The sequence below is a fragment of the Ralstonia sp. RL genome, assembly GCF_001683835.1.
Taxonomy (GTDB): Bacteria; Pseudomonadota; Gammaproteobacteria; order Burkholderiales; family Burkholderiaceae; genus Ralstonia; species Ralstonia mannitolilytica.
In genome coordinates, this window is record NZ_LWRX01000244.1 from 1 (window position 1) to 57,671 (window position 57,671).

General features: G+C 63.6%; 49 protein-coding genes, 1 tRNA gene and 2 riboswitches. Of the genes, 37 read left to right on the forward strand and 13 right to left on the reverse strand.

Going from position 1 to position 57,671, the window contains the following annotated elements; genetic code table 11:
- Nucleotides 1–186: 186 nt before the first annotated feature.
- Nucleotides 187–284, forward strand: a riboswitch (glycine riboswitch).
- Nucleotides 285–296: 12 nt separating this feature from the next.
- A riboswitch (glycine riboswitch) is annotated at nt 297–424 on the forward strand.
- Nucleotides 425–556: 132 nt separating this feature from the next.
- The 5 genes from gcvT to A6M56_RS21535 all read left to right on the forward strand — a co-directional run bounded on the left by gcvT (nt 557) and on the right by A6M56_RS21535 (nt 7,098).
- Nucleotides 557–1,684, forward strand: a complete 1,128-nt coding sequence (gene gcvT / locus A6M56_RS21515) for a glycine cleavage system aminomethyltransferase GcvT (RefSeq protein ID WP_102080400.1) — start codon at nt 557–559, stop codon at nt 1,682–1,684.
- A gap of 41 nt (nt 1,685–1,725) precedes the next feature.
- Nucleotides 1,726–2,106, forward strand: a complete 381-nt coding sequence (gcvH, locus tag A6M56_RS21520) for a glycine cleavage system protein GcvH (RefSeq protein ID WP_045785243.1) — start codon at nt 1,726–1,728, stop codon at nt 2,104–2,106.
- Nucleotides 2,107–2,171: 65 nt separating this feature from the next.
- The gene (gcvP, locus tag A6M56_RS21525) at nt 2,172–5,111 is read left to right on the forward strand and encodes an aminomethyl-transferring glycine dehydrogenase (protein ID WP_045785242.1); all 2,940 of its coding nucleotides are present in this window, start codon (nt 2,172–2,174) and stop codon (nt 5,109–5,111) included.
- A gap of 149 nt (nt 5,112–5,260) precedes the next feature.
- Complete coding sequence (locus A6M56_RS21530) at nt 5,261–6,637, forward strand: L-serine ammonia-lyase (protein ID WP_102080399.1); 1,377 nt, start codon at nt 5,261–5,263, stop codon at nt 6,635–6,637.
- Nucleotides 6,638–6,747: 110 nt separating this feature from the next.
- The gene (locus tag A6M56_RS21535; RefSeq protein ID WP_045785240.1) at nt 6,748–7,098 is read left to right on the forward strand and encodes an arsenate reductase family protein; all 351 of its coding nucleotides are present in this window, start codon (nt 6,748–6,750) and stop codon (nt 7,096–7,098) included.
- Nucleotides 7,099–7,224: 126 nt separating this feature from the next.
- Here the strand turns inward: A6M56_RS21535 and A6M56_RS21540 are convergent, their stop codons facing one another.
- The 3 genes from A6M56_RS21540 to A6M56_RS21550 form a co-directional block, all read right to left on the reverse strand.
- The gene (locus tag A6M56_RS21540; RefSeq protein WP_102080398.1) at nt 7,225–7,488 is read right to left on the reverse strand and encodes a hypothetical protein; all 264 of its coding nucleotides are present in this window, start codon (nt 7,486–7,488) and stop codon (nt 7,225–7,227) included.
- Nucleotides 7,489–7,785: 297 nt separating this feature from the next.
- Entirely contained in the window at nt 7,786–8,493 is a 708-nt protein-coding gene (locus tag A6M56_RS21545) for a PolC-type DNA polymerase III domain-containing protein (RefSeq protein ID WP_102080397.1), read from the reverse strand.
- Complete coding sequence (locus A6M56_RS21550; protein ID WP_102080396.1) at nt 8,490–9,146, reverse strand: MBL fold metallo-hydrolase; 657 nt, start codon at nt 9,144–9,146, stop codon at nt 8,490–8,492. Before A6M56_RS21550 ends, A6M56_RS21545 begins: the two co-directional genes overlap by 4 nt.
- 201 nt (nt 9,147–9,347) lie before the next feature.
- Between A6M56_RS21550 and A6M56_RS21555 the strand changes: the two genes are divergently transcribed.
- Nucleotides 9,348–10,088, forward strand: a complete 741-nt coding sequence (locus A6M56_RS21555) for a septal ring lytic transglycosylase RlpA family protein (protein ID WP_062737707.1) — start codon at nt 9,348–9,350, stop codon at nt 10,086–10,088.
- Here A6M56_RS21555 and rsmI read toward each other — a convergent pair.
- Nucleotides 10,085–10,987: a 16S rRNA (cytidine(1402)-2'-O)-methyltransferase gene (rsmI, locus tag A6M56_RS21560; RefSeq protein ID WP_045785235.1), complete on the reverse strand. Its 903-nt coding sequence runs from the start codon at nt 10,985–10,987 to the stop codon at nt 10,085–10,087. The two genes, A6M56_RS21555 and rsmI, sit on opposite strands and share 4 nt — an antisense overlap.
- A gap of 35 nt (nt 10,988–11,022) precedes the next feature.
- On the opposite strand from rsmI, the gene A6M56_RS21565 reads away from it, so the two are divergent.
- The 14 genes from A6M56_RS21565 (at nt 11,023) to A6M56_RS21630 (ending at nt 20,742) form a co-directional block, all read left to right on the forward strand.
- On the forward strand, nt 11,023–11,424 hold the full coding sequence (locus tag A6M56_RS21565) for a YraN family protein (protein ID WP_102080395.1): 402 nt from the start codon (nt 11,023–11,025) through the stop codon (nt 11,422–11,424).
- A gap of 49 nt (nt 11,425–11,473) precedes the next feature.
- Nucleotides 11,474–12,292, forward strand: a complete 819-nt coding sequence (locus A6M56_RS21570) for a BON domain-containing protein (protein WP_045785233.1) — start codon at nt 11,474–11,476, stop codon at nt 12,290–12,292.
- 142 nt (nt 12,293–12,434) lie between these two features.
- Complete coding sequence (locus A6M56_RS21575) at nt 12,435–12,773, forward strand: c-type cytochrome (protein ID WP_102080394.1); 339 nt, start codon at nt 12,435–12,437, stop codon at nt 12,771–12,773.
- The gene (locus A6M56_RS21580) at nt 12,770–14,065 is read left to right on the forward strand and encodes an NAD(P)/FAD-dependent oxidoreductase (protein WP_102080393.1); all 1,296 of its coding nucleotides are present in this window, start codon (nt 12,770–12,772) and stop codon (nt 14,063–14,065) included. Before A6M56_RS21575 ends, A6M56_RS21580 begins: the two co-directional genes overlap by 4 nt.
- A gap of 119 nt (nt 14,066–14,184) precedes the next feature.
- Complete coding sequence (locus A6M56_RS21585) at nt 14,185–15,072, forward strand: EamA family transporter (RefSeq protein ID WP_045785230.1); 888 nt, start codon at nt 14,185–14,187, stop codon at nt 15,070–15,072.
- A 163-nt stretch (nt 15,073–15,235) separates the two neighbouring features.
- Nucleotides 15,236–15,583: a c-type cytochrome gene (locus A6M56_RS21590; protein ID WP_045785229.1), complete on the forward strand. Its 348-nt coding sequence runs from the start codon at nt 15,236–15,238 to the stop codon at nt 15,581–15,583.
- Nucleotides 15,584–15,593: 10 nt separating this feature from the next.
- Nucleotides 15,594–16,064: a thiosulfate oxidation carrier protein SoxY gene (gene soxY, locus A6M56_RS21595; RefSeq protein WP_102080392.1), complete on the forward strand. Its 471-nt coding sequence runs from the start codon at nt 15,594–15,596 to the stop codon at nt 16,062–16,064.
- A gap of 18 nt (nt 16,065–16,082) precedes the next feature.
- A complete protein-coding gene (gene soxZ, locus A6M56_RS21600; RefSeq protein ID WP_004628733.1) occupies nt 16,083–16,394 on the forward strand; it encodes a thiosulfate oxidation carrier complex protein SoxZ in 312 nt (103 codons plus the stop codon).
- A 23-nt stretch (nt 16,395–16,417) separates the two neighbouring features.
- A complete protein-coding gene (locus A6M56_RS21605; protein ID WP_045785227.1) occupies nt 16,418–16,873 on the forward strand; it encodes a DsrE family protein in 456 nt (151 codons plus the stop codon).
- 40 nt (nt 16,874–16,913) lie between these two features.
- A complete protein-coding gene (soxA, locus tag A6M56_RS21610) occupies nt 16,914–17,714 on the forward strand; it encodes a sulfur oxidation c-type cytochrome SoxA (protein WP_102080391.1) in 801 nt (266 codons plus the stop codon).
- A 16-nt stretch (nt 17,715–17,730) separates the two neighbouring features.
- Nucleotides 17,731–18,390, forward strand: coding sequence for a sulfur oxidation c-type cytochrome SoxX (gene soxX / locus A6M56_RS21615; protein WP_102080390.1), 660 nt, complete (start codon nt 17,731–17,733; stop codon nt 18,388–18,390).
- 4 nt (nt 18,391–18,394) lie between these two features.
- Nucleotides 18,395–18,907 (forward strand): TlpA family protein disulfide reductase, encoded by a 513-nt coding sequence (locus tag A6M56_RS21620; protein WP_102080389.1) that lies wholly within the window; start codon nt 18,395–18,397, stop codon nt 18,905–18,907.
- Nucleotides 18,904–20,619: a thiosulfohydrolase SoxB gene (gene soxB / locus A6M56_RS21625; protein ID WP_102080388.1), complete on the forward strand. Its 1,716-nt coding sequence runs from the start codon at nt 18,904–18,906 to the stop codon at nt 20,617–20,619. The genes A6M56_RS21620 and soxB overlap by 4 nt, the downstream gene beginning before the upstream one ends.
- Nucleotides 20,620–20,666: 47 nt before the next feature.
- A tRNA-Ala gene (locus A6M56_RS21630) sits at nt 20,667–20,742 on the forward strand.
- A gap of 540 nt (nt 20,743–21,282) precedes the next feature.
- Here the strand turns inward: A6M56_RS21630 and tssA are convergent.
- The 9 genes from tssA to A6M56_RS21675 form a co-directional block, all read right to left on the reverse strand.
- The gene (gene tssA / locus A6M56_RS21635; RefSeq protein ID WP_102080319.1) at nt 21,283–22,368 is read right to left on the reverse strand and encodes a type VI secretion system protein TssA; all 1,086 of its coding nucleotides are present in this window, start codon (nt 22,366–22,368) and stop codon (nt 21,283–21,285) included.
- Nucleotides 22,369–22,423: 55 nt separating this feature from the next.
- A complete protein-coding gene (tssG, locus tag A6M56_RS21640; RefSeq protein WP_102080318.1) occupies nt 22,424–23,467 on the reverse strand; it encodes a type VI secretion system baseplate subunit TssG in 1,044 nt (347 codons plus the stop codon).
- Nucleotides 23,468–23,469: 2 nt separating this feature from the next.
- Nucleotides 23,470–25,350, reverse strand: a complete 1,881-nt coding sequence (tssF, locus tag A6M56_RS21645) for a type VI secretion system baseplate subunit TssF (RefSeq protein WP_102080317.1) — start codon at nt 25,348–25,350, stop codon at nt 23,470–23,472.
- A gap of 4 nt (nt 25,351–25,354) precedes the next feature.
- Nucleotides 25,355–25,489: a hypothetical protein gene (locus A6M56_RS21650; protein ID WP_257984067.1), complete on the reverse strand. Its 135-nt coding sequence runs from the start codon at nt 25,487–25,489 to the stop codon at nt 25,355–25,357.
- Nucleotides 25,490–25,601: 112 nt separating this feature from the next.
- Nucleotides 25,602–26,447, reverse strand: a complete 846-nt coding sequence (locus tag A6M56_RS21655; protein ID WP_145997207.1) for a hypothetical protein — start codon at nt 26,445–26,447, stop codon at nt 25,602–25,604.
- Nucleotides 26,407–30,234 carry a type VI secretion system Vgr family protein gene (locus A6M56_RS21660; protein WP_102080315.1) on the reverse strand — a complete coding sequence of 1,276 codons (3,828 nt, stop codon included), beginning with the start codon at nt 30,232–30,234 and terminating at the stop codon, nt 26,407–26,409. Before A6M56_RS21660 ends, A6M56_RS21655 begins: the two co-directional genes overlap by 41 nt.
- Nucleotides 30,235–30,238: 4 nt before the next feature.
- A complete protein-coding gene (gene tssE, locus A6M56_RS21665) occupies nt 30,239–30,760 on the reverse strand; it encodes a type VI secretion system baseplate subunit TssE (RefSeq protein WP_102080314.1) in 522 nt (173 codons plus the stop codon).
- A complete protein-coding gene (locus A6M56_RS21670) occupies nt 30,753–31,589 on the reverse strand; it encodes a type VI secretion system accessory protein TagJ (protein WP_102080313.1) in 837 nt (278 codons plus the stop codon). The genes tssE and A6M56_RS21670 overlap by 8 nt, the downstream gene beginning before the upstream one ends.
- Nucleotides 31,579–32,160 carry a TagK domain-containing protein gene (locus A6M56_RS21675; RefSeq protein WP_145997206.1) on the reverse strand — a complete coding sequence of 194 codons (582 nt, stop codon included), beginning with the start codon at nt 32,158–32,160 and terminating at the stop codon, nt 31,579–31,581. Before A6M56_RS21675 ends, A6M56_RS21670 begins: the two co-directional genes overlap by 11 nt.
- 439 nt (nt 32,161–32,599) lie before the next feature.
- Between A6M56_RS21675 and tssH the strand changes: the two genes are divergently transcribed.
- The 17 genes from tssH to A6M56_RS21760 all read left to right on the forward strand — a co-directional run bounded on the left by tssH (nt 32,600) and on the right by A6M56_RS21760 (nt 57,298).
- Nucleotides 32,600–35,305, forward strand: a complete 2,706-nt coding sequence (tssH, locus tag A6M56_RS21680; RefSeq protein ID WP_102080311.1) for a type VI secretion system ATPase TssH — start codon at nt 32,600–32,602, stop codon at nt 35,303–35,305.
- Nucleotides 35,306–35,352: 47 nt separating this feature from the next.
- The gene (gene tssB / locus A6M56_RS21685) at nt 35,353–35,892 is read left to right on the forward strand and encodes a type VI secretion system contractile sheath small subunit (RefSeq protein WP_102080310.1); all 540 of its coding nucleotides are present in this window, start codon (nt 35,353–35,355) and stop codon (nt 35,890–35,892) included.
- A gap of 49 nt (nt 35,893–35,941) precedes the next feature.
- Complete coding sequence (gene tssC, locus A6M56_RS21690) at nt 35,942–37,447, forward strand: type VI secretion system contractile sheath large subunit (RefSeq protein ID WP_180964267.1); 1,506 nt, start codon at nt 35,942–35,944, stop codon at nt 37,445–37,447.
- A gap of 125 nt (nt 37,448–37,572) precedes the next feature.
- Nucleotides 37,573–38,058: an Hcp family type VI secretion system effector gene (locus A6M56_RS21695; RefSeq protein WP_102080309.1), complete on the forward strand. Its 486-nt coding sequence runs from the start codon at nt 37,573–37,575 to the stop codon at nt 38,056–38,058.
- A gap of 107 nt (nt 38,059–38,165) precedes the next feature.
- Nucleotides 38,166–41,315 carry a type VI secretion system Vgr family protein gene (locus A6M56_RS21700; RefSeq protein WP_102080308.1) on the forward strand — a complete coding sequence of 1,050 codons (3,150 nt, stop codon included), beginning with the start codon at nt 38,166–38,168 and terminating at the stop codon, nt 41,313–41,315.
- A gap of 175 nt (nt 41,316–41,490) precedes the next feature.
- A complete protein-coding gene (locus A6M56_RS21705; protein WP_145997205.1) occupies nt 41,491–41,868 on the forward strand; it encodes a hypothetical protein in 378 nt (125 codons plus the stop codon).
- 38 nt (nt 41,869–41,906) lie between these two features.
- Nucleotides 41,907–44,219 (forward strand): T6SS effector phospholipase Tle3 domain-containing protein, encoded by a 2,313-nt coding sequence (locus tag A6M56_RS21710; RefSeq protein WP_102080307.1) that lies wholly within the window; start codon nt 41,907–41,909, stop codon nt 44,217–44,219.
- 51 nt (nt 44,220–44,270) lie between these two features.
- Nucleotides 44,271–45,809 (forward strand): hypothetical protein, encoded by a 1,539-nt coding sequence (locus A6M56_RS21715; RefSeq protein ID WP_286758429.1) that lies wholly within the window; start codon nt 44,271–44,273, stop codon nt 45,807–45,809.
- A 38-nt stretch (nt 45,810–45,847) separates the two neighbouring features.
- On the forward strand, nt 45,848–46,471 hold the full coding sequence (locus tag A6M56_RS21720; RefSeq protein WP_145997204.1) for a hypothetical protein: 624 nt from the start codon (nt 45,848–45,850) through the stop codon (nt 46,469–46,471).
- Between the two features lie 83 nt (nt 46,472–46,554).
- Nucleotides 46,555–46,809: a PAAR domain-containing protein gene (locus A6M56_RS21725; RefSeq protein ID WP_102080304.1), complete on the forward strand. Its 255-nt coding sequence runs from the start codon at nt 46,555–46,557 to the stop codon at nt 46,807–46,809.
- Nucleotides 46,806–47,306, forward strand: a complete 501-nt coding sequence (gene tssJ, locus A6M56_RS21730) for a type VI secretion system lipoprotein TssJ (RefSeq protein WP_102080303.1) — start codon at nt 46,806–46,808, stop codon at nt 47,304–47,306. The genes A6M56_RS21725 and tssJ overlap by 4 nt, the downstream gene beginning before the upstream one ends.
- A gap of 4 nt (nt 47,307–47,310) precedes the next feature.
- Entirely contained in the window at nt 47,311–48,657 is a 1,347-nt protein-coding gene (gene tssK / locus A6M56_RS21735) for a type VI secretion system baseplate subunit TssK (RefSeq protein WP_102080302.1), read from the forward strand.
- Entirely contained in the window at nt 48,654–49,946 is a 1,293-nt protein-coding gene (tssL, locus tag A6M56_RS21740) for a type VI secretion system protein TssL, long form (protein ID WP_257984066.1), read from the forward strand. Before tssK ends, tssL begins: the two co-directional genes overlap by 4 nt.
- A 10-nt stretch (nt 49,947–49,956) precedes the next feature.
- Nucleotides 49,957–53,763, forward strand: a complete 3,807-nt coding sequence (tssM, locus tag A6M56_RS21745) for a type VI secretion system membrane subunit TssM (RefSeq protein ID WP_102080300.1) — start codon at nt 49,957–49,959, stop codon at nt 53,761–53,763.
- Nucleotides 53,763–54,968 (forward strand): OmpA family protein, encoded by a 1,206-nt coding sequence (locus A6M56_RS21750; protein WP_180964266.1) that lies wholly within the window; start codon nt 53,763–53,765, stop codon nt 54,966–54,968. Before tssM ends, A6M56_RS21750 begins: the two co-directional genes overlap by 1 nt.
- Nucleotides 54,969–55,368: 400 nt before the next feature.
- The gene (locus A6M56_RS21755; protein WP_180964265.1) at nt 55,369–56,559 is read left to right on the forward strand and encodes a DUF746 domain-containing protein; all 1,191 of its coding nucleotides are present in this window, start codon (nt 55,369–55,371) and stop codon (nt 56,557–56,559) included.
- Nucleotides 56,537–57,298, forward strand: a complete 762-nt coding sequence (locus A6M56_RS21760; RefSeq protein WP_145997202.1) for a hypothetical protein — start codon at nt 56,537–56,539, stop codon at nt 57,296–57,298. Before A6M56_RS21755 ends, A6M56_RS21760 begins: the two co-directional genes overlap by 23 nt.
- The last annotated feature ends 373 nt before the right edge of the window (nt 57,299–57,671 follow it).

Here is a 57,671-nt window from a genome sequence, read left to right on the forward strand (position 1 = left end):
CTTTCGCCATCTCGGGCGCGCATTTCTTTGCTTACTTTCTTTGGGCAAGACCAACGAAAGTGAGTCAGCCCCGGCAGGGATGAAACAAGGGATGCACCACAAGCACAAAAAATCCAGCCCTCCCCACCACCCGAGACCGCCAAGTCCACCCCAATTGACAATCCCATCCCCCTTCCGTAAATTCCGCCCATCCATCCGGGAGAGCGTGCCCGCCGTACACGGCAAGGCGCCGCCGAAGGGGTAGCACCCGAAAACTCTCAGGCATCCAGGACCGGGCGGATCGGCGGACATGCGTCCGACCGCACTCTGGAGAGCTGGCGCCGCACGACCACTGCGGGCGCCCACCGAAGGGGCTCACGAACGGCGCGCACCGCTATGCGCACCGCTTCGCAATCTCTCAGGTACCAAGGACAGAGGGGCCATCTGCGCAGCTTGTTGATCTTCATGGCGTCACCATGGGGCATCAGGCTGCGCGGGTGGCCTTTTTGCTTTTCTGGTTCCGATCCATGCGCCGCGCCCTCAGCCACACCGGCGGCGCCTCAAGCCGAGAGACTCCATGACGCTCCAACACACGCCGCTCAATGCCATCCACCGCTCGCTGGGCGCCCGCATGGTCGACTTCGGCGGCTGGGACATGCCCGTCAACTACGGCTCCCAGATCGAAGAACACCACGCCGTGCGGCAGGACGCCGGCGTCTTCGACGTTTCGCACATGTGCGTGGTCGACCTCACGGGGCCGCGCGTGCGCGACTTCCTGCGTGGGCTGCTGGCCAACAACGTCGACAAGCTCCAGACGCCCGGCAAGGCGCTCTACAGCTGCATGCTGAACGCCAAGGGCGGCGTGATCGACGACCTGATCGTCTATTTCTTCCGTGAAGACTGGTTCCGCCTGGTGGTCAACGCCGGCACCGCGCCGACCGACCTCGAGTGGATCGTCGAGCAGAACAATGCCGCCGGTACCGGCGTGACGATCACGCCGCGCCGCTCCGACAACAACGCGGGCCCCGAGCCGCTGGGCATCCTGGCGGTGCAGGGCCCGAACGCCCGCGCCCGGACATACGCGGCACTGCCCGGCACGCAGGCGGTGGGCGACGCGCTCAAGCCTTTCAACGCAGGGTTCGTCACCGTGGAACACGTGGGCGAGATCATGGTCGCGCGCACCGGCTATACCGGCGAAGACGGCTTCGAACTGGTCGTGCCCGCCGCGCAGATCGCCGGCGTGTGGGAGCGCCTGCTGCAGGCCGGCGTGCGCCCGGCAGGCCTGGGCGCACGCGACACGCTGCGCCTGGAAGCCGGCATGAACCTCTACGGCCAGGACATGGACGAGCACGTCTCGCCGCTGGACGCCGGCCTGGCCTGGACGGTCGACCTGCAAAGCGAACGCGACTTCACTGGCAAGGCCGCACTGCTGGCCGGCGGCCAGCGCGAACAGTTCGTCGGCCTGATTCTGCGCGACAAGGGCGGCGTGCTGCGCGCCCACCAGAAGGTCATCACGCCCGTCGGTGACGGCGAAATCACCAGCGGCACGTTCAGTCCGAGCCTGTCGCAATCGATCGCACTGGCGCGCCTGCCGAAGAGCGTGGCCCTGGGCACCGACGTGCAGGTCGAAATCCGCGACCGCAAGCTGACCGCGACAGTGGTTAAACTGCCGTTCGTGCGCAATGGCAAGGCGCTGGTCAGCTGAACCCGAATTCCCACCATTCCCATCTTCCGGAGAACCTTTTCATGAGCAACGTCCCCGCCGATCTGAAGTACACCGAACACGACGAGTGGATCCGCGTTGAAGCCGACGGCACGCTGACCATCGGCATCACCGACTACGCGCAGGACGCACTGGGCGACATCGTCTTCCTGGATCTGCCGGAAGCCGGCCGCAGCGTCAACAAGGACGAGGCGATTGCGGTGGTCGAGTCGGTCAAGGCCGCTTCGGACATCTACGCACCGGTTGCCGGCGAGATCGTTGCCCGCAACGAAGATGCGATCGGCTCGCCCGAATCCGTCAACGGCGACGCGTACGCCGCGTGGCTCTTCAAGATCAAGCCGGCCAACGCCGATGACGTGAACGCGCTGTGGACGGCAGAGAAGTACGCCGCCGAACGCGCCTAAGCCGCACCCCGAGCCGATGCGCCTGACCCGCGCATCGGCTTTTGCCTGAATTTCGAGCCCTTGCCATGAACGCTCCGCACCCCGCTTCCTCGGCGCTTGCCGCTGAACGTCCTACCCTCGCCGAACTGGAGGCGCGCGACGCCTTCTCGCATCGCCACATCGGCCCGTCTGCCGAAGAGCAGGCGCAGATGCTGGCCACGCTCGGCTACGCCAGCCGCGCCGAGCTGATCGACGCCGTGATCCCGGCCGCCATCCGCCGCAAAGACGGGATGCCGCTGGGCGAATTCACGCAACCGCTGACCGAAGAAGCGGCGCTGGCCAAGCTGCGCGGCATCGCGGGGCAGAACCGCGTGTTCAAGAGCCTGATCGGCCAGGGCTACTACGGCACGCACACGCCGGGCGTCATCCTGCGCAACATCCTCGAAAACCCCGCCTGGTACACGGCGTACACGCCGTATCAGCCGGAAATCTCCCAGGGGCGCCTGGAAGCGATGCTGAATTTCCAGCAGATGGTGATCGACCTTACGGCGATGGACATCGCCAATGCGTCGATGCTGGACGAAGCGACCGCCGCGGCTGAAGCCATGACGCTGCTGCAGCGGATTGGCAAGTCGAAGTCGACCGTGTTCTTCGTGGCCGACGACGTGCTGCCGCAAACGCTGGAAGTCGTGCGCACGCGCGCCAAGCCGATCGGCGTGCAGGTGGTGACCGGCCCGGCGGCCGACGCTGCCAAGCACGACGCGTTCGGTGTGCTGCTGCAATACCCGGGCGCCAACGGTGCGCTGCTGGGCGATCTGGCGACGTACCAGGCGCTCACCGATGCCGTGCACGCCGCCGGCGGCCTGGTCGTGGCCGCCGCCGACCTGCTGGCGCTCACGCTGCTGGCCGCGCCGGGCGAATGGGGCGCTGACGTCGTGATCGGCAACACGCAGCGCTTTGGCGTGCCGTTCGGTTTCGGCGGCCCGCACGCCGGCTACATGGCCGTGCGCGATGCGTTCAAGCGCTCGATGCCCGGCCGACTGGTCGGCGTGACGATCGATGCGCAAGGCAACCCGGCCTACCGCCTCGCGCTGCAAACGCGCGAGCAGCACATCCGCCGCGAGAAGGCCACCTCGAACATCTGTACCGCGCAGGTGCTGCTGGGCGTGATGGCGTCGATGTACGCCGTCTACCACGGCCCGCAAGGCCTGAAGCGCATCGCCCAGCGCGTGCACCGCCTGACCGCCACGCTGGCCGCCGGCCTGCGCGCGATCGGCTACACGCTGGAAGCCGACGCCTTCTTCGACACGCTGACCGTCGCCACCGGCCCGCGCACCGCCAACCTGCACATCGCTGCGCAGGCGCACGGCATCAACCTGCGCCAGATCGACGACGCGCGACTGGGCATCTCGCTGGACGAAACGGTCACGCGCGCCGATGTCGTGGCGCTGTGGGACATCTTCGCGCATGCCGCGCACGCCGCCGCACCGGACTTCGACCAGACCGAAGCGGGCGTCGCCGATGCGTATCCGGCCTCGCTCATCCGCCAGAGCGCATACCTGACGCATCCGGTGTTCAACGCGCACCACTCCGAGCACGAAATGCTGCGCTACCTGCGCAGCCTGGCTGACAAGGATCTCGCGCTCGACCGCACGATGATCCCGCTGGGCTCGTGCACGATGAAGCTCAACGCCACCGCAGAAATGCTGCCGGTGACGTGGCCCGAGTTTTCGAACATCCATCCGTTCGCACCGGCCGACCAGACCGTCGGCTACCGCGAGATGATCGACCAGCTCGAGCAGATGCTCTGCGCCGCCACCGGCTACGCCGCCGTGAGCCTGCAGCCGAATGCCGGCTCGCAGGGCGAATACGCCGGTCTGCTGATCATCCACGCCTACCACGCCAGCCGTGGCGAAGCGCACCGCAACGTGTGCCTGATCCCGTCGTCGGCGCACGGTACGAACCCCGCATCGGCGCAGATGGCCGGCATGCAGGTGGTCGTGGTGGCCTGCGATGAGCGCGGCAACGTCGATCTGGCCGATCTGGAAAAGAAGGCCGCCGAGCACAGCAAGAACCTCGCGGCCATCATGATCACCTACCCGTCCACGCACGGCGTGTTCGAGGAAGGCGTGAAGCGCGTCTGCGAAATCGTGCACAGCCACGGCGGCCAGGTCTACGTGGACGGCGCCAACATGAACGCCATGGTCGGCACCGCCGCGCCGGGCCACTTCGGCGGCGACGTCTCGCACCTGAACCTGCACAAGACGTTCTGCATTCCGCACGGCGGCGGCGGCCCGGGCGTCGGCCCGGTGGCCGTGGGTGCGCACCTCGCGCCGTTCCTCCCGGGGCGCGCGGCGTCGGGTGAAGATGCCAGCCAGAACATCGGCAATGTGTCGGCGTCGGCGTTCGGCTCGGCGTCGATCCTGCCGATCTCGTGGATGTACATCGCGATGATGGGCGCCGCGGGCCTGACCGCCGCCACCGAGACGGCCATCCTGTCGGCCAACTACGTGGCCAAGCGTCTCGCGCCGTACTACCCGGTGCTGTACACGGGCGCGCACGGCCTGGTGGCCCACGAGTGCATTCTCGACATCCGTCCGCTGCAGAAGGAATCGGGCATCAGCAACGAAGACATCGCCAAGCGCCTGATGGACTTCGGCTTCCACGCACCGACGATGAGCTTCCCGGTGCCGGGCACGCTGATGATCGAGCCGACCGAAAGCGAGCCGAAGGTGGAACTCGACCGTTTCATCGACGCGATGATTGCCATCCGCGGCGAGATCGACAAGGTCATCTCGGGCGAATTCGACCGTGAAGACAACCCGCTCAAGCACGCGCCGCACACCGCAGCCGTGGTGATGGCCGATGACTGGTCGCACAAGTACACGCGCGAGCAGGCCGCTTACCCGGTGGCATCGCTGCGCGCACGCAAGTACTGGCCGCCGGTTGGCCGCGCCGACAACGTCTACGGCGACCGCAACCTGTTCTGCGCCTGCGTGCCGATGAGCGAGTACGCGCAGGACTAAAGCCGGCGACCCAGCGCGATTGCCATCGCGCCGCGCCTCAGGCGGCCGCCTCGCACCACGGGGCGGCCGTTTGCATCTGAACAACCCGAGCGCGGGCGGCCACAAGCCGACTCGCCCCTTTTGCAAAACGCCCCCCGGAGCCTGACCCCATGGCTGTTTCTGTTTTCGACCTCTTCAAGATCGGCATCGGCCCGTCCAGCTCGCACACCGTCGGGCCGATGCGCGCCGCGCTGATGTTCGCCTCCGGCCTCGAAGCCGACGGCCTGATGCCGCAAGTCGCCAGCGTGCGCGTCGAGCTGTATGGCTCGCTCGGCGCCACCGGCAAGGGCCACGGCACCGATCGCGGCGTCATCCTCGGCCTGATGGGCGAGGCGCCGGACACCATCGACCCCGACACCATCGAAGACAAGCTGGCGGCGCTGCGCGCGTCGCAGTCGCTGTCGCTGCTGGGCCGTCACGCGGTGCGCTTTACCGAGAAGGAGCACATCGCCTTCTATCGCCGCGAGGCGATGGCCGAGCACCCGAACGGCATGAAGTTCCATGCCTTCGATGCGGCCGGCGAGCGGCTGCGCGAGGCGCGCTACCTGTCGGTGGGCGGCGGCTTTGTCGTCACGGCCGGTGCGCCGAATACGCAAGTGCTGGCCGCACACGACCAGTTGCCGCATCCGTTCCGCAGCGGCAAGGAATTGCTGGCGATGTGCGAATCGACGGGCAAGTCCATCGCCCGCCTGATGCTCGAAAACGAACTGACGTGGCGCACCGAAGCCGAAGTGCGCGCCGGCTTGCTCAACATATGGCACGTGATGCAGGCGTGCGTGGCGCGCGGCTGCCGCACCGAGGGCGAACTGCCGGGCCCGTTCCACGTGCGTCGCCGCGCGGCGGAGCTGTATTCACGGCTCACGGTGCAGGCCGAACGCGCGCTGTCCGATCCGCTGTCGGTCATCGACTGGGTGAACCTGTATGCGATTGCCGTGAACGAAGAAAACGCCGCGGGCGGGCGCGTCGTCACGGCGCCGACCAACGGCGCCGCCGGCATCATCCCCGCCGTGCTGCATTACTACGACCGCTTCGTGCCCGGCGCGAACGACAACGGCGTGGTCGATTTTCTGCTCACCGCCGGCGCGATCGGCATGCTGTACAAGATGAACGCGTCGATCTCGGGAGCGGAGGTCGGCTGCCAGGGGGAGGTCGGCGTGGCGTGTTCGATGGCGGCGGGTGCGCTGGCAGCGGTGCTGGGCGGCACGCCTGCGCAGGTCGAAAACGCAGCGGAGATCGGCATGGAGCACAACCTGGGGCTGACATGCGACCCAGTCGGCGGGCTGGTGCAGATTCCGTGCATCGAGCGCAATGCGATGGCCTCGGTGAAGGCCGTGAACGCGGCGCGCATGGCGTTGCGCGGAGACGGCACGCACTATGTCTCGCTCGATTCGGTCATCAAGACCATGCGTGAAACGGGCGCGGACATGAAGACCAAGTACAAGGAGACGGCCCGCGGCGGCCTGGCGGTCAACATCGTGGAGTGCTGAGGCTGCGCGCAGAACGGCGGCGAATGCCCCCACCACCAAACGCGAAATCCGGCCGGGCGGTGGGGCGTTAACATGCAAGGCGTTTCACCTTCCATTCCGCCATTTCGATCATGCAGATCTACCACAACCCGCGTTGCTCCAAATCCCGCGCTGCGCTTGAGCGGGCCCAGGCCTTTGCCCAGAAGACGGGCGAACCGCTCGACGTCGTCGATTACCTCGTCACGCCGCCCACGCTGGATGCGCTCAAGACACTGGCGGCGCAACTCGATGCGCCCGTGCGCAGCCTCGTGCGCGAGAACGAAGACGAATACGCGCAACTGAACCTGGCGGATGCCTCCGACGAGGCGCTGCTCGAGGCCATCGCGGCGCATCCGCGGCTGCTGCAGCGTCCGGTGCTCGTACGCAACGGGAAGGCCACCATTGGCCGGACGCCGGAAGCGCTCGACGCGTTCCTGAAGTAAGCCCACATCGGGGGCCCCACAGTTGAACGGCCTGCCGATTTCCATCGGGCAGGCCGTTCAGGGGTGGCCGTATCGCCTTGCGCGAGGGCCGGGGCTGCGTCCGTCAAGACGCGCTGGGGCACCGGATCATTCCAGGCCCATCCATCGGGCCATTTCTGACCCGAAACCAATGGCCAGCAGCGCTGCGAGCACCACTGCCAGCGCCACCGCGGTCGATACCGCAGTGACTTTCATGACCTCCGCATCGTCGTGCTCGCTGCTGTGCGCGCGATGCAGATGCACGCGCATGCCCAGCGGCATGGCCTTCGCGGACGGCTTGCGATGCCAGTGCAAGCGCTCCGCCATCGCTCGCAAGTGTTGCGTGTCAAACGCGTCACGGGAAAATCGCATCGCGGTACCTCCCGTCGTGTGTGTGGAGCCGACGCCGGCACGCACCGGCGTCGGGGGTACGTGCGGCCCGATGACGATACGACAGGCAAATGGCGTATGCGAGTGGCTTTGCTTGTCGGCGCCGGGTGGCGCAGTCGTCTGGTCGCCTCGCACAAGCCCAGCGTAGACGCGGGTTTGCGGCCCCGCAAGTTGCGCCGCGGCATGGTGCGCGCGTCACGCGCGCGAAACGCAAACGGTATGCGGCTCTTGCCGCGATGCGTGACGCTTTCTGCGCCCGACTGCACCGCGCCTGGGCGCTCAATCCTGAGCAGATTGGTGGGACACTTGCTCGGCGGCGCGCTCGGCCTCGCGCTTGCGCAACTCTGCCAGCATGTTGCAGAAGAGGGCGCCTTGCTCCTTCGCGTCGTCCAGCGCGATGTGCGTGTGCGGCAGCGGATCGTGCCAGTGCTCGGGAAACGCCGCCTTCACGTTGCGCCGGTACGGCATGCCCGTCAGCGCAAAGGCCAGCGTCTTGATGTCGAGCGCGGCCCACCCGAACGGCGAGCGCCCCGCGAACCGCATCATGTACCAGAACATGTACGTGAAATCGAAGCCCGCCGGAAACGCCACGAACACCGGCTTGCCCGGCAGGCTCTCGACCCACTCCACATAGCGCGGCAAGGCCACCTCAGGCGCCTCGAGATTGCTGCGGCACGCGGCCCACGCCTCGGGCTGCGTCTGCCACCACTGCATCTGGACCGGATGGCCTTCCGCGCCGGGCAGCGTTTCGAGGTTGGCTTCGAACGTGCCGACGAGCGTCTTGTCGGCCAGGTAGGCCGCGCTGGCAAAACTGAGCATCGAGTGCGGCCCGGGGATGGGCCCATCGGCCTCGACGTCGGTGCTGACGTAGATCTCGGGCCGCGTGTCGGGCGGCTGGTTGCCGCGCTTGCGGCGGGGCTTGTCCTGGGCCGCGGCGGGCGCGGTGTCGGCGAAGGTGTCGTCGCTCTCGTTGGTGTCGTCGCTCATGTTGTGCCTTCGTTGGCAAACAGCCGATCGGCGACGTACGGATTGGTCGCGCGCTCATCGCCAAAGGTGGAGACCGGGCCGTGGCCCGGCACAAAGGTGACGTCGTCGCCGAGCGGCCACAGCTTTGTGCGGATCGAGCGGATCAGATCCGCATGGTTGCCGCGCGGAAAATCGGTGCGGCCGATCGAGCCCGCGAACAGCACGTCGCCGACGATGGCGACGCGGTCTTCCGCACTGAAGAACACCACGTGGCCGGGCGTGTGGCCGGGGCAGTGGAACACCTGCAGCGTGCGGCCGGCGGCCTGCACGGTGTCGCCGTCGTCCAGCCAGCGATCGGGCACGAACGCCTCGGCCTGCGGAAAGCCGAAGCGCTGGCTCTGCACCGGCAGCTGGTCGATCCAGAACGCCTCGTCCTTCTGCGGACCTTCGATGGGCACGCCGAGCTGCCTGCGCAGGGCGTCGGCGGCGGCGCAGTGGTCGACGTGGCCGTGCGTGAGCAGGATCTTTTCGATGCGCGCGCCGTGCTGCTGGGCGGCCGCCAGGATGCGCTCGACGTCGCCGCCGGGGTCGGTGACGGCGGCCGCGCCATCGTCGCCAATCAGCAGCGTGCAGTTCTGTTCAAACGGCGTAACGGGGACGACGACGACTTTCATGTGATTTTTTGTGCGCATTTGCGCGAGGCAGGGATAACCCGATTGTATCGGCCCGAGCCCGCGCCAGCACTGGGCTCGCGGGCCGGCCTGTTACATCAGAAAGAAAATTTTACAAAATTGATGCGAGATGACTGCATGATGTGATCGTTTTAATAGGAAATGTAAATAGTCGACCAAAGCATGCGTGTTAGACTCGCGCCCATGCTCAAGCTTTCCCACCCGATCTCCAGCCTTTTGGCCGGCCGCACGCTGCGTGCCTGGCTGACGCACGGCACCACGCTGCTGGTGCTGGCGGGCTGTGCCGCTGTCCCGGGCGAACCGCCTGCGGGCACACAGACCGGCGTGCAGGCCAGCAAGCCCGCCGCACCCGCGACTGCCCTCAAGCCGGCCGACCCGCGCGACAACCCCGACGCCTGGGGTTCGCTGTCGTTTCGCGGCGTGCCCGATTCGAACGGCCTCAAGCTCGACGAGAACACCGACACCACGCCCGGCCTGCGCGCAGACCTGGGCACCTTCGAAGAGCGCGGCATCGCCTCGTGGTACGGCCGCGGCTTCCACGGCCGGCGCACCGCCAGCGGCGAGCGCTTCGACATGAATGCCTTCACGGTGGCGCACCCGTCGCTGCCCCTGCAGAGCTGGGTGCTCGTGCGCAACCTCGCCAACGACCGCGTGGTCGTCGCCAAGGTGACGGATCGCGGCCCGTACTACGGCAAGCGCATCCTCGACATGTCGTACGCCGCCGCCAAGCGGCTCGATTTCGTCAAGCGCGGTTCGACCCGCGTGGAGATCCGCCGCCTGTCACGCGCAGAAGTCGAAGCGCTGCGCCCCGAGCTCACGCAAACCGACGTGGCCAGCAACGATGGCGATGCCGATGTGGGCGCCGACGACCCGACGCCGGCCAAGCGTGTGAAGCATCGCGCCAGGAAGGCGCGGCACCGTTAATCCTTCCCGTCGTTCTTGAGCGCCAGCGCGCTCTGGTACAGCGCATCGACCGGCGCACCGGTGATCGCGCCCGCCAGCTTTGCCGCGCGTTTGGCCGGCAGCTCGGCCAACAGCAGACGCAAGACCTGGTCCGCTGCCAGGGCCGTGGGCGCCGCGTCCTGCGCGCCCGCACCTTCCACCACCAGCACGAATTCGCCCTTGCCATGCGAGGCATCGGCGGCCAGCCATGCGGGCGCCTCCGCCGCCGGCAGCACGACGATCTGCTCGAACAGCTTGGTCAGTTCGCGCCCGATGAGCACGCGCCGCGCCGGCAGATGCTCGGCCAGCGCCGCCAGTGTCGCGTCGATGCGATGCGGCGCCTCGTACAGGACCCACGCCGGCCCGTGCGCCGCCCATTGGCGGATGGCCGCATCGCGCTGCCCCGCCTTGGGCGGCAGGAAGCCGACGAAGGTGAATTGCCCGGCGGACGTGTCGAGCAGCTCGCCGGCGGCCGAGAGCGCAGTCACCACGGCACTGGCGCCGGGCAGCGGAATCACGCGATGGCCCGCCGCGCGCACGGCCTGCACAATGCGCGAGCCGGGGTCGGACACGCCCGGCGTGCCGGCATCCGACACATAGGCGATGCGCTCGCCCTGCGCCAGACGCGCCACGATGCGCTCGGCCGCTTCGCGCTCGTTGTGCTCGTGTGCGGCCAGCATCGGGCGCGACAGCCCCAGCCGATTGAGCAGTTGCCCCGTGTTGCGGGTGTCCTCGCAGGCCACCGCATCGACCAGGCCGAGCACGTGCCGCGCCCGCAGCGATACGTCGGCGGCGTTCCCGATGGGGGTGGCCACCACATATAATGCGCCGGCGGGGTAATGCTGGTCGTGCGCCAGCAGGGTCCAGTCAGGATCACTCACGAGAACTTCTCTCCGTCACTTGGTTCAAACCGCCAATGCACGCGCCGCAGCCCGTCTCTTCGCAGTCCACGATGCCACTCACAGCCGCGACCGGCGATGCCGGCGAAGACCGCGCACTCCGCTATCTGCAAGCGCGGGGCCTGTCGGTGGTCACGCGCAATTATCGCTGCAAGGCCGGTGAGATCGACCTGGTGATGCGCGATGCGGCCGGCGCGCTGGTCTTCGTGGAAGTCCGTGCCCGCGTGGCACGCTCCACGCAGCGCTTTGGCGGTGCGGCCGCCAGCGTGACGCCGACCAAGCAGCGCCGCCTGATCGCGGCGGCCGAAGATTTTCTCGCGCAGCAGGCGCAGGATGTCCCCGCCTGCCGCTTTGACGTCATCGCCATCGACGGCACGCGCATCGAGTGGATGCGCGATGCCTTTGGTGTCGAAGCGTGAATCTCGCTCTTGTCGCTCTTCTCTCTTCCGGACTTCATTCAAGGACAGCATGAAACCCTCGTCGCCTACGTCTGCCCGCTTGCGTCACTCGGTCAAGCGCACCGTTGTGCTGGCCGCCCTGGCCGGCATCACCGCCACGCAGCTGACCGCCTGCTTCCCGCTGTTTGCCGGCGCCGTGGCCGGTGGCGTCGCCCTGGCCACCGACCGACGCCCGACCGCCACGCAGACCATCGACCGCGGCCTGCAGATGGAGGCCGAGAACACGCTGATCTCGCGCTACAACGGCCGCGCGCACGTCAACGTCACCGTCTACAACCGCAAGGTGCTGCTGACGGGCGAAGCCGGCACCGAGCAGACCAAGCAGGAGATCGGCCAATACGCGCAAAAGCTCGAGAATGCCCGCGAGGTCGTCAACGAGTTGGTCGTGACGCCTGAATCGAGCACGATGAGCTCGCGTGCCAACGACACCTACATCACCACCAAGGTGAAGGGCGTGCTGGCCGGCGCGGAAGGCGTGCCCTGGAACTCCATCAAGGTGACCACCGAAGCGCAGACCGTCTTCCTGATGGGCGTGGTGACCGAAGCCGAAGGCAACCGTGCCACCGAAGCGGTGCGCACCGTGGGCGGCGTCAACAAGGTCGTGAAGGTGTTCGACTACGTGAGCGAAGACGAGCGCAAGCGCCTGGACGCGAATGCCACGTCGACCAACCCCTCGGTGGCGCCCGACGCGTCGCAAGGCACGCCCGCCACTGTGCGCGGCACGCCGACGGCCACGCAGGCCCCCGCGCCCGTGACCTCCGCATCGCCCGGGGTGACGGTGTCGCCGACCACCTCGCCGGCGCTGCCGCCGGGCAAGCAGCTGCCGTAACGGTGCCGGCAGCCTCGGCCCCCATCGCTTTGCAAAGAACGCAGCCATCGGGCTGCGTTTTTTGTTGGCTGCGCGCATCACCCAGGCACATGGCCGGCGGTGCGTGCTAGCGTATGACGCTTGCCCGACTTCGCTGCCCCCCATGCCCGTCGTCCACCGTCTTGCCGCCGCGGCTCTGCTGGCGGCACTGCCCACGGCCCGCGCGGCCGATCGTCCGCCCTCCGACCCCCAGGCCCGCACATGGGCGGCATCGTGCGCGGGCTGCCATCACGCCGATACCGCGCCGGGCGTCGGGCGCGCCGTACAGACGCTGCCCCCGCTCGCGGGCCGCTCGCAGGCCGAGCTGATCGATACGCTGCAGGCGTTCCGCAACGGCACACGCCCGTCCACGGTGATGGGCCAGATTGCGCGTGGTTATGACGATGCGCAGATCGCCGCCATTGCCGGCTGGCTGTCGCGCCAATCGCAGGAGGCACCATGACCGCATCTCCCTGCATGAAGGACCGGCGGGCCGTGCTGCGCGCGCTGGGCGCGACGGCGCTGGCCGGGCCGCTGGCGGCATGTGCGTCGCTGTCGGGCGCGCGCAATGCGCGTGTCGTGGTGGTTGGCGGCGGCTATGGCGGGGCCACGGCGGCCAAGTACGTACGCACGTTCTCCGGAGGGCGTGTCGACGTGACGCTGGTCGAGCCGAACGCGACGTTCGTTTCGTGTCCCTTGTCGAACCTCGTGGTGTCCGGCGACCGCGACCTGGCGTCGGTGACCGTGCCGTACGACGCGCTGGTCGGGCGCCACGGGGTGCGTTGGGTGCGGGATCGCGCATCGGCCATCGACGTCGGTGCAAGGCAGGTGCGCCTGGCCGGCGGCGGCACGCTGGATTACGACCGCCTGATCCTGTCGCCCGGCATCGATTTCATTGCGGGTGCGATTCCCGGCTTGGCGAACCCCGCCACGGCGGCACAGGCGCCGCACGCGTGGAAGGCCGGCATGCAGACGCTCGCGCTGCGCCACCGGCTCGAGGCCATGCCCAACGGCGGCACGGTGGCGATCAGCATTCCGCTCGCGCCGTATCGCTGCCCGCCCGCGCCGTACGAGCGTGCCTGCCTGATCGCGCACTGGCTGCAGCGCGCCAAGCCCGACTCGCGCGTGCTCATCCTCGATGCCAATGACGATGTGACGTCCAAGGGCGCGCTGTTCAAGCGCGTGTGGGCCGAGCGCTACCCCCGGCATATCGAATATCGGCCGCAATACAACGCCGTCGACATCGATGCGACCGGCCGCGTACTGAAGTTCGACGTGCAGGACGACGTGCAGGCCGATGTGGTCAACCTGATCCCGCCGCAGCGTGCCGGAGCGATTGCCGTGCAGGCCGGGCTGGCGACGGCCAACGGACGCTGGTGCGAGGTCGACTTCCTGTCGTTCGAATCGAAGGTGGCGACCGGCGTGCACGTGATCGGCGATGCCATCCAGACCGCGCCGCTGATGCCGAAGTCCGGCCACATGGCGAACCAGCACGGCAAGGTGGCCGCCGCCGCCGTGGTGGCGATGCTCGCCGGCCACGCGCCCGATGCGTCGCCGCTGTATACGAACACCTGCTACAGCTTCACCGCGCCGGACGAGGCGATGCACGTGGCAACTGTCCACCGCTATGACCCTGCCGAGCGCACCATGGTGACGGTGCCCGGCGCCGGTGGGCTTTCCGAGGCGCCGTCCGCGGCGGAGGGCAGGCTCGCGCAAGGCTGGAGCCGCGCGATCTGGTCGGACATGCTGGGCTGAGCACGCGGCTTCCCGCGGCGGCACGAACAATGCGCAAGATTGAGCAAGTCGCGCGTGCCGCGCGCGCCTAGAGTGCGTCAGATGGCCGCGCGGGCGGCCGCAACACCATTCCGATCATCATGTCTCCCAAGGATCTGCTGCTGGCCCTGACCGTTGTGCTGGTATGGGGCGTCAACTTTGTCGTCATCAAGGTGGGCCTGCACGGTGTGCCGCCCATGCTGCTGGGTGCGCTGCGCTTTGCGCTGGTCGCGTTCCCGGCCGTGCTGTTCGTGCCGCGCCCCAAGATTGCGCTCAAGTGGCTGGTGGCTTACGGCGCCACCATCAGCTTCGGACAGTTCGCGTTCCTGTTCTCGGCCATGTATGTGGGCATGCCGGCCGGACTGGCCTCGCTGGTGCTGCAGTCGCAGGCCTTCTTTACGCTGACGATTGCCGCCATCGTGCTGCGCGAGCCGATCCGCTGGTTCCACCTGGCCGGCATGGCGGTGGCCGCGGGCGGGCTGGCCGTCATTGGCATGGCGGGCGGCGGCTCGGTCACGGGCATGACCACCGCCGGCTTCTTGCTGACGCTGTGCGCGGCGTTTTCGTGGGCCAGCGGCAACATCGTCACCAAGCGCGTCGGGCCGGTGAACGTGGTCAGCCTGGTGGTGTGGGGCGCGCTGATCCCGCCGATTCCGTTCCTGCTGCTGTCGTTCTGGATGGAAGGCCCGGAGCAGATCGCGCACAGCCTGGCGAACATCGGCGCATCGAGCATCGGGGCGATCGTCTACCTGTCGTTCGGCGCCACCATCTTCGGCTACAGCCTGTGGAGCCGCCTGCTGGCGCGCTACGCGGCCAGCCAGGTTGCGCCGCTCACGCTGCTGGTGCCGGTGGTGGGGCTGGTGTCGGCGGCCGTGCTGCTGGGCGAGCGGCTGGTGCCCGCGCAATGGCTCGGCGGCGCGGTCGTCATGGCGGGGCTGCTTCTGAACGTTTTCGGCGGCCGGCTGGCGGCGCGGCGGGCGATGGCCTGAGGCGCATGCCACCCGCCGCCAAGCGCCCGGGCCGCGACGTTGCCGGCGTTTGGCTTTGGGGCGGCGGCATGGCGGTTGCCCACACTTGGGGCACAATACCGGGTCCGATTCTCACCATCTGGCCCGCGCACGCATGCGGGCAGCCCCACCGTCTGGAGACCACATGAAGTTCGCCCCCACGCTTGCTGCCGGCGCCGTGCTGGCCGGCCTCGCGCTGTCCGCCGCGCCCGTGCACGCCGCCGTTGACGCTGCCCGCGCGCAATCCATCGCCAACCAGAACGCCTGCATGGGCTGCCACGCCGTCGACCGCAAGCTCGTCGGGCCGGCGTACAAGGACGTGGCCACCAAATACAAGGGCGATGCGGGCGCAGAAGCCAAGCTCATCAAGAAGGTGCGCGAGGGCGGCATGGGCAACTGGGGCCAGATCCCGATGCCGGCCAATCCGAAGATTGCCGATGCCGACCTGAAAACCGTGATCGACTGGGTGCTCGCGGGCGCCCCGGCCAAGTGAGGGCAGGGCGATGAACGAACCGATCAACGTGAGCCGCCGCGACGTGTTGCGCGCGGGCGCGATGATGGCGCTGCTGGTCTCCGCCGGCATCGCCACGCCCGCGCAGGCGGCCGAGTGGAACAAGGCCGCCTTCAGCGTCAAGGGCGTAAACGACGTGCTCAAGCAACTGGGCGGCGGCGCGGTCGACAAGGGCGGCGCCGGCATCCAGCTCACCGCACCGGACATTGCAGAAAACGGCGCCGTGGTGCCGCTGGTCGTGACGAGCACGCTGACGGGCACCGACCTCATCGCCATCCTGGTCGAAAAGAACCCGAACACGCTGGCCGCCACGTTCGCCATTCCGGCCGGCACCGACCCGTTTGTCAGCACGCGCGTGAAGATGGGCGAGACGTCAACGGTCTACGCCGCCGTGCGCGCCAACGGCAAATGGGTGCTGGCGAGCAAGGAAGTGAAGGTCACCCTTGGTGGCTGCGGCGGTTAAACCTCAGGAGAACACACCATGGCAGACCCGATGCGCATTCGCGCAATGGAAAACGGCGGCACCACCGACGTGAAGATCCTGATGAAGCACGACATGGAAACCGGCCAGCGCAAAGACGCGTCCGGCAAGGTCGTGCCCGCCTGGCACATCACCAACGTGACGGTGCAGCACAGCGGCAAGACGGTGCTGGACGCGCAGTTCGGCCCGGCCGTGTCGAAAGATCCGTTCCTCAACTTCAAGTTCAAGGGCGGCGCCAAGGGCGACAAGGTGACGGTCACGTGGGTCGACAACCACGGCGACAAGCGCACTGACGAAACGTCCATTCAGTAAACAGCAAAGGCCCGGAGGCCCACATGCGACGCAGCTTCTTTCGTGTGACCGCCGCGCTGGCGGCCTTGAGCGTGGCCGGCAAGGCTGCTGCCCAGAACGCCCCGCGCGCTGGCGGCGCCGGTGCCCGCTACAAGGTGGTCTACCAGCTGAGCGAAGGCATCGACCAGGCCGTGCGCGCCATCGGCAACCTGCGCAACCACCTGAACGGCGCACCCGGCACGAAGATCGTGGTGGTGGCGCTGGGCCACGGCATCGACTTCCTCGTTGAAGGCGCCAAGGATGCGCAGGGCCGCCCGTTTGATGCACCGGTGGCGGCGCTGGCCAGCATGGGCGTGGAGTTTCGCGTGTGCCACAACTCGCTGATGGCCTTCAAGGTGCCGGAAGACAAGCTGCTGCTCGAAGCCAAGGTAGTGCCGGCCGGCGTGGTGGAAATCACCCGCTTGCAGCAGGAAGAAGGTTTCGCCTATATCAAACCGTAGGCGACCCACGGAGGGGACCGTGAAACACAAGACATGGACGATGGTGCTGGCTGCGGCGTGGGTTGCCGGCAGCGCCGTCATGGCATCCGCGCAGGACGCCAAGGACAGCACCGCCGCCGGCATCGCGCAGTACCGCGAGATGCTGGCCGACGGCAACCCGGCCGAACTCTGGGAAGCCGCCGGCGAAGAACTCTGGAAGAAGCCCGCCGGCCCCAGGCAGGCCTCGCTTGAAGCATGCGACCTGGGCCTTGGCCCCGGCGTCGTGAAGGGCGCCTACGCCAAGCTGCCGCGCTACTTCAAAGACACCGGCCGCGTGATGGACGCCGAACAGCGCCTCATGCATTGCCGCATGACGCTGCAGGGGCTGACCAAGGAAGAGGCATCGGCCCGCCCGTTCTCGTCGCCCGGCAAGCCGTCGGACATTGAACGCCTGATGGCGTACATCACGTCCGAATCGCGCGGCGCGGCCATCGACATTCCGCTCGCCCACCCCGAAGAAAAGCGCGTGTACGAACTCGGCCGCCGCATGTTCTTCTACCGCGGCGGCGCGTACGACTTTGCTTGCGCCACGTGCCATGCCCAGCCGGGTTTGCGCATCCGCCTGCAGGAGCTGCCTGACTTGCTGACCGCCGACGGCGCGCGCTTTGCGTATTCCACCTGGCCGGGTTATCGCGTCTCGCAGGGCGAGGTACGCACGATGCAGCACCGCCTGTATGACTGCCTGCGCCAGCAGCGCTTTCCGGAACCGCTCTACGGCAGCGAGGTGATTACCGCGCTGGAGATGTTCCTCGCCCGCAACGCCAACGGCGGCAAGATGGACGCGCCGTCCATCAAACGATGACACGATGAGGCCACGCATGACCCGACTGACCCCCATCGTTCTGACGGCACTCACATTGGCCCTGGCTGCCGGCACCGCGCACGCAGCCGACGCCCCCAAGGCCGTCACCCCGCCCAAGCCCGAAGCCAAGGCCGACGCGGCACTCGCCAAGGTCATCCAGGAGAGCTTTGTCTCCAAGGGCCCGGCCACCGTGGAAGGCGTGACCGAGCGCGACGACGTGCAGAAGGTCTGCAGCCAGTTTGCCGACCGCAATGCCGTGCCCGCTGCGGTTGCCAAGAAGCTGGAAGACGCGCAATTCAAGACCATCCGCTACCCGGCGGACACCACCTGGCTGGGCGATTGGAAGGAAGGCGAGAAGACCGCGCAGAGCGGCCGCGGCATGCAGTTCTCCGACCCGGCCGGCGGCGCGAACGGCGCCAACTGCTACGCCTGCCACCGCTTGTCGAAAGACGAACTGTCCTACGGCACCATCGGCCCCTCGCTGTACCAGTACGGCAAGCTGCGTGGGGATTCGGAAGCGATCCTGCGCTACACGTGGGGCAAGATCTACAACTCCAACGCGTATGCGGCGTGCTCCAACATGCCGCGCTTCGGGCACAAGGGCATCCTCACCGAACAGCAGATCCGCGACGTGATGGCGCTGTTGTTCGACCCGGCCTCGCCCGTGAACCAGTAACGCCATGCGTACGCTTCGACGGTTCCTGACGTGGACGGCAGCGGCGACGGTGTTTGCCGCCGCGCAGTTTGCCAATCATGCGCAGGCCGTCGAAGTGGGCGATGTGGTGGCGCTGCCCGACGTGCAGTTGCTCGACGGCACGCGCTTGCCGGGCGATGCATGGCGCGGGCACCCCGTCATCATCGCCACGTGGGCGTCGTGGTGCCCGTTCTGCGCGCTGCAGAACCCGCGCCTGCAAAAGCTCTACGACGCCACGCGCGGCACTGACCTGCGCATCCTCACCATCAGCATCGACGCCAACCCGCAGCTCGCGAAGGACTACGTCGCCAAGCGCGGCCTCACCTTTCCGGTGACGATGGAAACCGACGCGCTGTGCGCCGCCACCGGCCCGCGCAAGGGCCTGCCCGAACTGCTCGTGCTCGACGCCAAGGGCCGCGTGGTGCGCAAGGAAGTCGGCGAGATGCTGGAAGACGACGTGGCGGACCTCGCACGCTACGCACACAGTCCCAAGCAATGAACCGTCGCGAATTCGTTCAAGCCCTGGCGATTGCCGCAGCCGCCGGCCTGCGCCTGACCGACGCGCACGCCGATACGTTCAGCTATGACGTGCCGCGCTTCGGCAACGTCCACCTGCTGCACTTCACCGACTGCCACGCGCAGTTGCTGCCCATTGAATACCGCGAGCCCAGCGTCAACCTGGGCGTGGCGCAATGGGCCGGGCAGCCGCCGCATCTGGTCGGGCACGCGCTGCTCAAGCGTTACGGCATTGCGCCGGGCTCGCGCGCCGCGCACGCCTTCACCGCGCTCGACTTTGCCGAGGCCGCCCGCCGCTATGGCCGCATGGGCGGCTTCGCGCACCTGGCCACGCTCATCAAGCGGCTGCGCGCCACGCGCCCGAATGCGCTGCTGCTGGATGGCGGCGACACCTGGCAGGGCTCCGCCACCGCGTTGTGGACGAACGGCCAGGACATGGTCGACGCGGCCCTCGCGCTGGGCGTGGACGTCATGACCCCGCACTGGGAGATGACCTACGGCGCCGACCGCGTGCGCCACGTGGTCGATCACGATTTCAAGAACAAGGTCGCCTTTGTCGCGCAGAACATCCAGACCGCTGACTTTGGTGACCCGGTGTTCGACCCATATGTGCTGCGCGAACTGAACGGCGTGCCGGTCGCCATCATTGGGCAGGCGTTTCCGTACACGCCGATCGCGCACCCGGCGGATTTCACGCCCGACTGGACCTTCGGCATCCAGGAAGAACGGCTGCAGAAGATGATTGACGAGGCGCGCGGCAAGGGCGCCAAGGTGGTCGTGCTGCTGTCGCACAACGGCATGGATGTCGACCTGAAGCTCGCCTCGCGCGTGCGCGGGTTGGACGCCATCCTGGGCGGGCATACGCACGATGCCGTGCCCGCGCCCGTCAAGGTCAGCAACCCGGGCGGCGTGACACTGGTCACCAACGCCGGCGCCAACGGCAAGTTTGTCGGCGTGCTCGATCTGGATGTGCGCGGCGGCACCGTGCGCGACATCCGTTACACGTTGCTGCCCGTGTTTGCCGACCTGCTGCCGGCCGACCCCGCCATGACGGCGCTGATTGACCGCGTGCGCGCGCCGTACAAAGACAAGCTGGGCGAAACGCTCGCCACCAACCGCGGCCTGCTGTACCGGCGCGGCAACTTCAACGGCACGTTCGACCAGCTCATCGTCGACGGCCTGATGCACGCGCAGGGCGCCGAGATTGCCTTCTCGCCCGGCTTCCGCTGGGGCACCACGCTGCTGCCCGGCGAAGCCCTGACCATGGAAGCGCTGATGGCCCAGACCGCCATCACCTACCCGGCCACCACGCTCACCGAGATGACGGGCGCCACCATCAAGACCGTGCTGGAAGACGTGGCCGACAACCTGTTCAACCCAGACCCGTACTACCAGCAGGGCGGCGACATGGTGCGCACCGGCGGCCTGCGCTACACCATCGACCCGACCCGGCCGATGGGCCGCCGCATCACCGACATGCGCCTGGGCGACAAACCGCTCGACGCAGACCGCCGCTACAAGGTGGCCGGCTGGGCCGCCGTGTCGCCAGAAGCCCCCAAGGCCGGCGGCCGCCCCGTGTGGGACGTCCTCGCCGACTGGCTGCGCGACCAGCGTGAAGTGACCGCCCGGCCGCTGAATACGCCGCGCATCGTGGGCGTGGACGGCAACCCCGGCATGGAGACCGGGGCGGGTTGACCCGCCATTGAAGCCCCCCGGGAATTTGGGATAAACTTTGCGGCTACGGGCCGATAGCTCAGCTGGGAGAGCGCCGCGTTCGCAATGCGGAGGTCGGGAGTTCGATCCTCCTTCGGTCCACCACTTTTTAGAAGCCCAACGGTTCTCCGTTGGGCTTTTTGCTGCCCGGAACGCCAGTGTTGGCGCGGTTCCGGGGTTCGCTGTCTTGAGCGCCGTCTCTGCTGAAAACCCAATTTTCGGGTTTCCCGGCCCAAATCGGCCTCTCTATTCTCTGTTTCTGTCTTGAGCGTCAAGACCCTGTCTCCAGTATTGGCGCGGGTTTGCGGGCATCGGGCGGTCGCCCGCCGCATATCTGGCCGAGCCCTATGCGCCGAAGCGTTCCTTCATGCCGGCCGCGCCCTTTACCGCCCGGCAATTGGCCGAGCAGGAACTCACGCGTGCGGGCCTGGTGGCTGGCAGCGGATGCCCCAGGACGCCGAGAACGCCGAGATAGCGCATGCGCTGCAAACGAACCGCTCCAGTGCCACCCAAGCGGGCGGTTGTTGTCCAGGCCCCTCTTAATTGCTGCCAGACACGGGCTGGGCGGCTGCCATGTCTTCGTTGTTGCATCTCCGCCATGTCCCCTTCGTTGTATTGACCTCTTTGGGTCTTGTGCAAACTACGTCAATGCTCTTGCGTCCATCGCTGCACAAGGTCTGCCGGAATCGCCTGGAAAACCTCACCAAACGGTTTGCCCGTCAGCCGCTCGGCTTGCTTCAGAAGTAGCGCAACAGGGCTGCTTGGCTCATGTGTCTCGAACCAAGCGCGCGCATTGCGGATGGTGTCAAGGACAGTCTCGCGGTCCATAGGGCGGTCCAGTGGCTGGTGTTCAGATGGCAGTTGTAGCGACTGGCGAGGCGCACCAGCATTCGGCTCCGTGTCGTGCTCACCTAGCGTTGCGGCGGGCAACGGCTCGCTGTGCTCCGTGGGTGGTGACACTACGGCCAATCGCGGGGTGGTGTCGGCAACAAGCCCCAGGAACTTGAGCAGTGGCGTGAGTTCCGGATGATCGTGCGGAAGGTACTGACGCGCCCATGCATCAATGGACACGGCAAAGCCGAGCGCCTCTTCAAACGCCTGCATCGTTGGATCTTGCTTCCTGCGCAAATCCTGAAGCTGTTGCAAAACCGACTCGGGCGCCAACGCGTCGGCAATCCGCGGTACCTTCAATGCGCGCTCCACATCCCGAACCTGCAGGCGCATGGCCCCCTTGGGGGTGATGGCCAGTTCGCGTATGTCTTGCAGCAGCCCTTGCGGATCGGTCAGCGCTGCCAATGCGTTGGCGCGCACGGCGGGGTCCGGTTCACCGTCCACAATGAATTGGGGGTGAATGGCATCTGGCCATTGCATCAGGAGTTGTGCCAGGATTGCGAGGCCGTCACGTAATCCGGCCGCGTCATCCTGCCGGACGCGGCTGCGCAACAGCAGCACCAGAATGCGTATGTCGCGCGTGCGCAGCAACAGACGACGGCAGTCGCGCTCGACATCACTCCAATTGATGGCTTCTGGCGTGCTGACGAACTCGCCGTATTGCGCACCGCCACCTGGGGATGCACTCGCTTGCAGAAGGACAAACTCCGTGTCGTACTCCAAGTCCTTGCCACAGGGCTCTGCTTCGGAGATGGGCTCCAATAGCTCCGGGAAGGCGAGGGCAGCGTAGCTGGCCGGTGCAATCTGTGCAGTTTTGGACTTTGCTTTATTGAAGAGCATGCCGGGAATGATCGAAGTAGCTGCCGTGATAGGGCAACGTGGTTGTTTTTGGAGGTCAGTGCTTCGCGTACTGCTCCGGCTCAAACACCATGCCCGTAATGGCACGGCTGCGGTCAGGCTCGCCCAGCCAGGTCGACCACCCCAGGCGTTCCGATGAGCCGAGCACGGCTGGCGGCGCCGAGTCAGGAATCACCTGCAACTCCACCTCCCACACGAACTCGTAGCCAACGAACGAGCGCACCCACTCGATCAGCACCGGCAAGTCGCGTCCATTGGGCGTGAAGTTCAGATACTGCTGCAGACTCAATGGCCCGATGACCAGCCGAAACTTGTGCTGCCGATCCGGTACCATCTCGCCCAGCATGGCGCCTTGCCCCATCATGCTGGGCGCGCCCGGATGCCCCAACTGAGAAAGCTCTTCCGGGTCAACCGCAATCCAGTGCAGCACAAACTCCTCGGGGCGCACCGGCACGCCAAAGAAATGGGCCAGCGTGGCGGCAATGCCGTCGGGGCTGCGCGATTCGCGCACGTGGTGTGCGCTGGCAGCCAACCGCGCGTGCGGTGGTAACGGGCTTCTTGCAATCTCGTCTGTATCGGATCCGGCCAGCCACGCGACATAGCGCGAGAACACCTCGGCATCCGGGCGATCCAGCCCAGCCGTGGATTGTGAACGCGCCCATGCCTGATAAAACTGCGTCAGCGCCCGGTGGTGGAACAGATCCAGGAAGTCCGCCGTGGTGCTGTCACGATGCGCTTCCGTGCGCTCCCGTACGATCTCCGTGAAGTGGAGCGGCAAGGCACCGTTCGGCCCCAGCATGCCCAGCCCGAACAGCTGGATTTTGAGCTTGCCCTGCACTTGCCGCAGCTGTGCAATCTCGCGCGGCGCAAACGTCAAGGACGCCTGTTGGCCAATCCGGAAATGCTCGTCCTGCGGCCGGCTGGCCCGACCAATCGGCGGCAGGTCTGGGCGATGCGCCGCCAGTTGCCGTAACAAGCCCAAGAAGCTCAGCCGCCACGGCGCGTGTTCCGAAGCTGGCATCGCGTCCATGGATGGTGAGCCCGTTGCCGGCGGCGCGTTGTCGTCAAGGCCTCGGTACATGGCTACACCGTGCTCCGCGTGCCCATGCGCACCGGCCAGCGATGCACACGCCCACGCTGAATCGAATCCAGTTCCGTCTCCGTGAACGAATTCACCGACACATGCCGGGTCAGGAAGTGCTCCAGCACCACCCCAAAGAGATACGGGCTGATACCCGAGAACCCCGTCTCGTCCACCGTCAACTGACACTGCACGCCGCGGCCGTAGATGATCGGGCCGCTGCCCGGCAGCCGCCGGGTGACCGGCTTGACCTTGGAGCCAATCAGGCTGTCGATCTGGCGCAATTGCGCTGCGTCATCACTGGCCACGAACAGGCGCAGCATGTCCCGCAGCCCCTGTCCGCCTTCGCGATGGTCCAGGTCGGTCAGCGACAGATAGTTGAATCCCAGCTGGCGGATCAACCGCCAAGCCATCTCACCTTCGGCAAACGGTGCACGCGGCGCAGACGGTGGCCGGATCAACCCGACACCGGCCACCGGAATCGAATCCGGTGAACGCAGGTCGTTGATTCCATTGCGCGGCACCAGATTGGGCAAGTCCCGATTGGTTGCCATCGCATCGACCGAGAGATACCGCAAATCGTTCGGATAGGGCGCTTCGTTCTGATCCACGAGCGAGACGAAGACCTCCGTGCCGGTGTACGCCGTCCGGGTTCCGTACTTGCGAGCCTGGTCAGAAGCCAGCCGCCGCTCGCGCCGCACCGAAAAGTACCGCCCGTGGTTGCCTTCATGCCGATTGAGCGTCGCAAAGAGGGGCCGGAACTCGACGGCCGCAGCATGTTCGTGCGCCTGCCCCGAGAGCGTCTGGACCGAAAAAATCTCGTAGTCCAGCGGGCGACGCCGGTTTGCGACCAAGTGAAACTCCGCGCGCCCGGGCTGAATCTCCATCCGGTCCGTACGCATCGGAAAAAGGTTGACCACCGGCGTGCAGAAGAGCGCAAACTGCCCGGCATCCACTTGGCTGACCAGTGCTTGCGGAGACTTGGATAGCAGTACGACCAGCTCGACTTCCCGTCCGTTGATTCTGCGCAAGCCGGGCGCCAAGCCGTTGAGCCCGAAGAAATAGAAGCGCTGCGGGCACGCAAAGTACTCGTGCACTAGGTTGTGGCCGTGGAACTTGTTCCAGTCCAGCGGCAGGGCACTTTCGTCGGGAGCCATGCCGACATGGCTAACTGCGTTAGCTGTGACGGCATGTGGCCGCTCACCCATGGCGCCCGGCTTGCCAATCAGGACGGCACAGCCCGCACTGTGCAGCAGTTCGAACAGGTGGGACGCAATCTGGTCGTTGCCGCACAGGTGGATCGGCAGCGTATCCAAACCGTCCAACTGAGAGAAGGTGCCATCGCCATGAAGTCGCAGCCGAAGGCGGAGCGCGCCTTGGATGGTCACATATGGCGGCACATAGCGCTCCAGCCCCTGAATGTCGGGCGGAATACCGGTCAAGCGTGCCTCTGCAATCTCGATTGGCCACAGCGACAGGGGTTGCGTCGTGCGGAATTCGCACTGCGTGGCCTCACCCGCCGGCGCGCGGGCGAGCAACATCGTGCCGCGCGGCACCGCCATGCCACGCATCAATCCACCTTCTTGATAGCTCGGGTGGAACTGCGCCACGGCAAAGGCCGGGGTCGGAGCGACGTAGTTCGGATAGATGACCTCCAGCAAACGCTGCGTGAAGCGCGGAAACTCCGCATCCAGCTTGATCTGCGTGCGTGCCGACTGAAAGCAGAAGGCCTCGATCAGCCGCTCCACATACGGGTCGGCCACCTCGATGCCGTGCATCCCTAAGCGTCGTGCCACCTTGGGGTGTTGCCTGGCGAATTCCCCCGCCAGTTCGCGCATGTAGACGAGCTCGCGGTTGTAGTAATCCAGCAGTTGCGGGTCCATGGTGTCAGTTGGCGTGAATGGAGCGGACGTTCATCCGGCCGGTTTCCAGGTCGAGCGAGCTTTGCGCGCTAAATGCCATCGGGTACAGGTCCATGTGGATCAGCCTGCTGATCTCGAAAACCAGCATGTTGTAGCGCATCGGGGCATCTTCCTTGCGGAGCACTAGCCTGCATTGTTTCTTCAATAGCCAGCATTATTGGGATTTGTTTGTGCTCAATTGGGCGTCCATTTCGGCTCACACCGTGCGGTGCTCACTCCCCCACCCAAGTCCACAACACCCGTGCCTCGTCTGCTGGCCGCCCAAGGCCAACGGAGTACATCGGCTGGCCTTGAGTCAACCGCATGCTGACAAGTTCGTACCGTTTGAAGTAGTCCGCATAGGGCACGTCGTGCGGGATGCTGGGCCTCCACAGGCCCGAGCGCGGGGCTGGCTCGCGGCTGCGACATTGGGGGATGCGTTGGGCGTATTTGAGTTTTTCTTCGGGGGTAAGGTAAAACCGTGAGATATAAATTTTCCCCAGATACTTGGCTTCGCTCTCTGTGCGTGGGTCAAGCGTGCTGTAGCCCTCGTCCTTGAAGTAATTCAAGTACACCCGGGTGGGGTAGCAGGACACCAAGTCATTGCCGGTTTCATACATAAAATCGACCCACCATTGACGCATCAGATTGATGGATACGTAGTCTTTAGGACGTGTCAGTTCGAGGCGTTTTTCCAGAACCTTTTTATCGATGCCGACTAGGCGGTGTCTGACTTCGATGTTGACGCTATCGACGGAACCGGTAGCGCCGCGGCCTTCGTGAACCATACCGATATTAAAAAAGACCTCTTTCAACTCTGGCCGAACAAAAGTGTATTCATTGTAATGAGCAGAGTAGTGTATCTGTTCCCCAAACATCTCCCGCACCTTCTCAAACGGGATGTCATCACGCACCAGCCTGACCGCTGTTTCCGCCAACTTGAGATACAACTCCACCTGATCAGGTGTCAGGTGATTCAAGTTCTCGGGATCAGGTTCATGCAGCAGCGGTTCGCCGCACACGGGGGGGGAACCGGCTCTACAGGCTTGCATCGCGTTGGTCTCCTGGGCGGAAGTCATAACTGGCATTGCAGCGATCAGGTTCAGGCAGAGCAAAGCTCTTCCACATCTGCGTAACCAAGAAGTCGCAGGCGAAGCCATCGTCTTCCCACGGGCGCAGGTAATAGCCCGGGTCGTAGGGGATTTTTTTGTAGTCAATGGGGCGTCCATTTCGGCCAACTTCAGAAAGGAGTTGTTCTGCTTGCTGCCCACAGCGCTCGAATTCGGCTTCATAAGCCGCGAGGTCCTGCTGGGCATTGGGCTGTTTCTTCAAGAGATCAATCTTTAGCTCCAGGACCCAGTAGTAGTACCCGATCACCATGCGCTTAAGCGCGATCCGGGCTGTAGGCTCATCTGGCACGGGAGCGGTCTTGATGACCTTGACCACATCGGACTCGAAGACCTCCGGAAAATACGTTTGCATCAGCCTCAGCTCCGGATAATCCCTTGGAAACTGCAAGGCCATGGCCAGTATCCAGAAAGCCTGCTGCACATGCCGGACCTCGTGGTAAATCGTCGCGGCCAGTTCGGCAAGTTTCTTGTCGCGATCGGTTTCATGCTGATCGGTCATGCAAATCTCCCGGATGACCTCTGGGTTCAGGGCCAATCGCCAAGGCTTGGGAGACTGCACGCCGACAGTGCGCCGCCCACTCGTTGCGGGATATTTTCTCTTGTCTTCTTCATTGAAGAATTCAATCACAGGCATGGCACCGCCTTTCTTCGGAATCCCCGGCGGCAACCCAAACGCCGTGGCCTGCAAGGCAGCTTCCACCACTGGCGTGATCGCGTCGATAAAGTCTCTTTCCATGCCTTTATCCATCGGCCACGACATCTTCAACCCCGTAGGCTTGGCCCTGCCCCGCAACTGTTCCCGATTGAAGTTCACATACGGCTGCGTCTGCCCCGGAATCTGCGGCCACTCAATCCCCAAGCTCAGCAGCGCTTGCATGTCATCGGTGTATCGCTGGGCGACGGGGTAACGGTACTTGTGCGGCCCCTTGGTTTCGGGCTCAGCCAAGCGCATGCCGAAGGCGTACGGCTCGCACTTGGCGTAGAGGGCGTTGCGCCCCTGGGTGGTCGGGTCATCGGTGTCCTTCGGTGTGGGCTTGCCGCCAACATTGCGCGGGGGCCGCTTCGGCTCGCGCTTCTCGGATACGACCGACACCGCGTCGGCATTTCTGCTGATCGTGTTGGTCTGTACCGCGATCACGCTGTCTGGCTCGGCATTGCGCAGGATTTCGATCTGGGCAATTTCAAAGGCGTCGCTGGTGACGAGTTCGGTTTCTCCGTGGTCGTTGGTGGTGCCTTCGACGACGCGGCCGCCGTCGAGGGTGATGCGGTAGCGTTGTTGTGTCAGCCGCAGGCCGCTGTGGTGTTCGACCAGTACGAATTGCTCGGCTTGGCTGAAGTCTCCGCTGAGCATCTGCGGCAGGGCTTGCCGGATGGATTTGGGCTGCGGCACATCGAAGTTGTCGGTGTGCAGGTGCACTTGGGTTGGCCCAAAGAACTCGACTTTCCCGTCTGCAATCCGAATCCCTGCATTGCCGCTCATGAGGGTGATGCCGGTCTTGGCGTTGTACAGGATGGTGCCGTCCGTGGCGGTGATGACCGCATCCTGTTTTGCGTTGAAAGTGATGCTCTTCTGCTGGGCTTGTAAGGTGAGGTTGCCTTGGTGGGCAATGCCTTTCCACTCACCGCTGTGGGCGAACAGGCTGATGCCGGTGCCGGCGTTGACGAGGTATTGCTGCCCTGCGGTGTGTTGCTGGTTGAACTTGGCAACCGCGTCGATGTGCAGCCCGGCGTAGCTGGTCAGGCTCTTGGGGCTGGCGAAGGCGATGCCCGCGGGGGCGTAGGCGCCGATGATGGGTTGCCTGCCCTGGCCCGGTTTGCCCTTGTGGGTGTTGGTGCCGGCATCCCAGTCTTCGATGGCTTGTGTGAGTTGGGATTGCGGGCCGGTATCGACCTTGCCTGCTTCGTGCTGGCCGCTGTAGTCGCCCAGCGCTTTGGCGGCTTCGAGGGCGGCTTGCATCTCGCGGATGAATCCGTCGCGCGTGAGGTGGCCGCCGTCGGCGCACTTCTGTTCTTCGGTGGTGCAAAACAGGCCATTGCCGCCACGAATTGCGCCGTGCCCATCGGTGCGCAGGTCAAAGCCTTCACCACGTGGGTCTTTGCGCCCCGGGTTGCCGGGTACGCCGGTCAGATAGCCGAGGGTGAGTTGGCTGGTCTGGTGGTCGGATGACAGTTGGGCCTGGATCTGGCCCTGCGTGTCGTCCATCAACAGATGGTTGCGCCTGCTGCCGAACAGTTCCTTGCTGGCGATGCCACTGAGAGCATGCTGACCGGGCAGTGCCCATGGCGGCAGGTTCAACTGGTTCGGCACCCGCCCAATGATGATGGGCGTGTTCGGGTCACCGTTGAGGTAGTCAACGAGCACTTCCTGCCCGATGCGCGGGACGTGCATGGCGCCGAACTGGTCGCCTGACCAGCCGTTGGCGACGCGAATCCACGGTGAGGAGTTTTCGTTGTATTGGCCGTAGCGGTCCCACTCGAATTGGACTTTGACGCAACCGAAGTCGTTGGTCCAGACCTGCTGGTTCTCGGGACCGGTGACGACTGCGCGTTGGATGCCCCTGACGCGCGGCTTTTCGGTGGTCAGCGGCGGACGGAAGACTTCATCTGTCGGGTGCGCTTCAAAGCGGACGTGGCAGGCGTAGCGTTGGGTGCTGCCGGACTGGATGGCGATGTCTTCGAGTTGAAATTCGGTGCTGACGACGAGGAATTCGCGGTTGAGGTCGTCCTTGTCGTGGTTGGCGATCTGGTAGGTGTTGCCTGCGGCAATGCCGCGCAGTGCGCCGGCACCACGCACGCGGCGGCCTTTGGCGCGGCGCTCTTCCATGCGGATGCGGGCGCGTTGGTTGCCTGTGTCTCGGTTCGTGTAGCTGCCGGGTTCGTATTCGTAGCGTTCGAACTCGGAGAACCGTGTGTCGCGCGGGAGGCTGTCGCCGGTGGTGAGATCGGCCTTGGGCTGGCGCGGGTCGTAGTCTTTGAGGGTGACGCGGCCGGTGCGCAGGCGGTTGATGGGCTCGAAGCGTGTGAGGTGTTCTTCGTCGACCTTGAAGCCCTGCGGGTAGATGGGCAGGGTGTGATACGCGGCGCTGGGGAATTTGCGCCAGGCACCGGATTCGGACACGAGGACGAGGCGGTGGTGGCCGCCGTCATGTTCGAAGAAGTAGGTGATGCCCCATTCTTCGGTGAGGCGTTGGAGGAAGGCGAAATCCGTTTCGCCGTGCTGGACTTCCCATTCGAGTTTGGGGAAAGCGCTCTCGTCCAGGCGCTTGTCGACGCTGAAGGTGTATTCACTCAGGACTTCATCGAGGATGTCGATGACGCTTTTGTTCTGGAAGGCTTTGTAGTCGGCGGTTTGGCTGGCGAGCCACAGCCAGGGGCGCAGGGTGAACCGGTAGAGGCGGTTGTCGGAGATGCCGCCGATTTGTTCGACGCTGGAAATCACACCGGTGATTTGGCGTTGGCCGGCACCAACCCCACCCAATAGGCCGGTGCCGATGCCGTCCAGCTCAATCGTCAACGTCATTTCCAGGCCGATGGCGTCGTCCAGGTCGGTTTCGAGCATGGCTTGCGCGGCAGCCAGAGAGACGGGGCGCAGGTCGACCGTGTAGGTGAACAACTCGCTCAGGGCTTCGCGGCCACTCACGCGCACGAACTCCAGTTGCGGCTGCCCCAGCAACTCGGGGATTGCTGCACTGGTGGCTTTGACTGTGCGGTGGCTACCTTCTTGTCGAAAATCCATGGTGTCAGTTGGCGTGAATGGAGCGAACGTTCATCCGACCTGTTTCCAGGTCGAGCGAGCTTTGTGCGGTAAACGCCATCGGGTACGGGTCCATGTGGATCAGCCCACTGATCTCGAAAACCAGCATGTTGTAGCGCATCGGGGCATCTTCCTTGCGCAGGGAGTTGACCTCCAGCGACCCGGGGATGAGCCGCGGCTCAAAATCCAGAATCGCCCGCCGGACGATCTTGACGATGTCAGCCCACTTGTGCCCTGACATATACGAACCGGCCACCGGCGGCACCCCGTAGTTGATGGCCGATGCGGCGGCCTCTGGGTACTGGAGCCGGTCGATCTCGTCTTCGCGGTTGGTGGTATTGAGCAGGTAGGTCAGGTCGCGCTGAATGATCTCGCGCATCTGCGTGCGCGTCATCGTGTATTCCGTGGGGGCTTCCGTCTGACGCAGCGGCGCGTCGTCGCGCAGCCGGTCAAACAGCGTCGGCAGCAGTTGTGTATTGGGGCGCCGGGGCGCGCGATGCTCACTCATCGGCGTCGCTCAAGGTCAGCGTCGACACATCCAGCAGTCCAACGTCGCCGACACTCGTCATCCAAGTCTTCTGACCCAGTGCCACGACGCCGGTCTGGCCAACCTCCGACCAATGCGTCTCGCGCGCCAGTTTGAGCGCATCACCACCGTGTTCGGAGCCGGGGTAGCGCGCGGGCGTGAAGCCTCGGCAAACCGTACCATCCGTCAGCGTGAGCGTTGCGGAGCGCCAGACCAGATCCAGCAAACCAGCCACCGGCCCCATCTCCAGTTTGCGCATCTGCGCAAACGGCAGCCAAGCGTAGCGCCCGCCCGACAAGATCTCGCAGGTCGGGCCGAAGCGCGTGTCACTGTCTGTGATCCAGTCAAACCGCGTCCCGTCCAGCGCGCCACGACTTTCCGCTACCTCGGAGAACGCTTGCTGGCGACAGTGATCCGCGCCGTTCAAATCACCCGCCTCCGCGAGCGCAAGCGCATTGCGCAGCGGTGTCATCCAGTCTGGCGATGGCAACAACGCCCCCGGCTCACGCGCACCTTTGATGACATCAGACCGAAACACCTCGGCCCGGATCAAGTCCCGGTAGACGTGCGCCGTCTGCGCAAAGTCCGGCATCAACTGCGTCGCCACCTGCAACTGCTTGAGCGCGCGCGGCCAATCCCCCATCACGCACAGCCATTGGAACAACTGCCAGCGCTCATCAAACGCCCCTGGTTGCTGACGCACGCGCACCTCCGCATTCTGCAGCGCCTGGGCAACCGAACCACTGTGCTGCAAAGCCGCAGCTAGACCGGATGTTGAGGCAGGCTCCAAGAGCGAAGTATCAGTCGTCATGGGATTTCGGCTCCTGTGGTTGTGCCGGGGCGGGGTGATAGGCGCTATCCATCGACACTAGGTGATGCTCGCGCTTGGTCAGTGCCGCCGTGATGCCACGTCGTTCGGGTATGGGAATGTCGCCTGCAAAGAGATGCAGTACGTCCGGCATCGCGGGCGCCGCAAACAAGGGGGTGTCGAGGGAGTCGGGCCCGCCGATCAGACTTTCGATTCGTGCCGGGCGCGCCAGCAGGTCCTGCAGGCTCGCGTCTTTGGCGGATGCGCCCGCTGCCATTGGGTCATCCGTGTGGCCAGCAGGCTGCTCAAGCTCGCCTTTGGGCGAGGCCAGATGCCAGTTGGCATTCGCGAGCTCCGGGTTGCGCAGCACAGCGTCGGCTTCGCGGCTCAGCAGATCCAGAACGTCGGTGGATTCGGTCGCCGCATCAGTCACAGCAGGAAGAGGCGTCGCCCAATGGGGGCGCAGGATCGAGAACGGGTCATTCGCACCTGGCTCGCAGAGCCGAGCCTCACTCGTTGGCACCAGGTCGTCGAGGATCCCACCCGCTGAAGGATGGCGTTGCTGGTTGCTCATGTCCACGCCCACTTTTTCTCAGAAAAACGGCGCCGATCATAGACGAAAACCACTGAAGGAAGAAATACTAAAAAATATCATCTTCTGTTTTTTGATATCAGAATTAAGCTCTATTGGTGTCTTGTATAGAATTCTTCTCATCATTTGCTGATCCGTATGAGCTTTGAATTATTAGTCAACGAATTCTGTTGCCATATGTGCAAATTATTGTGATTTTTGCGCCGAATGCGGGGTTTTTGATAGGAACTTTCCTAGTGTTTTCCGCTGGCGCCGATCATGGCTATTCGGGATTTGTGGCGAACCATTGATGGTAAATTGTTGTGCCAATTTTTAGAGTATCCATTCGGTTGCTTTGTTTTCATTGTGTCCAATAACCTAAATAAAGGAAGTGATTCATTCCGCTGCACTGCGATGCAGTCGGACTTACCAAGAAAAACGCATGGACATTTCACGTCAGGCCTTGTTTGGTCGGTTGAATCCGACGCTTTTCAAGGCGATTGAGAGCGCCACGGCCTTTTGCAAGCTGCGCGGCAACCCGTATGTCGAACTGGTGCACTGGCTGCATCAGTTGCTTCAGGCCCCTGACGGCGACGTCCAGCGTGTGCTGCGCCACGCTGGCGTAGATATGCAGGTACTGGAGGCCGACCTGACCCGCGCGTTGTCAGCCCTGCCTGCCGGCGCCACGTCCATCACCGACTTCTCCTTCCAGATCGAATCCGCCGTCGAGCGTGCCTGGGTCTACGCCACCTTGGCGTTCGCAGATGACCGCGTGCGCGGTGCCTACCTGCTGACCGCGCTGCTCAAGACACCGGAACTTCGCCGCACGGCGCTCGGTATCTCGACGCAATTCGCCAAGGTCCGTGCGGACGAGTTGGTGGAGAGTATTCCTGCGCTGATTGCTCAGTCTCCAGAGACCATTGAGGGTGCCTACGACGGCAGTGGCCTTGCGCCCGCCATTCCTGGCGAAGCCAGCAACGCCATGGCTTCGGGTACGTCGGGCAAGAGCGCCTTGGCCCAGTACTGCCGAGACTTGACGGAAGACGCCCGCGCAGGCCGTCTCGATCCCGTCATCGGCCGCGAGCACGAAATCCGCACCATGACCGACATCCTGCTGCGCCGCCGTCAGAACAATCCACTGATCACAGGCGAAGCCGGTGTCGGCAAGACCGCCGTGGTCGAGGGCCTGGCGCAAGCCATCGCTTCCGGCGAAGTCCCACCGAGCCTCGCCGATGTGCGCCTGCTGAGTCTGGATGTCGGCGCACTGCTGGCCGGTGCCAGCATGAAGGGCGAGTTCGAGGCCCGCCTCAAAGGCGTACTGGAAGAAGCCGCCAAATCTCCCAAGCCAATCATCCTGTTTGTGGACGAAGTCCACACGCTCGTTGGTGCGGGCGGTCAAGCTGGCACGGGCGACGCGGCCAACCTGCTCAAGCCGGCGCTCGCACGCGGTGCGCTGCGCACGATCGGCGCCACGACGTGGAGCGAGTACAAGCGCCATATTGAGAAAGACCCCGCCCTCACGCGTCGCTTTCAGGTTCTGCAAGTCATGGAGCCGCAGGAAGCCAGCGCCGTGACCATGGTGCGCGGCCTGGTGGAGACCTTCGAGACGCACCACGGTGTGCTGATCCGCGATGAAGCCGTGCGCGCCGTCGTCAAGCTCTCGCACCGCTACATCACCTCGCGCCAGTTGCCGGACAAGGCCATCAGTCTGCTCGACACCGCCTGCGCGCGCGTGGCCCTCTCACTGCACGCGCCACCCGCTGCCGTTGAACTGCAACGCCACCGCCTGGCTGCCGTCGAGGCCGAGGCCGTACTGCTGGCCAAGGAAGCCGCCTTCGGCAGACAGGACAACCGCCGCGTCGCAGACGTGGAGAACACGGTTCGCGAGATCAAGGCGGAACTCGCCCAAGCCGAAGCACGCTGGCAGCAGGAAGCCGCGCTCGCAACCGGCGTGCTTGCGCAACGTCGCGCCGTTGTCGAGTCGTCGGAAGCGGCCGCGGAGGCGTCAGCGCGAACAGCGCTGCTGGCGTTGGAATCGGAACTGGCATCCGCTCAAGGCGAAACACCGCTTCTGTATACCGAAGTGGACGAAGCCGTTGTTGCCGCCGTCGTGGCAGATTGGACGGGCATCCCTGTCACCCGCATGGTGGCCGACGAGGTCGTGACCGTGATGACGCTCCCGCAAACGCTGGGTGCTCGCGTCATCGGCCAGGACCATGCCTTGGTTCAGCTGTGTGAACGCATTCAGACCGCCCGCGCGCAATTGACCGATCCGAACAAGCCAGTGGGCGTGTTCTTGCTGGTTGGCCCCTCCGGTGTCGGCAAGACCGAGACTGCGCTGGCACTGGCCGACGCGCTCTACGGTGGCGAGCAGAACCTCATCACAATCAACCTCTCCGAATTCCAGGAGTCGCACACCGTCTCCACGCTCAAGGGTGCGCCACCGGGCTACGTCGGCTATGGCGAGGGCGGTGTGCTGACGGAAGCCGTGCGCCGCCGCCCCTACAGCGTCGTGCTGCTCGATGAGGTCGAGAAAGCCCACCCTGACGTGCACGAAGTCTTCTACCAGGTCTTTGACAAGGGCTACATGGAAGACGGGGAGGGGCGCCACATCGATTTCAAGAACACCATTCTGCTGCTCACCAGCAATGCGGGTTCCGACCTGATCACCAGCCTGTGCGACGACCCGACACTGATGCCCGAGCCGGCCGCGCTGCGTGATGCGCTCACACCGGAGTTGCGCAAGGTCTTCCCGGCCGCCTTCCTGGGTCGATTGGTGGTCGTGCCGTACCTGCCGCTCGCAGCAGAGAACCTCGGTCGCATCGTGCGGTTGCACCTCAATCGCGTGGTCACGCGCATGCGCGAGCAGCACGATATTGCGCTCACCTATGACGAAGCGGTAGTCAAGCACATCGTCGAGCGCTGCCCAGTGGGCGAGACCGGCGCCCGCCAGCTCATCAGCTTTATCGAGCAAGCCATCCAGCCGCAACTCGCAAAGCTTTGGTTGGGTGCGCTGGCTGAAAAGCGCCAACTGCTGGCCATCGACATCCGCTTGGCCGACGGCGACAGCGTCGAACTGGCCTGCCACCCCGAATACCTTCCCGGCCGCACCACCATGCCGGCGATTCCCGCAGCCGAACCGGCCTGAGGCCGTGCGGCACCTCAACCCTTCCATGTAACCCACTGGGGAGATTCATGTCTGTTGTGAACAGTTCGCAGAAATTCATCGCGCGCAACCGCGCGCCGCGTGTGCAGATCGAGTACGACGTCGAAGTCTATGGCTCGGAAAAACGCATCGAGTTGCCCTTCGTCATGGGCGTGCTGGCCGACCTGTCGGGCAAGCCGGCCGAGCCGTTGCCGCCGGTGGCCGATCGCAAGTTCCTCGAAATCGACATCGACAACTTCGACGAGCGCATGAAGGCCATGAAGCCGCGCGTGGCATTCGCCGTGAACAACACGCTCACGGGCGAAGGCCAACTGATGGTCGACATGACCTTCGAGAGCATTGAGGATTTTTCGCCGGCAGCCGTGGCCGGCAAGGTCGACGCGCTCAAGCAACTGCTCGAAGCCCGCACGCAACTGGCCAACCTGCAGACCTACATGGACGGCAAGTCGGGCGCCGAGTCGCTCATCAACCAACTGCTGCAAGACCCGGCCCTGCTGCAAGCGCTGGCCAAGGCACCGAAGCCCGAAGCCGCACCCGCCCAGTCGGATGCCGACTCGGCCGAGTCCTGAATCACGCGGTTTCGCGCCTTCCTGAATTCCACCTTTGAGCGAGCAATCCATGGCTTCCGCACAACAACGTCAACAACAGACCGTCGCAACGGCTGATCTGTCGGCGAATCAATCCGATTTCGCGTCGCTGATCAACCGCGAGTTTTCCCCCAAGACCGACCAGGCCCGCGAGGCCGTCGACTTGGCCGTCCGCACCCTGGCCGAGCAAGCGCTCGCCAGCACCTTTACCATGAGCGACGATGCCTACAAGAGCATCGAAGCCATCATCGGCGCGATCGACAAGAAGCTCTCCGAGCAGATCAACCTGATCCTGCACCACGAAGATTTCCAGAAGCTGGAATCGGCTTGGCGTGGCCTGCATCACCTGGTGTCGAACACCGAAACGGATGAAAAGCTGCGCATCCGCATGATGGACGTATCCAAGGAAGAACTACGCCGCACGCTGCGCCGCTACAAGGGCATTGGCTGGGATCAAAGCCCGTTCTTCAAGCGCATCTACGAAGAGGAATACGGCCAACTGGGCGGCGAGCCGTACGGCTGCCTGGTGGCCGACTACTACTTCGACCACACCCCGCCCGATGTGGAGTTGCTGGGCTCGCTGGCCAAGATCTCGGCCGCTGCCCATGCCCCGTTCATCGCCGGCGCTTCGCCGTCCGTGCTGCAGATGAATTCGTGGCAAGAGTTGGCCAACCCGCGCGATCTGTCCAAGATCTTCCAGAACTTGGAATACGCACCGTGGAACGCGCTGCGCAACTCGGAAGACGCCCGCTACGTCGGCCTGGCCATGCCGCGCTTCCTGTCGCGCCTGCCGTATGGCATCAACACCAACCCGGTCGATGCCTTCGACTTTGAAGAAGACACGGATGGCGCTGACCACCGAAAGTACGTGTGGAGCAATGCGGCCTACGCTATGGCCGTCAACATCAACCGCTCGTTCAAGCAATACGGTTGGTGCACGCTGATCCGCGGCGTGGAGAGTGGCGGCGTGGTGGAAAACCTGCCATGCCACACCTTCCCGACGGACGACGGCGGTATCGACATGAAGTGCCCGACCGAGATTGCCATTTCCGACCGCCGCGAAGCCGAACTCTCGAAAAACGGTTTCATCTCGCTGGTGCATCGCAAGAACACCAACTACGCCGCCTTCATTGGTGCGCAGTCGCTGCAAAAGCCGGCCGAGTACTACGACGCCGATGCCACAGCCAACGCCAACCTGTCGGCACGCCTGCCGTACCTGTTTGCCTGCTCGCGCTTCGCGCATTACCTGAAGTGCATCGTGCGCGACAAGATCGGCGCGTTCAAGGAGCGCGAAGACATGCAGCGCTGGTTGAACGAATGGATCATGAACTACGTGGATGCCGACCCGGCCAACTCCTCGCAAGACACCAAGGCACGCCGCCCGCTGGCTGCCGCTGAAGTGGTGGTGGAAGAGCAGGAAGGCAACCCGGGCTTCTACAGCGCCAAGTTCTTCCTGCGTCCGCACTTCCAACTGGAAGGCTTGACCGTCTCGCTGCGCCTGGTGGCGCGCCTGCCGTCGGTCAAGGAAGCGGCTTGAGTCTGACCGTCCCAATCTAACCCGAGCGAACCAAGGCAGCACCCCGCGGGCTCGTTACCGGCTAGCCCGTGGGGACTGTTTCGGCTTTTTGTTTGTAGTCCCACTGAAAACCAAGGAGCTTTGCAATGGCACAGGACATCTTCCTGAAGATCAATGGTATCGACGGTGAGTCGCAAGACGCATCGCACAAGAACGAAGTGGAAGTGCTGAACTGGAGCTGGAAGATCGAGCAGCTCTCGACCATGCACTCGGGCAGCGGCGGCGGCGCCGGCAAGGCCACCGTGTCGGACCTGACCTTCGAGCACCACATCGACCGTGCATCGCCCAACCTGATGAAGTACTGCCTGACGGGCAAGCACATCGATCAGGCCACGCTGGTGGTGCGCGAGGCTGGCGGCAACCCGCTGGAATTTCTGAAGATCACGATGAGCGATGTGATCGTGACGCAAGTGGCGCCGGGCGGTTCCAACGACGACAAGGTGCGCTCGCGCGAAACCGTGTCGCTGTCGTTTGCCAAGGTCAAGCAAGAGTACGTCGTGCAGAACGCCCAGGGTGGCAGCGGCGGCGCTGTGACGGCTGGCTACGACATCAAGGGTAACAAGGAAGCTTGATGAACCTCGCCCGTCCGTCGTCATTGATGGATGGGCGATCCCATGCGCAGCAGAAAACCACCGCACGTCAAAGTGCTGTTGATGTGTTCGAAAGAGGGTAGGAAACAATGGGTGCAGCAGAGCAAGTCGCCAACCTGATGGGCAGCCACCGCACAGTCAAAGCCACGAGTGCAGCAATCCCCGAGCTGTTGGGACAGCCGCAATTGGATTTCGTGCGCGTGAGTGGCCGCGAAGCCCTGAGCGAACTGTTCACCTACACGGTCGACCTGCGCCCCGTCTCTCTGGCTGCCGCGCAAGCCATGCTCGAAGCCGACCTGGACGACGCCATCGGTCTGGAGATGACGCTGACGATTGAGTTGGACGGCATCGGCACCGGCCTGACGGGTGGTGTTGGCACCGGCGAGCGCCAAATCACCGGCGTCATTACCGCCGTCGAACAAATCGGCGGCGTGAGCGACAACCGCCTTTACCGCTACACCCTGCGCCCGTGGCTCTGGCTCGCCAGCCAGACCGCCGACTACAAATCGTTCCAGAACAAGTCCGTCATCGACATCCTCGATGAAGTCCTGAGTGAATACACCTTCAGCGTCGACAAACGCCTCGATGAAAGCGTCTTCCCCAAACTCGAATGGGAAGTCCAGCACGGCGAAACCGACGCCCACTTCATCCAACGCCTGACCGAAGAATGGGGCATCACCTACTTCTTCGAACACGACGGCGGCCACCACCGCCTCGTCCTCGTCTCCGAATCCGGCGCCTGGCGCAAATTCCCCAGCGCCGCGTACCACACCCTGCCGATCTACCCGCAGGGCTTCAGGGTTGACGAAGAACACCTCACACGCTTCGAACCCATCAACCGCCTGCGCACCGGCAAGATCACCCTCAAAGACTACGACCCGCGCCAGCCCAAGGCCGATCTCACCACCGACGACAGCCTCCCGCGCGACACACGGTTCTCCGAGTTTGAACGCTACGAATACGAACCCGGCGTCTACACCAGCCGAGACATCGGCAGCCAGCGCGCCCGCATCCGCATGGAAGAGCGCCGTGCCAAAGGCCGCCGCGTGCGTGGTGCCGGCGCACTGCGCGGCATTGCCGCAGGCAACACCTACCAGATCGCCAACCACGACAAGGACGACCTCAACCGCGAATTCCTCATCGTCAGCACCGAATTCCAGCTCGAAGACGTCGGCATTCAATCCGGCAGCACTCAGCGCTATGCCTGCCACGTCCGCTTCGAAGCCCACCCCACGGATGAAGTCTTCCGCCCGCCGTTGACCACCGCAAAGCCGCGTGTCAAAGGCATCCAGCGCGCCGTCGTCACCGGCCCCGAGAACCAAGAGGTCTGGACCAACGACTTCGGCTGCGTAAAGGTTCAATTTGAGTGGGACCGCTACGGCCAATACAACGAAAACTCCTCACCGTGGATTCGCGTCGCCAACGGCTGGTCAGGCGACCAGTTCGGCGCCATGCACGTCCCGCGCATCGGGCAGGAAGTGCTCGTTGACTACCTCAACGGCGACCCGAACACGCCCATCATCATTGGGCGGGTGCCGAACCAACTGAATCTGCCTCCGTGGCAGCTTCCCGGCCAGCATGCGCTATCCGGCATTGCCAGCAAGGAACTGTTCGGTAAGCGGCGTAACCACCTGCTGATGGACGACACGCAGGGTCAGATTCAAGCGCAGTTGTCGTCCGACCACCAAACTAGCCAACTCAACCTTGGCTATCTGACCGGCGTGCCCGGCAACCCTGGGCGCAAAGACCCACGCGGTGAAGGCTTTGATCTGCGCACCGATGGCCAGGGTGCCATCCGGGGTGCCAAGGGCTTGTTCCTCACCACCGAAGGGCAGGTTGCCGCCGTGGGCGGCCACCTCGACCGGCAAGAGTTCATCCGCTGCATGGAAGCCGCGCTCGAAGCCGCCAAATCCCTGGGCGACTACAGCAGCCAACATGAAGCCCTGAAAACCGACGCCGACCCGCAATCCACCCTCACGAAAGCCATTGAGGAGTGGGATGCCGGCGCCAACAACCACAAGGACGCGCAGGGGCAGGGTGGCCAGCCCCTGCTAGGCGCCTACGCGCCGGCCGGTATCGCCTTGGCCACACCCAAGAGCCTGACCAGCTATGCCGGCCAGCACATCGACACCGTCTCCAAACTGAACCAGCAACAAACGGCAGGGCAGCAATACCTCGTCAACGCCGGCACCGGCATCAGCCTGTTTGCGCATAGCGGTGAGTGGAAGGGCATTGCCCATCAAGGGCAACTCGTGCTGCAAGCGCAGCAGAAGAGCATCACTGCCAACGCCAAGCAGGATGTGGTCGTCACCGCCACGGACGGCACGATCCTGCTCAATGCCAAGACGGGCATCACCCTCATGAGTGGCGATGCAGGCATTCGCATCGCCGACGGCAAGGTCGAGGCCTTTGGGCCCACGCTCATCCATCTGCATACGGGGAATTTTGATGTGCCGGGGCCGCAGGGGCTTAATGGGGCGCTGCCGCAGTTTGACTCAGGGGATGTCGGCCGTAAGTTCCGACTGATCCGGCCCGCAGACAACAAGCCGGTTGCCAACCGCGCATACGAAATCACCAAGAAGGACGGCAGCGTCATCAAGGGCGTCACCAATGTTCTTGGAGAAACCGAGTTGCATGAGTCCGAGACGACTGACGTGTTGGCAGTCAAATTCGGCGAGCGCCAATCGACTGGCTCGGTGTCAGGCATGGTGAAGGCGGCGCTGGTGGGGGGAAATGGTGCTGGGCAGGAGGGCCGCGAGTATCGCTATCAGCTTGCGCAGCAAAGCTATCAGATCAACCAATGGGCCTACTTGTTTGTGGAAGGTGTTGGCATGAATGGCGCGTTCAATCTCAAGGGGGGGCTCGCAGTGAAGAGCGGCGGTGCGGAAGAGTCCATTTGGTTGAGTGCGATGGGCTACACCAGCGCCGGAAGAATAGGTAAGGCGCATTTCTTTGCCTCGGCCTCGCTTCGCATTAACGGCATCGAAGGGCCGAGTACTCCGCTGGGCTTGGACAACGAAGCTGGCGTTTGGCCGAAAGACAATTCTTCGCCCATTGGCTCAGTCGTGTTGAAGCTGCCGAAAGCGGACCCCTCGATGAAGATCGAGCTGCTTATCAGCGGTGGGTACATCTATAAAGGCGATGAAGGTCACGCGGTACCTAACCCACCTCGTGGCGCAATCGCGGTGCCGATTCAAGTTGTCCCTGGCAACGGTAAGAGCGGAGTCATCAATGTCTAGAAATCAAGCCTGGTTGCTATCTCTTGCCCTGGCGAGTGCAGGGCTTCTCGGTTGCACTGAGAGTGGTGCCGACACTCCGGTCGCGCCACGGCAAGGGGAACGAATTTCAACGCAATCGAGTGGAGTCGCTGACCAGGCTAAGCAAGTGCCAACGCCAGAGTCGAAACGAGCGTTCTTGCTGGCACAAGAAGCGAGCGAGCATGCTGGTCGACGGGACTATGCGGGCGCATTGAGCAAGCTTGAAGCGGCGATCGCGATTCGAGGCGACGTGCCGGAGTACTCAATGATGCGCTGCATGTTGAGTGAACGCGTGAGCAACCAGCCGCGGTTGAGTTGCTATGCGGAAGTCGTGCGGGCCTATCAAATTAACGGCGCACCTTGCGAGAGCAATCTCAACTGTGTTGTTGCTGCTTCTATGGCTTCTTTGCCGGAGGCATTGCGTTATCGAACTCGCTATCTAGCATCCCCGAAGTCACCCGAGGATCAGGCAATCGCTGAGGGCATGTTGGGGGATTTCTCGCGCAATGTCGTACTGCACTCCATTCTCCCTTGATGATCTGACGGCTTTTACAAGTTAGACGAGAAGTAACCATGACTGACTCGACTGGATCCCTTTCGTGCGGCCCACGCGCCGAAGCGCTATGTCTGCCGGGCAATCCTCGCCTGGATGTGGAACAGCCCTTGCCGCTGCCCGGCGTCATCATCTTCGTGCACGGCGTCAACTCCATGGGCGAGTGGTTTGACGACAGCGAGCTTGGCCTGGTGGCCGGCCTCAACGCACGCCTGCAGCGCAACGACGATCAACTCCACCGCATCAAGGGCAGCGGCCAGCTACGGCCCGCGAGCTACATGGGCGAGCTGACTGAGGATGGCTACATTCACGATGATCTGAAGTCCACCACCTTCATCAAGGATGCCGGCTACAGCCCCATCATCCGCTTTCGCTGGGGCTACAAGGCCAGCCAGAAGGAGATTGCCACCGTAGGCGGCAGCATCTTGCTTGACGAAACCGATGCGTGGGCCGGCGGCCCCTTCGCCAACGGCTGCTCCGCTTTGCCAGACATGTTTGGCAACGGCACGGACACCGGCCTCTTCCTCGGTCTTGCTGTGCAAGACATGAACACCAGCGACCGCCAGGTCTACAGTTGTCCTGCTCGTCACTACCAGGCCTTTGCTGCATGGCGGTTGGCCAAATTGGTGGCCCGCATTCGTGAAATCCACCGTGCGCAGCATGAGGGGATGGATTGCCCCATCACTGTGGTGTGCCACAGCCAGGGCAACATGGTTGGCTTGGGTTCCGCCTACTTCGGTGCTAACCATCCAGATCTGAAGGGGCTCGGCGTGGCCGACAACTACGTCTTGGCCAACGCGCCGTACAGCGTGCAAAAAAGCGGTGCTGACAACTACGCGCAATACAACTGGAGGAGGTTGCAAGGGCGCGTCAAGTACGAAGCGCGGATTGAAGGTTTGAAGAACTTCTTCGACATCGTGCGCAACTTCAAGCCCAATCACTACGACAACGCCACGGTTGATGCGCAACTCTGGAACAGCAACCCCAAGTGCGGTAGCCAACCATGCACCACTGCACAAGACCAAGCAGCCCGACAAACGCGCAAGCGCGTGTTCTTGTACTGCAACCCGCACGACCGCGTGATTTCCATTGATACCGTTAAAGGCATTGGCTGGCTGGGCCTGAGTGAGAAAGACGTCGAGGCTACCGGTGCAAAAGACATCCTGTTCCAACGCGTGTGGGCCGAAGGCAAGCCCGGACAACCCTACAAGGTGGGCGCGAGCCCTGGCACTTACTTCGACTATTGGAACCATACGAACGGTGCCGATCGGAGCGAAAACCAGTTCTGGACGCCGCGAGCTGACCGGTTGCGTATGCAGATCGAAGAAATCTGGGGTGACGACCGCCGTAGCGTCATCGGCAAGGCGAATGCGACGGTCTGGGGGTTCGTCTTCCAGGTGGGCTTGTGGATCGGCAGTGCTGTCAGCAAGAGCGCCGCCGACCTCAATGGTCGTCCAGCAGACGATTGGAAGGTCTGTGTGAATGCGCCAGAAGTCCCCTGCAAGGGGATTGAGCCCAAATCGCTCTATTTGGCAAGCAACTCTTGGTTCCGCTTCGGAGAGCCCCTGGGCAATGGCGATCCACGCATCAAGGGGCCATTCAACCGGTACAAGGAATCCGCCAGCGATTCGCTTAACCCTAAGCGCGAAACCTTCGAAGGGGAAGACGCCTATGCCGAACAACGCAAGACGGGGCACGGCGACGCCGCCAGCGAAGCGTCCATGCGCTACGACCAGAACGCCGGTATTCGACAAAAAGCGCGGCGTGCCATCTACGACGGCAGCGGCGACAAACAATGGTTTGGCCCCGATGGTGCACTCAACGTTTTCGGCGGTAAGCGCTTCAACGAAGACGACATCAAGAAGATGAGCGCGGCCAATCACGATGACATCAAGGGCACGGACTTTGAAGTGTTCGAGAAGTCAGAGCGCATGGGCCTGCTCGCCAAGGGCGCTGACCAGCAAGCGACCAACCACTCCACCATTTTGACCAACCCCGAGCACAGCGAGCACGTGCTGGCCTATGACGTGGACGTGGGCCTGTGCCAGTTCAGCAACGTGCAGATGAACCAGTTGCGCAGGATGGCGGATTGGCGGTGGTGTAAGCCGGAGGATGGCGATGACTTTCCGCCGGGCAGGGAGCGCGCGGATGACAAGGAATTTCAGTACTACGAAACCGCCTTGTTGGGAGGGAAGAGGTTGATGGAGGCGCCTAAGTTCGACCCAGATCAAGGTGCGCTCACGGTCCTTGATATTAAGGCTGAGCGCAACGTCCTACCTGTGCTCCAGTCCCATCACAAGAAGCCGGATGACACCGACACGCGCTACGCATAGGGAACCGATATGACCCGTTTGTTTCAATCCAATCTGAACAGGAGCAGGGGCATGGCCACCAAGATGCTGGTCACCGCCTGCCTGTTGCTGACCGCCTGCCATTCTGGAGTCTCGATGTCTGCCAACTACTCTCGCAAGCCCGTGGCCTGGCCACGGATGCAAACTCCTGCCGCACCCACCGACCCCGCCAAAACACCCGCGGCCGTGGTACTGGGCGTGCAGTGGCTCAATCCGCTGATGCGACGCAGCTATCCCACCCAATGGAACCTGCTGTGGGTGCAGGGGTTGGCACAGCCCAATGCAAATGACCGGGAGGCGGCGAAATTCAAGTTGGGGGATGCGGTGGGGGAGCTGACCCTTGGCATGTCCCGGAACAAGCGGCTTGAAGACTATCCGTGGGTCAAACGGGACAGATTTGTTGGGGCTTTCACTGAGTTGGTGGGCAAGCCACTAAGTACCTTCAGATCCTATCCGGCTGACCCGAACTACTTCTACTCGATCCGCACAGGGACCAGTCGTCCTGACTACATCGACGCCATCGTGTTCGCTGGCATGCCGCGCGAATGGCTCAATACGCCAACCTACTTCAGCAGTAACGCAGGTAGCTGGGATCAGGAGCTATTGGACGATCAAAAGGCCATGGGCATTCCCGCGCCGAGTTATCTAGCGTATGACGCGGCCCATGCAGAAGAGCGCATGCGAGACTACTGGGTCACCCTGCATAAAGACCGGCATGGTGAAGCCGTACGCGGTGCGCCCGCGTCCGAGGAAATGATCATTGGGGAGAAAACCTTGACGCTACAAGGTGCCCGCAGGTTGGTCTTTGACAAGGTGGCAAATAGCGCCGGCGCCAAGGACATGGAATTCAACCCCACAGGCAGGCTCCCTCAGGTCGTACTCAAGGCAGGTGATGAGACGGTCGGTTTCTACGATCTGCAAGAGGCGCTCAAGTTCTTGGCCGAGAACCCAAACAAGCTGGTGTGGGTGTGGAACATGGACGCACCCAACTACCCGATGGGCGAGCAGACTAATGAGAACAGCACTCTCCTGATCCTCGGCCACCCAAGTGCCGATTGGGGTTACACGCCGCTGGCGTCCATCTACACGCCCCAGCACCATGAAGGCGGCATCGGCGCCAAAGCGGCCACCCCGGGCGGCGCTTGGAGCGGCTTGATGAAGACCATACAAGAGCAGGCTCCAGAGGGTCAGCCTGTTGAGCGCATTTATTACGACGTTCAAAAGCACGCTCCCAACATCAACGCATTGATGGGTCCGCTTCGCGCCGCAGTACACCAGCACTGGCCCGATCTGGATCAGGTCACCAACGTCTACAGCGTGTCCGAACACATGGAGGGCCCGGCGCGGGCGGCAAGCTTTGCCACCAACGCTGCGTTTGCCGCCGCCTATGCCAACCAAAGCGGTAAGAGTGCTGTCGTCACCAGCGTTGCCGACCCCAGCGATGCGTGGGCTGTGCTGATTGGCCCGCCGCCGGGCTGGAAGCCGACGCCACCCGTTACCCAGTGGGATCGCGCGCGAGGTGAGAGTCGGGCGTACTGGCCGTGGTTTGGCACGCCGACAGGCTCAAAGTAAACAAACCAATACAAAAATATTGATAGGGAGAAAGGGCCATGAATCGCAGGTTGTTCTTGTGTGCGTCGGCATTGCCGTTATTCGGATTGGGCGGATGCGCAACCAATGCGCTTTACGACGAACTTTCAAAAAGAAGATACAAGAGCTACGAAGAGCCAGTGAATCAGATTTTAGTCAGCAGTGACGGCAAGAAGATCGTCGTGCTTGGAGTGGACTATCACTACATCTTCGATACGCCACCCAAGCTGATCGAGATTCTCGATTCGCCGCTTCATCCCAAATTGTCGGCGGAGATGCGCCAGTTCGAGGTGACTCCGGATGCTGAGATTAAGGGGTGGTTCTTTTTGAAAATGCCCACAGAATCCAGCGATGACGATTTGAAACTGGCGAAGTCGTACGGATTCGAAGTGGCGTCATCGAGCCAACCCCATCTAAATTTTGATTTGAGCGGGAAACGCTATAGCGCCAAGGGATTCAAAGCACCGGAAGGCCTGACCAAGAAGCTTAATCAATCCTACAGCGTGGATGTTCGAGAAGAGCTACCTCTCGGAGGTAAGGCTGCTTTGGTGTTGCTTACGCCCGTAACTGTTGCCGCAGACGGGGCGGTGGTCCTTCTGACCATTGCACTATTTCCGCTCACTGTGATTTCCCGCTCGCTCTAGTTGCCGCCGTGTCTACCGGTGCTACCGGGGCTACCGGCGGACCCATCGTCCCAATGCCAATGATCGTTCGATAGAGGTTTGATATGTCCGCACCAATCATCACCGTAGGCGACGTGGGCGCCCATGGCTCCGTTGTCACCACGGGCTCGCCCACCAGCAAAATCCGCGGCCGCCCCATCGCCCGCCTGGGCGACCTCGTCACCTGCCCAATCCACGGCGTCAACCGCATCGTCAACGTGAGCGGCAGCGCCAAAGTCGGCGGCGACGTCATGGCCCGTACAGGTGACGGTACCGAGTGCGGCGACATCCTGATCGGCAGTCAGCCAGGCAAAGCATGATCTTCCGTTTGTTGATGCTGTGGGCGCTCTCGCTGGCGCTCGCAGCCTGCTCCACCGCCCCAGCCCAACCCGAGCAACTGAAGCTCGATCTGGCCATCCAGGCAGGCGACTCCCTCAACCCTGATGAGAAGGGCAGGGCGTCCCCCGTACTGGTGCGCCTGTACGAGCTCAAGACCGCCAGCACGTTCGAGCAAGCCGACTACTACTCGCTCGAATCGAACGATCGCACGGTTCTGATGCAGGACTTGCTCGCCCGCGACGAATTCATCCTGCGCCCCGGCGAGTTCCAGGACATCGAACGCAAGCTCAACCCGGACACGCAGGCGCTTGGCTTCCTTGTCGGCTACCGAGACTTAGGCAAAGCCACCTGGCGCACCGTCTACAAACTGCCGCCCGCGCCCGAAGCCGCGTGGTACCGCGCCGCCATCCCCGCCCGCAAGGTCAAGCTGCAGATCGCGCTTGATCAGCAAGCCATCACCGTATCCAAACCTGATTGAAGTCATGAGCTGGTACAACAAAGTCGTCTGGAGCGAAGGGCTGTTCTTGCGCCCGCAGCTCTTCCAGCAGCAGGAGCGCTACCTGGAGCACTTCGCTCACAAGCGCGCCGCTGCCTTGAGCCCATTCTTTTGGGGCTTTCATCACTTCGTGATCGATACTGAATCGCTCGCGCTCGGCAAACTGGTCGTCTCGGGGGCCGCCGGCATTTTTCAGGACGGCACACCGTTCGAAGCGCCGGCCCACGCCAAGCTGCCCGCGCCGCTGGCACTGCGTCACGAGCACCTGAACCAGACCATCTACCTGGCCGTCCCCATTCGCACGCCGAACACCGAAGAAACCACCTTCGACGAGAGTGCTCAGGATTCGCTGGCCCGCTACCGCAGCTTCGAGGAAGACCTGCTGGACGCCAACTCCATCGGCCAAGGCCCCAAGCTCGTCCAATTGAGTGATCTGCGCCTGCGTCTGCTGCCCGAGAAAGAACTGACCGAATCCTGGCTCGGCATGCCGTTGGCCAAGGTCACGGAAATCCGCGCCGACGGCAGTGTCCGCCTGGACCCGGCGCTTATCCCCCCCGTCAACGTCTACACCGCCAGCGCCTTGTTGCACACATGGCTTGCCGAAGTGCACGGCTTGGTGCGCCTGCGCGCCAGCGCCATGGCTGAGCGTCTGACCGCCTCCAGCACGCGCGGCGGAGATGCAGCGGAAATCTCCGAATACCTCATCCTGCAACTGTTCAACCGCGTCGAGCCGGTGCTCACCCATATGCTCAACGCCAAGAGCGCCTCGCCCGAAGCGCTCTATGTGGAGTTGACCGCGTTTGCAGGAGAACTGTCCACCTTCGTGCGTACCGCAACCCGCCGACCGTTGGAATATGACGCGTACCGGCACGATGAGCCGCACACCTGCATCAAGCCCGTCGTGGACGACTTGCGCGTCCTTCTCAACGTCGTCCTGGAGCGCAGCGCGCAGCGGATCGAACTGCGTAACCAAGGCAACGGCATCCAACTGGCCGTGCTGGAGCCGGCCGAGTTCGCGCGTTTCAGCACCTTTGTGTTGGCGGTGGGCGCCCAATTGCCGCCAGACACATTGCAGCACCAGTTCCCCGCGCAGGCCAAGGTCGGCCCGGCCGAGCGGTTGGCGGAACTGATCCGCTCGCACCTGCCCGGCGTACCGCTACAAGCCATGCCCGTGCCGCCGCGCCAGATCCCATTCAACGCCGGTCAAGTGTATTTCGAGTTGGATCAGGACCACCCGCTCTGGGCACAGGTTCAGCGCTATGGTGGGCTCGCCCTGCATGTGGCCGGGCAGTTCCCAGAATTGCGGCTTGAACTGTGGGGGGTACGGCAATGAATAGTCCCGCAACAATTGGCGGCATCAATCCGCACGTCCCAGCGCCCGACATGGCCCAACAGGGCGGCAAGGCACACGATACGGCCGCACAAGCCGCCAACGAGCCGCGCCAAATCAAGCGCAAACCAATCGAGCAACGCGTCGAGAAAGCACTGCATCAGGTCAATCCATTGCTCTCGGCTGCTCGCCCCTTGCTGCGTGCACTGGCGGACATGCCCGCCGAATTGCGCGTTGATCAGGCCGACTTGCTGAAGAAAGTCCTGGTGCAGGAGTTGCACGACTTTCAGACCGTCTGTGAACGGGCCGGCATCCGCACGGAACATATCCTGGCGGCACGTTACAGCCTGTGCACGGCGCTGGACGAAGCCGCCCTGAGCGCATCGTGGGGCAGCCGGAGCAACTGGGCGAGCGAGAGCCTGCTGATCAAGTTGCATGGTGAGCACGAAGGCGGCGAGAAAGTCTTCCACGTGCTGGGCCGGTTGGTGAACAGCCCGGAAGAACACATCGACGTCATCGAGGTGATCTACTACCTGCTCGCGTTGGGCTTCCAAGGCCGCTACGGCAACATGGCCGATGGCGACCGCCAGCATCTGGCCATCCGCCAGCGCCTCTACGACCTGATTCGCAAGCGTCGTGGTGCTGTCCCAAGAGAGCTCGCATCGAACCTGAACGTTGCGCCTGCCGGACGGTTCTCCATGATCCGCACCGTCCCCATCTGGCTGAGCGCCACTGTCCTGGGCCTGGCCGCCTTTGGCCTATTCGCCTGGTACAAGTACCAGCTTTCGGTGCAAGCGCGCGAACTGGAGCAGCAGATCCACGCCATCGGCCAGATCACGCCTCCACCTCCGCCCAAGGCCCCACCGTTGCGCTTGGCTGAGCTACTCAAAGACGAAATCGCCCGTGGCCAAGTCACGGTGGACGAGAACGCCAGCCACAGCGCGGTCACTTTCCGTGGCGACGACATGTTTGCCGGTGGCCGTGCCGACGTCAACGCCAAGGTGCAGCCGCTGCTGGACAAGGTCGCCGCCGAGATCGCCAAGGTACCGGGCAAGGTCACCGTTACCGGTCATAGCGACAACCAACCCATCCGCACCGCTCGATTCCCCTCGAACCAGGTGCTGTCAGAAGAGCGTGCCGTGCACGTCTCCGAATACCTCGCCAGCAAGGGCGTCGCGCAGGGTCGGTTGGAAGCCATCGGCAAGGGCGACACCGAACCCGTCGCAGATAACAGCACGTGGGCTGGCCGGGCAAAGAATCGCCGGGTCGAGATCGACGTCACGCAGCAGTGAGATTGCAGGCATGAAATTTCTGAAACAAGTAGGCACCGCCATGGTGTCCTGGCAGGCGCTGACCCTGGTGGCGATCCTGCTGATCTCGGCGGCTGTCTGGTGGATCGGCCCGCTGCTGAGCTTTGATGGCATGGTGCCAATGGCCGGCGTCGGCACGCGCATCGCTGTCATTGCGTTGCTGCTGGCGCTGTACTTCTTCCTGGTATTCGGGTTGCCCGTGTTCTTTGTGGTGGCCACTGCGTTGTGCCTTTTGATTTGGCACGCCGGGCCGTTGCTGGCGTTCAATGGGCAGCACCCGCTGCAGGACACAACGCCGCGTTTGCTGCTGATTGCCATCATCGTGCTGGTGTCGGCTGTCTATCTGGTCTACCTGCTGTGGCACCGCATTCGCACGGACGAGGGGTTCCGCAACAAGGTGATGGGCACGGAAGCCAAGAGCGACGAACCCGTCGCCGGCGCTGATACCAAGGCCGTGACGGCCAGCGTGGAAGCCGCCATGCGCCAGTTGAAGGCGCTGCGCACCGGCAGCGGCCTATCAAAACTCTTCGAGGGGCGTCGCTACCTGTACGAGTTGCCTTGGTATCTCACCCTGGGGTTCGCCAGCGCCGGCAAGACCAGCGTGCTGACCAACGCGGGCCTGCGTTTTCCGCTCACGGGTGGCGCCGGTTCGCCATCGCAAGCCAATGAGGATCGCAAAGCCCCGGTATGGCGCTTCACCAACGAAGCCGTCCTGATCGATACCGTCAGCAATTACACCAGCCAGAACAACACGCCGGACGCCGTGCGGGCCGAATGGGAGAAATTCCTCAGCCTGCTGCGCAAGTACCGGGGGCGTACCCCTGTCAACGGTGTGGTGGTCACCGTCAGCGTGGCGGATCTTGTGGAGCAAACCGTACAACAGCGTGCGGATGAGGCCCTCAAGATTCGCACACGTCTGGCCGAGCTGCGACAGGAGCTGGGCATCCAGTTCCCCATCTATGTTGTGGTGACCAAGCTCGATCTGTTGAGCGGTTTCGCCCAGTATTTCCAATACCTGGGAAGTGAAGGGCGCGCGCAGTCGTGGGGCTTCGTTCTGCCTGTCGATCGCAAGGCCAAACGTAACGAAGTTCTGCCGGCGCTGAGCGAGCTGTGCCGCACCGAGATGGCCGCGCTGGAAAAACGCCTCGTCGCAGGCGAAGCCGATCGCTTCAACGAAGAGTTCGATGCTGGCCGCCGCAAGGTCCTGCTCGGCCTGGTTGAAGAGTTTGATGGCCTGACCGAACCCCTCGCGGACCTCGTCGAGCAGATCTTTGCAGATTCACGCTACGACAACACGCAGAACAAGGCCATGCTGCGTGGCGTGTACTTCACCAGTGCCGCACAGACCGGCGAGTCGGTGGTCGCTGCCAGCGACACGGTGGCCCTGCAAGTCCTGGATGGCAAGACACCCGGCGAGGCTCAGGCCGCGCGTGGCACGGTGGGCTCTGACAGCTACTTCCTATCGGACCTGTTCAAGCGCGGCATCTTTGCCGAGGCACATCTGGTGCGGCCCAACCTGCGTTGGGAATTCCGCTTCCGCCTGATGCGGCTACTGGCCCATACCGCAGTGCTGGCATTCGTCCTGTGGCTGGTCGCTGGCCTCTATACGAGTTTCGGCCACAACTCCAATTACCTCGACGTGGTCCAGGAGAAGGCCAAGGCCCTGACCGCCAAGGTGACCGGTTTCTACAAGAAGCCCGAAGCCGACGGTGTGCCAGACCTGCTGGCCGCAGCGCATGATCTGCCGGCGTTCACCAACCTGAACTTGCTGGACCCGTCACTGAGTTGGCGTTATGGGTTGTACGTCGTGCCGCCCGTGCTCGCCGTGTCCACGGCCACCCACGTCAAGCTGCAGGACAACCTGCTGGTGCCGTATTTGGTCCGTCGGGTGGAGGCTGTGCTTGCCGCCGCCGTCGCTGACCAAGACGCCAAGCTTACTTACGATACCTTGCGCGTCTACCTGATGTTGTACGACAAGACGCAGTTCAATGCCGCCGACGTACGCAGTTGGGTGCAGAACGACTGGGCAACGGGCGGCGCGGATGCCTTTGGTGGCCGAATCACCGTGGTCGAGCACCTCAACAGCTTGCTCGATGGCAGCCGGGCGATCCAATCGCCCTATGCCAAGAATGAGGCGTTGATCCGCTCCGCGCGGGATTTTCTGGACGGCAACACGTCGACCGAGCGTCTGTACGAGCGTGCCAAAGCCGCCATAATGGAAGAGGCCCCGGCCGATTTCACGCTTGTGCGAGCGATTGGCCCGCAGGCCGGCACGGTCTTTTCGCGTGCCAGTGGTGAGCCGCTGGAGCGGGGTATTCCCGGCTTGTTCACGTACGCGGGTTATCACAACCTGTTCAATGCCCGCCTGCCGGAGTTCGTCAACAAAGCGCAGGCGATTGACGCCTGGGTGATGGGGCGCGCAGGCGGCGCTCAAAAAAAAACGCTTGAGAGCACGGCTGGCAAGCTGACTGGCGACGACCCGGTCACGCGAGAAATCCGCCGTCTGTACCTGACGGAATACGCGCAGCGGTGGACAGAGTTCTTGCGTGACATTCGCGCACTCACGGGCAACAACCTCACCTTCGATCTGGAGGTGCTGCGCAACTTCGCTGCCCCGGACTCACCGCTCGCGCGCCTGGGGCGCGTCGTCGTCAAGGAAACGACCCTAAGCCAACCGGCCGAGCCCGGCGATAAGTCTCTGGCCGACAAGGCACTCGGTGCATTGGGCAACAAGACCGACAAAATCACAGGTTTTGCGTCCCGCGCGGAGGCTCGCCAAGAACGGGAATTGGTCGACAGCCGTTTCGCCGCCTTGCGCGAAGTCGTCACCGGACAAGCCGACGTTACCGCCGCCAACGCTCAAGCCGCCAACAACAAGCCGCGGCTGGACGCCATTGCCGGCATGGTCAACGCGTACTACACCTCATTGATGGTCGCCAGCAACGCATTGGAGACTCGCAACCTGCCGCCGCCCTCTGAGGCCGGCGCCCAGCTGCGTATGGAAGCCGCCAAGCTGCCGGCGCCGCTCAAGGAAGTGCTGGCCGACCTGGTGGTGCAGGGCACGCGCGACGTCAACAAAGGCATCGGCGACATCCTGGTCGCCCAGATGAATGCCGTCATCGGCGAGAGCTGCCGTAGTGCCATCGACGGCAAGTACCCCTTCACGCCGACATCGAAACAGGACGTGGATACCGAAGACTTTGCGCGTGTCTTCGCCAGCGGTGGCGTGCTGGATGACTTCTTCCAGAAAGTCCTGGCGCCGCACGTAGATACGACGATTTCGCCATGGCGCTACAAGCTGACCGCGCCCGACGTGCCGCCCGTCGCAGGCCCGAGCCTCGTTCCGTTCCAGCGTGCCAAGGAAATCCGCGAAGTGTTCTTCCGCGACCCTGGCGCCAAGAAGATGGCCTGGAAGGTCGACTTGAAGGTGGTCGAACTCGACCCGGAAATCGTTGAGTTGACGATGGACTTCGATGGCCAGAGCCTGCGCTACGTCCATGGCCCAGTGATCCCGCTCAAGGTGACGTGGCCCGGGCCGCGCGGCGGGCAAGGGGCCGAGATCACGGCCAGCCCGCGTGTTCGGCCCGAGACTTCGTCGCTCATCGCCAGCGGCCCGTGGGCCATGATGCGTGTGATCGCCAAGGGCAAGCTGGCCAACTCGGTGTCGCCCAGCCATTTTGTGGCTGAGTACGACTTCGATGGGCGCAAGGCCAAGCTCGACATCAACACTGGCAGCTTGGCCAATCCGTGGACGACTGGGCTGCTGCAGGGCTTCCAATGTCCGGGGAGGTCAGGGTGATGATCAATAGCAACGCTCAGGCCCAAAACCACATGCTCCGGCTCGCCCAACCGCTGTTCTGGCTGCTGGACGAACTCTCGCCCTCCCTGGAGTCCGCCGCTCGCCTGGACGCCCTCAAATCCGAGGTGCGTGCCAAGCTGGTGAACTTCAAGAAGGCTTGCCAAGCCGCAGCCCTCAAGGCCGACAGCGTAGAGGCCGTGCACTACTGCTTCTGTGCGGCCTTGGACCAAGCCGGCAGCCGCGTACGCGGGCGCGCAGATAGTCTGCGTGGCATCTGGCTACAGCACAGCCTGCTCGTCGAGTTCTACAAAGAGAATGGCAGCGGCCAGCATTGCCGTGCCTGGATTCGGAAACTGCAGGAGACACCGAACGCCAGCGGCAACGCACTCGAAGTCATCGCACTTCTGATCAAACGCGGCTTGGGCGACGAGCGCGGCATGCCGTTGCCAGAAATCCCGATACAGCATCGGCTAGTTGCTGCGCCGCCAGCCCCCCTGCCGACACCAACGCCTACCATCGCGGCACCTGCCGTGGCGACTGTTTCGGTGGCCAGCGTCGGCCGAGAGGCTCCTGAGGTGCTGCTCCTTCGCCAAGAGCTACCGCAGGAGCAGCAGCGTCGCTCACTGCTTCCCGTCATCGCAGCCTTGCTTGCCGGGGCACTGATCCTTGGCTTCGGCATCGTGATTTACCGGCAGCATTTGGAAAACCAAAGGCTCGCCAATAGGGTCGACGCCTTGTCTGCCCAGCTACACAAACAACAAGAAACGCTAGAGGAACGCATCTCACGCGCACTGTCTTCTGAAGCGGGTGCTGCCCCCGTTGGCATCAGCACCAAAGACGATCGAATCTACTTGGCTTTCAGCAGTGACCAAGGATTTGCCTCCGGCCGCGCAGACCTCACGCCCGTGCTGTCGCGTCAGCTTGACCGGCTCGCCAAGGTACTGGCGGACACCGGCGGCAAGATCACCATTCTCGGTCACACCGACGATGCCCCCGGCCCGCGAGACCGCATCGAGTCGAACGCCGCACTCTCCACGGCGCGGGCCATGGCAGTTGGGCAGCATTTGCAAGAGCACGGTGTCGCGCAGGATCGGCTGTCGATGATTGGCCGTGGCGCGAAAGACCCCGTCGGCGACAACCGTACCGCAGCAGGCAGAGCACTGAACCGGCGCGTAGAAATCGTGCTCGAAAACGTGCCACGTTGATACCAAGAAGCCGCCCCTGTGGTGAACCGGGCTACAGTCCACGCGCATAACCGCAAGCGCTCGAAGTAGCCGCCAGAGGGCGAGCATGCTAATGGAAAAAAAGACGCTCTCTACACCAGAAAATTCTGAGTCGCCGCGCCGGCGCCTACAAGACAAGGTGGCGCGACAACCTACCCAAAGTGGCCACGCGTCAACCGAAGACAACGCTCTCGCCACATACTTGAGTCATCTCTGGGCGGACCTGTTGAGCCCAAAGCCGCACCCCGTCCCTGACTGCCCCCATTGTGGTGGCCAGCATATTCGCTATCCGCAACGGACAACAATCGGGCGACTGCCCACGTTTTTTTGCCACGACTGCGAACACGAATTCACCCGGCTGACGCGGACTCCCTTCGAGCACATGCCGAATCGGGACATCGGCGCAGCCATCCTTCCACTGCTGCCCAACCCGATGTCGCTCCAGCAGGCTGGTGAACACCTTGGGCTGACACGGGAGGTGGTCCTTGCCTGGCTGCTTGCTTTCCGCAGCTACTTGCTCGATGTAGACCCATCAGGGGCCTTTGAAATTCAAGTGCGACTAGGCGACCATAGCACGCCGCCCGTGCAGTGTGCACATTGCGGATTCGACGGCAGCTTTACGTCCGCAGGCTTCGACAAGAAGGGGCGACGGCGGGTATGTTGTCCGCAATGCGGCCGCAAGCGCCCAGTGGATGCACAGCATGATGAAGCCTCCACGCTTGACGGCCTCATCGTGCGCGCCCCGATCGACGAGGCGGTAAGCGAAACCTCCATGCCGCGCGCCCCGAAGGAGGCCGAAGTCCCGCAACGCAAGATCACGCCGGGCCCGCTGGATCAGCAAGAAGACGTCGCCTTAACCGCTTTCCTGATGTCCTGGGTGCACGAGGCACTGAGCCCCAGCATCGCCGCTGGCCCTTGCCCGAAATGCGCCAGCGAACGGACCGCCTACTACGAGGTCATGAAAGCCAGCGGACTTCCCAGCTTCAAATGCCGGGACTGCGGAGGGTATTTCTCACGTATTACACACAGCCCGTTGCTTCGTGCCAGAGCGCGAACGCTCGCTCATCGCCTTATACCGATGCTGGGTTGGCGTAACACGGCAGAGACGGCCGCACGCGCGCTGGGTGTCAACGCAGCGTGGATTGAAGCATCGGTGCTCGCCTGGCGCAAACATCTCATGCGGCTAGACCCCAGCGGCGCCATGGAGTCGCGGGTGAGGCTTGACCTGCCGATGGACCTCTCCCCGCAGGTCCGTGAACGCATCAAGCAGCGCAATCGCTGGCTCCATCGCGCGTGGCGCAAGGGCAAGGACGGGTTCTCGGGGTTGCGATCCGACGGCTTCCTGATCCGGGTTGGGGAAACCGAGGGTGGTTGGTGTTACGAAGTGCAGGCCCTGCGGAAGAAGACGCGTCACAACGGCGAAGGGTTCCGTTCTATCGAAGAAGCGCGCCTAGCCGCGTTCGATTACGTCACGGGGCGCTTGTTCAAGCCGGATGAGGCGAAGCTGGTACGCTTCCTCTCAACTCAGAAGATGCTCGACCGGGCTTCAGATGACGAAAAAATCGCTGCCTGACCTGCTGCTCGAATTGCGCGCACTCGACGAGCAGATTCGTCGTGTTCGCCTCAAGGAGATCAGCGCCGAGACGATGGCATCCCGGTTTCCGGAAGCGTCCGCGGCCACGCGCAAGCGGCTGCAACAGCTGCTGGCAGCACCGCCACAACGGAATGGCATCACAGCAGTCGAGCATCGGAGTCAACTCTTGGCATGGGTGCGAGCCCTCGCAAGAACGCGGGGTGGGGTCTGCTTGACGTCCAGCTATCCGGGGCGTCATGTGCCCTATGAGCTTGAATGTGCGGCGGGACACCGGTTTGCCATGCTCATGCATGGACTGCGGCTTGGGCAATGGTGCCCGCGGTGTGGCCATGATCGCACCAAGTACTCGCTTGACCACGCACGCGCCGCTGCAGCGAAGCACGGCGGGCAGTGTCTCTCGGACCACTATACCGACAGCCGCGCGAAGCTGCGTTGGTGTTGCGACGCCGGACATACGTGGTCCGCGAGCTTTGATAACGTGTTGCAAGGCCACTGGTGCAAGGTCTGCCACTTCCAGAGCATCAAGCCCACACAACAGGACATCGACCAGGTGGCGAAGGCGCGAGGCGGGCGATGCCTGTCGTCCTACGTCGACAAGGAAACACCGCTGCAATGGCAATGCGCCGAAGGGCATGTCTGGAGAGCGCGTTGGTCGCACGTTAGCAAGGGGCAGTGGTGCCCCTCGCTGTGCGGTCAAGGCTCGGACCCGCACCATTGAACAGATGCAAGAGCTTGCGCGATCGCGGGGTGGACGTTGCCTTTCGACAGTCTACGGCGGTGCCCACGGCAAGCTTGAGTGGGAATGCGCCCATGGACATGTCTGGAAAGCTACCGCCAACAGTGCCTGGCGAGGAAGTTGGTGCCCGGAGTGCGCATGGGACAGCAGACGCATGGCCCGCAGTCGGAAGAAGCGCTAGAACGAGCCAATGGCGATGATGCCCGGTGAGCACCGAGCTCCTCGGGGCAGCGTGGCATCGAAGAACTTTTACCTGATCGGAAAGGTGTGAATTGCAGCGGTGCGCTGCCGTGGATCTTCGTGTCTGAGATGCAGCGCTAGGTTGAGGATGCGACGTGGGCGCAACCATATAGAA

Coding starts and splice junctions, on each gene's coding strand:
- gcvT (WP_102080400.1), top strand. CDS start 557: ATGACGCTCCAACACACGCCGCTCAATGCCATCCACCGCTCGCTGGGC.
- gcvH (WP_045785243.1), top strand. CDS start 1,726: ATGAGCAACGTCCCCGCCGATCTGAAGTACACCGAACACGACGAGTGG.
- gcvP (WP_045785242.1), top strand. CDS start 2,172: ATGAACGCTCCGCACCCCGCTTCCTCGGCGCTTGCCGCTGAACGTCCT.
- A6M56_RS21530 (WP_102080399.1), top strand. CDS start 5,261: ATGGCTGTTTCTGTTTTCGACCTCTTCAAGATCGGCATCGGCCCGTCC.
- A6M56_RS21535 (WP_045785240.1), top strand. CDS start 6,748: ATGCAGATCTACCACAACCCGCGTTGCTCCAAATCCCGCGCTGCGCTT.
- A6M56_RS21540 (WP_102080398.1), bottom strand. CDS start 7,488: ATGCGATTTTCCCGTGACGCGTTTGACACGCAACACTTGCGAGCGATG.
- A6M56_RS21545 (WP_102080397.1), bottom strand. CDS start 8,493: ATGAGCGACGACACCAACGAGAGCGACGACACCTTCGCCGACACCGCG.
- A6M56_RS21550 (WP_102080396.1), bottom strand. CDS start 9,146: ATGAAAGTCGTCGTCGTCCCCGTTACGCCGTTTGAACAGAACTGCACG.
- A6M56_RS21555 (WP_062737707.1), top strand. CDS start 9,348: ATGCTCAAGCTTTCCCACCCGATCTCCAGCCTTTTGGCCGGCCGCACG.
- A6M56_RS21565 (WP_102080395.1), top strand. CDS start 11,023: ATGCACGCGCCGCAGCCCGTCTCTTCGCAGTCCACGATGCCACTCACA.
- A6M56_RS21570 (WP_045785233.1), top strand. CDS start 11,474: ATGAAACCCTCGTCGCCTACGTCTGCCCGCTTGCGTCACTCGGTCAAG.
- A6M56_RS21575 (WP_102080394.1), top strand. CDS start 12,435: ATGCCCGTCGTCCACCGTCTTGCCGCCGCGGCTCTGCTGGCGGCACTG.
- A6M56_RS21580 (WP_102080393.1), top strand. CDS start 12,770: ATGACCGCATCTCCCTGCATGAAGGACCGGCGGGCCGTGCTGCGCGCG.
- A6M56_RS21585 (WP_045785230.1), top strand. CDS start 14,185: ATGTCTCCCAAGGATCTGCTGCTGGCCCTGACCGTTGTGCTGGTATGG.
- A6M56_RS21590 (WP_045785229.1), top strand. CDS start 15,236: ATGAAGTTCGCCCCCACGCTTGCTGCCGGCGCCGTGCTGGCCGGCCTC.
- soxY (WP_102080392.1), top strand. CDS start 15,594: ATGAACGAACCGATCAACGTGAGCCGCCGCGACGTGTTGCGCGCGGGC.
- soxZ (WP_004628733.1), top strand. CDS start 16,083: ATGGCAGACCCGATGCGCATTCGCGCAATGGAAAACGGCGGCACCACC.
- A6M56_RS21605 (WP_045785227.1), top strand. CDS start 16,418: ATGCGACGCAGCTTCTTTCGTGTGACCGCCGCGCTGGCGGCCTTGAGC.
- soxA (WP_102080391.1), top strand. CDS start 16,914: ATGGTGCTGGCTGCGGCGTGGGTTGCCGGCAGCGCCGTCATGGCATCC.
- soxX (WP_102080390.1), top strand. CDS start 17,731: ATGACCCGACTGACCCCCATCGTTCTGACGGCACTCACATTGGCCCTG.
- A6M56_RS21620 (WP_102080389.1), top strand. CDS start 18,395: ATGCGTACGCTTCGACGGTTCCTGACGTGGACGGCAGCGGCGACGGTG.
- soxB (WP_102080388.1), top strand. CDS start 18,904: ATGAACCGTCGCGAATTCGTTCAAGCCCTGGCGATTGCCGCAGCCGCC.
- tssA (WP_102080319.1), bottom strand. CDS start 22,368: ATGCTCTTCAATAAAGCAAAGTCCAAAACTGCACAGATTGCACCGGCC.
- tssG (WP_102080318.1), bottom strand. CDS start 23,467: ATGTACCGAGGCCTTGACGACAACGCGCCGCCGGCAACGGGCTCACCA.
- tssF (WP_102080317.1), bottom strand. CDS start 25,350: ATGGACCCGCAACTGCTGGATTACTACAACCGCGAGCTCGTCTACATG.
- A6M56_RS21650 (WP_257984067.1), bottom strand. CDS start 25,489: ATGCGCTACAACATGCTGGTTTTCGAGATCAGCAGGCTGATCCACATG.
- A6M56_RS21655 (WP_145997207.1), bottom strand. CDS start 26,447: ATGACTTCCGCCCAGGAGACCAACGCGATGCAAGCCTGTAGAGCCGGT.
- A6M56_RS21660 (WP_102080315.1), bottom strand. CDS start 30,234: ATGGATTTTCGACAAGAAGGTAGCCACCGCACAGTCAAAGCCACCAGT.
- tssE (WP_102080314.1), bottom strand. CDS start 30,760: ATGAGTGAGCATCGCGCGCCCCGGCGCCCCAATACACAACTGCTGCCG.
- A6M56_RS21670 (WP_102080313.1), bottom strand. CDS start 31,589: ATGACGACTGATACTTCGCTCTTGGAGCCTGCCTCAACATCCGGTCTA.
- A6M56_RS21675 (WP_145997206.1), bottom strand. CDS start 32,160: ATGAGCAACCAGCAACGCCATCCTTCAGCGGGTGGGATCCTCGACGAC.
- tssH (WP_102080311.1), top strand. CDS start 32,600: ATGGACATTTCACGTCAGGCCTTGTTTGGTCGGTTGAATCCGACGCTT.
- tssB (WP_102080310.1), top strand. CDS start 35,353: ATGTCTGTTGTGAACAGTTCGCAGAAATTCATCGCGCGCAACCGCGCG.
- tssC (WP_180964267.1), top strand. CDS start 35,942: ATGGCTTCCGCACAACAACGTCAACAACAGACCGTCGCAACGGCTGAT.
- A6M56_RS21695 (WP_102080309.1), top strand. CDS start 37,573: ATGGCACAGGACATCTTCCTGAAGATCAATGGTATCGACGGTGAGTCG.
- A6M56_RS21700 (WP_102080308.1), top strand. CDS start 38,166: ATGGGTGCAGCAGAGCAAGTCGCCAACCTGATGGGCAGCCACCGCACA.
- A6M56_RS21710 (WP_102080307.1), top strand. CDS start 41,907: ATGACTGACTCGACTGGATCCCTTTCGTGCGGCCCACGCGCCGAAGCG.
- A6M56_RS21715 (WP_286758429.1), top strand. CDS start 44,271: ATGGCCACCAAGATGCTGGTCACCGCCTGCCTGTTGCTGACCGCCTGC.
- A6M56_RS21720 (WP_145997204.1), top strand. CDS start 45,848: ATGAATCGCAGGTTGTTCTTGTGTGCGTCGGCATTGCCGTTATTCGGA.
- A6M56_RS21725 (WP_102080304.1), top strand. CDS start 46,555: ATGTCCGCACCAATCATCACCGTAGGCGACGTGGGCGCCCATGGCTCC.
- tssJ (WP_102080303.1), top strand. CDS start 46,806: ATGATCTTCCGTTTGTTGATGCTGTGGGCGCTCTCGCTGGCGCTCGCA.
- tssK (WP_102080302.1), top strand. CDS start 47,311: ATGAGCTGGTACAACAAAGTCGTCTGGAGCGAAGGGCTGTTCTTGCGC.
- tssL (WP_257984066.1), top strand. CDS start 48,654: ATGAATAGTCCCGCAACAATTGGCGGCATCAATCCGCACGTCCCAGCG.
- tssM (WP_102080300.1), top strand. CDS start 49,957: ATGAAATTTCTGAAACAAGTAGGCACCGCCATGGTGTCCTGGCAGGCG.
- A6M56_RS21750 (WP_180964266.1), top strand. CDS start 53,763: ATGATCAATAGCAACGCTCAGGCCCAAAACCACATGCTCCGGCTCGCC.
- A6M56_RS21755 (WP_180964265.1), top strand. CDS start 55,369: ATGCCGAATCGGGACATCGGCGCAGCCATCCTTCCACTGCTGCCCAAC.
- A6M56_RS21760 (WP_145997202.1), top strand. CDS start 56,537: ATGACGAAAAAATCGCTGCCTGACCTGCTGCTCGAATTGCGCGCACTC.